At 43.4% G+C, this 57671-nt stretch carries 47 protein-coding genes, 1 pseudogene and 1 riboswitch (1 of these 49 running past the window's edge); of the genes and pseudogenes, 28 read left to right on the top strand and 20 right to left on the bottom strand.

Translation table 11 applies throughout. The features are described from left to right. Together mukF and cmoM are read right to left on the bottom strand one after the other, a co-directional pair. A protein-coding gene (gene mukF, locus A6D97_RS20170) for a chromosome partition protein MukF (protein ID WP_017055049.1) crosses the window boundary here: on the bottom strand, positions 1-461 show its 5' end (the start). Its footprint begins 877 nt before the window's first position; 461 of the gene's 1338 nt are visible here — the first part of the coding sequence; the start codon lies at positions 459-461; its stop codon lies off the left edge, out of view. A 125-nt stretch (positions 462-586) separates the two neighbouring features. After that, positions 587-1372, bottom strand: coding sequence for a tRNA uridine 5-oxyacetic acid(34) methyltransferase CmoM (gene cmoM, locus A6D97_RS20165; protein ID WP_017063509.1), 786 nt, complete (start codon positions 1370-1372; stop codon positions 587-589). 115 nt (positions 1373-1487) lie between these two features. Here cmoM and elyC point away from each other — a divergent pair, with 115 nt between their 5' ends. Then, the gene (gene elyC, locus A6D97_RS20160; RefSeq protein WP_065585125.1) at positions 1488-2339 is read left to right on the top strand and encodes an envelope biogenesis factor ElyC; all 852 of its coding nucleotides are present in this window, start codon (positions 1488-1490) and stop codon (positions 2337-2339) included. Between the two features lie 166 nt (positions 2340-2505). Here the strand turns inward: elyC and torR are convergent, their stop codons facing one another. Beyond that, positions 2506-3219, bottom strand: coding sequence for a two-component system response regulator TorR (torR, locus tag A6D97_RS20155; RefSeq protein ID WP_017062094.1), 714 nt, complete (start codon positions 3217-3219; stop codon positions 2506-2508). A 285-nt stretch (positions 3220-3504) separates the two neighbouring features. Between torR and torD the strand changes: the two genes are divergently transcribed. From torD to A6D97_RS20130, 5 genes are all read left to right on the top strand, one after another. Next, entirely contained in the window at positions 3505-4152 is a 648-nt protein-coding gene (gene torD / locus A6D97_RS20150; protein WP_017062095.1) for a molecular chaperone TorD, read from the top strand. A 316-nt stretch (positions 4153-4468) separates the two neighbouring features. Further along, the gene (purR, locus tag A6D97_RS20145) at positions 4469-5473 is read left to right on the top strand and encodes an HTH-type transcriptional repressor PurR (protein WP_017063507.1); all 1005 of its coding nucleotides are present in this window, start codon (positions 4469-4471) and stop codon (positions 5471-5473) included. A 170-nt stretch (positions 5474-5643) separates the two neighbouring features. Beyond that, positions 5644-5729, top strand: a riboswitch (cyclic di-GMP riboswitch). A gap of 127 nt (positions 5730-5856) precedes the next feature. Next, a complete protein-coding gene (locus tag A6D97_RS20140) occupies positions 5857-6447 on the top strand; it encodes a TfoX/Sxy family DNA transformation protein (protein WP_019820997.1) in 591 nt (196 codons plus the stop codon). A gap of 134 nt (positions 6448-6581) precedes the next feature. Further along, positions 6582-7262 carry a TVP38/TMEM64 family protein gene (locus A6D97_RS20135; RefSeq protein WP_017072239.1) on the top strand — a complete coding sequence of 227 codons (681 nt, stop codon included), beginning with the start codon at positions 6582-6584 and terminating at the stop codon, positions 7260-7262. Between the two features lie 64 nt (positions 7263-7326). Further along, the gene (locus A6D97_RS20130) at positions 7327-7644 is read left to right on the top strand and encodes a DUF2007 domain-containing protein (protein ID WP_017062099.1); all 318 of its coding nucleotides are present in this window, start codon (positions 7327-7329) and stop codon (positions 7642-7644) included. 131 nt (positions 7645-7775) lie between these two features. Here the strand turns inward: A6D97_RS20130 and A6D97_RS20125 are convergent, their stop codons facing one another. The 4 genes from A6D97_RS20125 to topA all read right to left on the bottom strand — a co-directional run bounded on the left by A6D97_RS20125 (position 7776) and on the right by topA (position 14686). Then, positions 7776-8573 carry an alpha/beta hydrolase gene (locus A6D97_RS20125; protein WP_017062100.1) on the bottom strand — a complete coding sequence of 266 codons (798 nt, stop codon included), beginning with the start codon at positions 8571-8573 and terminating at the stop codon, positions 7776-7778. Positions 8574-8858: 285 nt separating this feature from the next. Then, complete coding sequence (gene glgA, locus A6D97_RS20120) at positions 8859-10313, bottom strand: glycogen synthase GlgA (protein WP_065585124.1); 1455 nt, start codon at positions 10311-10313, stop codon at positions 8859-8861. After that, complete coding sequence (glgC, locus tag A6D97_RS20115) at positions 10303-11532, bottom strand: glucose-1-phosphate adenylyltransferase (protein ID WP_080582251.1); 1230 nt, start codon at positions 11530-11532, stop codon at positions 10303-10305. Before glgC ends, glgA begins: the two co-directional genes overlap by 11 nt. Positions 11533-12055: 523 nt before the next feature. Then, on the bottom strand, positions 12056-14686 hold the full coding sequence (gene topA / locus A6D97_RS20110; protein ID WP_017067846.1) for a type I DNA topoisomerase: 2631 nt from the start codon (positions 14684-14686) through the stop codon (positions 12056-12058). A gap of 439 nt (positions 14687-15125) precedes the next feature. Between topA and A6D97_RS20105 the strand changes: the two genes are divergently transcribed. Continuing rightward, entirely contained in the window at positions 15126-15371 is a 246-nt protein-coding gene (locus tag A6D97_RS20105; protein WP_017062104.1) for a YciN family protein, read from the top strand. 61 nt (positions 15372-15432) lie between these two features. Here the strand turns inward: A6D97_RS20105 and aroA are convergent, their stop codons facing one another. Both aroA and A6D97_RS20095 read right to left on the bottom strand, forming a co-directional pair. After that, positions 15433-16713, bottom strand: coding sequence for a 3-phosphoshikimate 1-carboxyvinyltransferase (gene aroA, locus A6D97_RS20100; protein WP_017062105.1), 1281 nt, complete (start codon positions 16711-16713; stop codon positions 15433-15435). Between the two features lie 162 nt (positions 16714-16875). Then, on the bottom strand, positions 16876-17331 hold the full coding sequence (locus A6D97_RS20095) for a glycine zipper 2TM domain-containing protein (protein ID WP_004736438.1): 456 nt from the start codon (positions 17329-17331) through the stop codon (positions 16876-16878). A 53-nt stretch (positions 17332-17384) separates the two neighbouring features. Here A6D97_RS20095 and aat point away from each other — a divergent pair, with 53 nt between their 5' ends. The 3 genes from aat (at position 17385) to infA (ending at position 19093) form a co-directional block, all read left to right on the top strand. Next, the gene (gene aat, locus A6D97_RS20090; protein ID WP_017063504.1) at positions 17385-18095 is read left to right on the top strand and encodes a leucyl/phenylalanyl-tRNA--protein transferase; all 711 of its coding nucleotides are present in this window, start codon (positions 17385-17387) and stop codon (positions 18093-18095) included. Then, the gene (locus A6D97_RS20085) at positions 18095-18793 is read left to right on the top strand and encodes an arginyltransferase (protein ID WP_065585123.1); all 699 of its coding nucleotides are present in this window, start codon (positions 18095-18097) and stop codon (positions 18791-18793) included. Before aat ends, A6D97_RS20085 begins: the two co-directional genes overlap by 1 nt. A gap of 81 nt (positions 18794-18874) precedes the next feature. Then, entirely contained in the window at positions 18875-19093 is a 219-nt protein-coding gene (infA, locus tag A6D97_RS20080; protein ID WP_001040192.1) for a translation initiation factor IF-1, read from the top strand. 194 nt (positions 19094-19287) lie between these two features. Here the strand turns inward: infA and clpA are convergent, their stop codons facing one another. Together clpA and clpS are read right to left on the bottom strand one after the other, a co-directional pair. Further along, a complete protein-coding gene (gene clpA / locus A6D97_RS20075; RefSeq protein WP_065585122.1) occupies positions 19288-21561 on the bottom strand; it encodes an ATP-dependent Clp protease ATP-binding subunit ClpA in 2274 nt (757 codons plus the stop codon). A gap of 39 nt (positions 21562-21600) precedes the next feature. Then, positions 21601-21921, bottom strand: a complete 321-nt coding sequence (gene clpS / locus A6D97_RS20070) for an ATP-dependent Clp protease adapter ClpS (RefSeq protein ID WP_004737430.1) — start codon at positions 21919-21921, stop codon at positions 21601-21603. Positions 21922-22506: 585 nt separating this feature from the next. On the opposite strand from clpS, the gene cspD reads away from it, so the two are divergent. After that, entirely contained in the window at positions 22507-22728 is a 222-nt protein-coding gene (cspD, locus tag A6D97_RS20065) for a cold shock domain-containing protein CspD (protein WP_004736548.1), read from the top strand. A gap of 327 nt (positions 22729-23055) precedes the next feature. Here the strand turns inward: cspD and A6D97_RS20060 are convergent, their stop codons facing one another. After that, the gene (locus A6D97_RS20060; RefSeq protein WP_017067848.1) at positions 23056-25281 is read right to left on the bottom strand and encodes an NADP-dependent isocitrate dehydrogenase; all 2226 of its coding nucleotides are present in this window, start codon (positions 25279-25281) and stop codon (positions 23056-23058) included. A 321-nt stretch (positions 25282-25602) separates the two neighbouring features. Between A6D97_RS20060 and A6D97_RS20055 the strand changes: the two genes are divergently transcribed. Continuing rightward, positions 25603-26331, top strand: a complete 729-nt coding sequence (locus A6D97_RS20055) for a pseudouridine synthase (protein WP_017067849.1) — start codon at positions 25603-25605, stop codon at positions 26329-26331. Positions 26332-26394: 63 nt separating this feature from the next. On the opposite strand, the gene A6D97_RS20050 is transcribed toward A6D97_RS20055, so the two are convergent. Beyond that, a complete protein-coding gene (locus tag A6D97_RS20050; RefSeq protein WP_017062111.1) occupies positions 26395-27102 on the bottom strand; it encodes a DUF2057 family protein in 708 nt (235 codons plus the stop codon). Between the two features lie 77 nt (positions 27103-27179). Further along, positions 27180-28172, bottom strand: a complete 993-nt coding sequence (locus tag A6D97_RS20045) for a porin (protein ID WP_017063501.1) — start codon at positions 28170-28172, stop codon at positions 27180-27182. 513 nt (positions 28173-28685) lie between these two features. On the opposite strand from A6D97_RS20045, the gene dinG reads away from it, so the two are divergent. The 5 genes from dinG (at position 28686) to A6D97_RS20020 (ending at position 33590) form a co-directional block, all read left to right on the top strand. Next, positions 28686-30761, top strand: a complete 2076-nt coding sequence (gene dinG / locus A6D97_RS20040; protein WP_017066711.1) for an ATP-dependent DNA helicase DinG — start codon at positions 28686-28688, stop codon at positions 30759-30761. Between the two features lie 129 nt (positions 30762-30890). Beyond that, positions 30891-31670, top strand: a complete 780-nt coding sequence (locus A6D97_RS20035) for a TSUP family transporter (RefSeq protein WP_017062114.1) — start codon at positions 30891-30893, stop codon at positions 31668-31670. 22 nt (positions 31671-31692) lie between these two features. Next, positions 31693-32241 carry a primosomal replication protein gene (locus A6D97_RS20030; RefSeq protein WP_017070024.1) on the top strand — a complete coding sequence of 183 codons (549 nt, stop codon included), beginning with the start codon at positions 31693-31695 and terminating at the stop codon, positions 32239-32241. Then, positions 32231-32392 carry a pleiotropic regulatory protein RsmS gene (rsmS, locus tag A6D97_RS20025; RefSeq protein ID WP_065585121.1) on the top strand — a complete coding sequence of 54 codons (162 nt, stop codon included), beginning with the start codon at positions 32231-32233 and terminating at the stop codon, positions 32390-32392. Before A6D97_RS20030 ends, rsmS begins: the two co-directional genes overlap by 11 nt. 64 nt (positions 32393-32456) lie before the next feature. Then, positions 32457-33590, top strand: coding sequence for a cupin domain-containing protein (locus A6D97_RS20020; RefSeq protein WP_065585120.1), 1134 nt, complete (start codon positions 32457-32459; stop codon positions 33588-33590). A 111-nt stretch (positions 33591-33701) separates the two neighbouring features. On the opposite strand, the gene A6D97_RS20015 is transcribed toward A6D97_RS20020, so the two are convergent. After that, the gene (locus A6D97_RS20015) at positions 33702-35819 is read right to left on the bottom strand and encodes a methyl-accepting chemotaxis protein (RefSeq protein WP_065585119.1); all 2118 of its coding nucleotides are present in this window, start codon (positions 35817-35819) and stop codon (positions 33702-33704) included. Between the two features lie 499 nt (positions 35820-36318). Here A6D97_RS20015 and emrD point away from each other — a divergent pair, with 499 nt between their 5' ends. From emrD to xthA, 3 genes are all read left to right on the top strand, one after another. Further along, positions 36319-37524, top strand: a complete 1206-nt coding sequence (emrD, locus tag A6D97_RS20010) for a multidrug efflux MFS transporter EmrD (protein ID WP_017065927.1) — start codon at positions 36319-36321, stop codon at positions 37522-37524. A 348-nt stretch (positions 37525-37872) separates the two neighbouring features. Then, a complete protein-coding gene (locus A6D97_RS20005) occupies positions 37873-39963 on the top strand; it encodes a S9 family peptidase (protein ID WP_065585118.1) in 2091 nt (696 codons plus the stop codon). Positions 39964-40132: 169 nt separating this feature from the next. Next, a complete protein-coding gene (xthA, locus tag A6D97_RS20000) occupies positions 40133-40939 on the top strand; it encodes an exodeoxyribonuclease III (protein ID WP_010437369.1) in 807 nt (268 codons plus the stop codon). Between the two features lie 71 nt (positions 40940-41010). Here xthA and A6D97_RS19995 read toward each other — a convergent pair whose 3' ends face one another. The 4 genes from A6D97_RS19995 to A6D97_RS19980 all read right to left on the bottom strand — a co-directional run bounded on the left by A6D97_RS19995 (position 41011) and on the right by A6D97_RS19980 (position 44189). Next, positions 41011-41688: an ABC transporter permease gene (locus A6D97_RS19995; RefSeq protein WP_017063494.1), complete on the bottom strand. Its 678-nt coding sequence runs from the start codon at positions 41686-41688 to the stop codon at positions 41011-41013. Positions 41689-41690: 2 nt separating this feature from the next. Next, positions 41691-42431 carry an ABC transporter permease gene (locus tag A6D97_RS19990; RefSeq protein WP_017063493.1) on the bottom strand — a complete coding sequence of 247 codons (741 nt, stop codon included), beginning with the start codon at positions 42429-42431 and terminating at the stop codon, positions 41691-41693. 79 nt (positions 42432-42510) lie between these two features. Then, positions 42511-43281, bottom strand: a complete 771-nt coding sequence (locus A6D97_RS19985) for an ABC transporter substrate-binding protein (protein WP_010437364.1) — start codon at positions 43279-43281, stop codon at positions 42511-42513. A gap of 137 nt (positions 43282-43418) precedes the next feature. After that, positions 43419-44189 carry an ABC transporter ATP-binding protein gene (locus A6D97_RS19980; protein WP_065585117.1) on the bottom strand — a complete coding sequence of 257 codons (771 nt, stop codon included), beginning with the start codon at positions 44187-44189 and terminating at the stop codon, positions 43419-43421. Between the two features lie 799 nt (positions 44190-44988). Between A6D97_RS19980 and A6D97_RS19975 the strand changes: the two genes are divergently transcribed. From A6D97_RS19975 to A6D97_RS19955, 5 genes are all read left to right on the top strand, one after another. Beyond that, entirely contained in the window at positions 44989-46530 is a 1542-nt protein-coding gene (locus A6D97_RS19975) for a DUF3360 family protein (RefSeq protein ID WP_016767646.1), read from the top strand. Positions 46531-46837: 307 nt separating this feature from the next. After that, on the top strand, positions 46838-49114 hold the full coding sequence (pflB, locus tag A6D97_RS19970; RefSeq protein WP_017066931.1) for a formate C-acetyltransferase: 2277 nt from the start codon (positions 46838-46840) through the stop codon (positions 49112-49114). 200 nt (positions 49115-49314) lie between these two features. Further along, entirely contained in the window at positions 49315-50316 is a 1002-nt protein-coding gene (locus A6D97_RS19965; protein WP_017062129.1) for a lipid A deacylase LpxR family protein, read from the top strand. Between the two features lie 164 nt (positions 50317-50480). Further along, the gene (pflA, locus tag A6D97_RS19960) at positions 50481-51221 is read left to right on the top strand and encodes a pyruvate formate lyase 1-activating protein (protein ID WP_010437353.1); all 741 of its coding nucleotides are present in this window, start codon (positions 50481-50483) and stop codon (positions 51219-51221) included. Positions 51222-51605: 384 nt separating this feature from the next. Further along, positions 51606-52106 carry a YfbU family protein gene (locus tag A6D97_RS19955; RefSeq protein WP_017066932.1) on the top strand — a complete coding sequence of 167 codons (501 nt, stop codon included), beginning with the start codon at positions 51606-51608 and terminating at the stop codon, positions 52104-52106. A 108-nt stretch (positions 52107-52214) separates the two neighbouring features. Here the strand turns inward: A6D97_RS19955 and A6D97_RS21710 are convergent. Further along, positions 52215-52355 (bottom strand): annotated as a pseudogene (locus A6D97_RS21710) (MipA/OmpV family protein); the annotation flags it as partial. A gap of 379 nt (positions 52356-52734) precedes the next feature. On the opposite strand from A6D97_RS21710, the gene A6D97_RS19945 reads away from it, so the two are divergent. From A6D97_RS19945 to A6D97_RS19935, 3 genes are all read left to right on the top strand, one after another. After that, positions 52735-54669 carry a PrkA family serine protein kinase gene (locus A6D97_RS19945; RefSeq protein WP_017062132.1) on the top strand — a complete coding sequence of 645 codons (1935 nt, stop codon included), beginning with the start codon at positions 52735-52737 and terminating at the stop codon, positions 54667-54669. Between the two features lie 127 nt (positions 54670-54796). After that, positions 54797-56068 carry a YeaH/YhbH family protein gene (locus A6D97_RS19940; RefSeq protein ID WP_065585115.1) on the top strand — a complete coding sequence of 424 codons (1272 nt, stop codon included), beginning with the start codon at positions 54797-54799 and terminating at the stop codon, positions 56066-56068. Between the two features lie 11 nt (positions 56069-56079). After that, positions 56080-57642: a SpoVR family protein gene (locus A6D97_RS19935; protein ID WP_017062134.1), complete on the top strand. Its 1563-nt coding sequence runs from the start codon at positions 56080-56082 to the stop codon at positions 57640-57642. Positions 57643-57671 lie beyond the last annotated feature (29 nt).

Here is a 57671-nt window from a genome sequence, read left to right as displayed (position 1 = left end):
GGAGTTCCGCCTTTTTGTGCTGCTTCAATGGCTTTTGCCATCTCGTCCGCAACCATAGAAAGCTGGATAGACAGTTTTAACTTAGAGAACTGACGGTGGCGTAAGTAATAATCTGAAATACCAATCGCCAATGGTGATAAGCGATAAATACTCGCACCATCGGTGATTTCGCTGGTAAAGCGGCTAATCAACTTCTGTTTAACTAACTCGTTGATGGCATTGTTGGCACGAAACGCGGACGCTTCGCCAGTATCTTCAAACAGTCGAGTGACGATGGTAAATGCATCGTGCAGTTCACCCTCGCCCAACTCTTCATCGAACCTTTCATTGCTTAGTACTGCGATAGCAATCAAAAATGCTAAGCGCTCTGGTGGCAAGTTTAATGAAAAATCATGCTGCTTGACCCAGCCCACCAACTCATCAATTGGCTGCTCTTCGGCAGTTTGAGTCATTTCACTCATTGTGGTTCCTGTTACTGTTCTTCGTCATATCGAATGTATTAGATATGACGCCTATTTCTTTATGACGCGGGCTTCTTACGATTGCATAGCGCATGTTGTGGCTTCTTTTACCACATTCACCGCTGTTATTGCGCAGGTTTTTGAGCCCAAACGTGAATATAACGGCCTAGTGACAGATATGGCTCTTGGCGACATAGCTGTTTTTCCAGTTCCAATACATCTTCAAATTGGTAATCGCCCATGTACTCCATATTACCTATGTAGTCACTGAAAGAGCGAATGCCTGATTTACCACAGATTTCTAGACCAGCGTCTTCTATCCATTGATAAACCTCTTCCGGCTTCAAGCCTTTTTGTGGTTGCAGCTTAAACCGTTTTCGATGTGGCATCCCATTCAATACATGAGGAATGTTGCCACAAATCACATTTTTCAGGACTAATCCGTGGTGGTTGTAAAACATTATCGAGGCAACGCCACCCGGTTTAACTTGTTCAAGCAATAAATCAAGCGCCTCTTTAGGATCGGCTAACCATTCCATTACGGCATGAAACATCACAAAATCGACTTTCTCATCTAGATGTTCTGCGACTTTTTGTACTGGTGAATGAATAAATCGATATTGCTCTAGCAAACCCGCTTCGCTGATACTTTCTTCTGCGAGCTTCAGCATTTCAGAAGAGAGATCACACAGAGAAACGTTATGCCCAAGCGACGCAATTTTTTGCGACATCTGTGCAAGGCCGCCTCCAGCATCAAGCACATGCAGCGGAGAAGCTGATTGCTCAAACTTGCTCAAAGCTTGTTCTAAATCTTCCCATACGATGATCTGACGGATCTCTCCTTTGTCAGAGCCGTAAATATTTTTTGCAAATTTGTGGGCAATATCGTCGAAATTACGGTCTTCAGTCACGGCTACTTGAGTTATTATGTCCTATCGTGCCTGCTATTCTGTCACAGGAATTTCAGGAATAAAGAGGCGATGTCTCTTTTTACTACTAAGTGATGTTTTTTCGGACTATTCGGATATGTTTGAGCTGAAAAAAGTAGTGTCTTCGCTATTGATGCCACTGCCAGCAATGTTAATTCTCGCTTTTCTGGGTTTAGCCCTAGTGATGTTTACTACCAAAAGGAAGACGGGTTGCTTAATCACCCTTTCAGCCCTATGTGGTATTTTCCTAATCGCTTTCCAACCAGTTTCTAGTCAACTTTTAATGCCAATGGAAAGGCAACACACCGCTTTTTTACCTGTCGATGAAACCGTCGATTACGTAATGGTTCTCGGAAGTGGTCACGTCGTAGACGACCAAATTCCACCGACATCAGAACTTAGCCGCACCGGCCTGATGCGTTTAAGTGAAGGGATTCGTATTCTACGCCTTTACCCTGGTGCAAAACTCATTTTGTCTGGCTATGGCGCAGGCACTGAAGTCAGTAACGCAAGAATGATGGCTAAAGTTGCATTAGCACTTGGCGTAGCAAAGCCCGACATCATTCTGCTTGAAACCGCAAAAGACACCTGGGAAGAAGCTCGCCAAGCCGCTGCGTTCGTTAAGAATAAAAAAATGGTTCTGGTGACTTCAGCGAGCCATATGACTCGTGCACTCAATGAATTCCATGCAGCTGGTATGAAACCACTGCCTGCACCAACCAACTACCTTGCACAAGAAAGCGTTGTTGAGCCTTGGAATAAGTACATGCCAAAAGCTCTCTACCTTGAGCAGACTGAGCGTTACTGGCACGAAACCATGGGATTAGTTTGGCAAGATTTACGTGATTGGCTTGATACAAGCAATGACATTGTTGAAGAGCCGGTGATTCCAGAAGCTTCCAGCTTAGTTGAAGATGACGGTGAAGTTTCTGCGGCTCAGCCTCAGTAAGCCAATTGAATCTTTAAACTCATACTGAGCAGACTGAGTCGGCAAGTATTTTTAGGTTCTCTGTTCGTTAACAATGAAAGCTAAGCAATAAAAAAGCCGAGACATCAATGGTGTCTCGGCTTTTTACGTTTAAATGTCGTTGTTGATTAATCACTTCCGAAGGAAATCAATCACCAGCGAACATGTAACCTTCACCGTGAACCGTCACAAAAATTTGTGGGTTCTTAGGATCAAACTCCATTTTTGCACGCATACGACGAATCAATACGTCGATAGTACGGTCATTAGGCGCGTCCACTCGGTGGCTAATCATATTCAAAATACGTTCGCGGCTTAATACTTGGTTAGGGTAAGAAGACAATGCCACTAGCAGTTCGTATTCTGCTTTGGTCAATTTCACCGGTTCGCCGTTTTTGCTTAACGCACGACGAGGGATATCAAATGTCCACTCACCAAAACGAACCACAGACTCATCTGATATTTCTTCGACTGCGCCCGCTGCTGTTTTACGAGCAGCAGAAATACGCCAAAGTAGGTTTTTAACTCGAACTAATAACTCGCGAAGTTCGAAGGGTTTAGTAACGTAATCGTCAGCGCCCATTTCAAGGCCAACGATTTTGTCGATGCTATCCGTGCGTCCAGTAACTAAAATAATTCCAATGTCTGATTGACTGCGTAATTCGCGAGTTAGCATCAATCCATCTTCGCCTGGTAAGTTGATGTCCAGCATAATGAGGTCAACGTTGTTTTCTTCTAACACGTTTCTCATTTGAGCGCCGCTTTCTGCTTCGCTCACTGTGTAACCCTCGTTCTGGAAGTATCCAACCAGTTTACTGCGGGTTACCACATCATCTTCTACGACTAATACGTGATAGCTCATCTACACCACTTTTCTTATTTAATAGTTTCAGTGACTATTCTATTCATAACTAGTAACAATTCTAGTGGTACAGAAGATAAAAGCCAGAAACATGGATTTTTTTTGATACAAGACAATCTTAAACCTTGCTATTTATCGTCCATCGCAATTCAATATAGGCATTACTACTAACGAGTAACTTTGCGTTTCGCAAATAACCTTGTTATTCAGCCTTGGTGTGCTTATGCCCAAGTGACTTCAAGATGCATATAAGCAACATCACAAGACTAAGTCAGGATCTAACAAATGAAAGATACGAAAGCGTTCAACGAGCAAAGAGCAGAAATATACTGGTGGCTATCAAGCTTATTTGCCAAAGAGCTCACTCAAGAAGAACTCGATCACTACCACTCTGTTGAAATTCGTTCTTTCCTAACTGGTTTAGGCGAAAATGAGACACTAAAGCCAGCGATTGATAAGTTAGTGGATGCGCTGAACCGCCTACAAACTCGTGAAGATGCTCAGCTAGAACTGTCTGCAGACTTTTGCGATCTTTTCTTAAAGACAGATAAGCACGGCGCTCTTCCTTACGCTTCAATGTATATCGGCGAAACTGGCCTTTTGAATGATAAGCCAGCAAAAGATATGGAAGAGATCATGGCTAAGCACAACTTAGTTGTGAACCAAGATCTAAAAGAGCCAGCAGACCACATTGCTATCGAACTCGATTTCCTTGGTAACTTGATCATTCGTTCAAACGAAACGAATATTGAAGAAGAACTAGAGAATTCATTTGCCGCTCAACAGCAGTTTATCGAACAACAACTGCTGACTTGGTTACCAAAGTTCAACGTGAAATGTCATGACGTTGATGAATTCGGTTTCTACGCCTCCGTCTCATCGTTGCTACTCGCATTCTGTCAATTAGACACTCAATATTTAGCTGGTGAATAGCTTATTGGATGACTCGTTAAATAAATTCAGAAGAATGTGACAATTCACCCGGATTTCCGGGTGAATTTTATTGCGAGTAATTTCTAGTCAGTCTAAAATTGTGACCGCAAACGATAAAATATGAAACATTCACGAAATGCTATGCTTATTATAGTTTTGAGCATTTCGGTGTTAAGACAAGCCGCTCAATAGCGGTTTTTTGTTTTTTAGCACTTTTAGTACCCAAAGAGCCCTACAAATTTAAGCTCTTAGTTAGGTAGCTTAACGGCTACTTTATTCCGTACTTTGGGAAAGTAGCTTCTAATAGGATAAAACCATGGCCACTATAAAAGATGTCGCTCGCTTAGCCGGCGTATCAACAACAACCGTTTCTCACGTAATCAATAAAACTCGCTTTGTTGCAGAAGCAACGCAAGAAAAAGTAAACAAAGCCGTAGATGAACTGAACTATGCACCAAGTGCTGTTGCTCGTAGCTTGAAGTGTAATACAACACGCACCATCGGCATGCTAGTGACTCAATCAACTAATCTATTCTTCTCTGAAGTTATCGATGGTGTTGAGAGCTACTGCTACCGTCAAGGTTACACTTTGATCCTGTGTAATACGGGCGGTATCTATGAGAAGCAACGTGACTACATTCGAATGCTTGCAGAGAAACGTGTAGATGGCATCTTAGTTATGTGTTCTGACCTAACTGAAGAACTAAGAGAGATGTTAGACCGTCACGCTGACATCCCTAAAGTTATTATGGACTGGGGCCCAGAGAGTTCTCAAGCTGATAAGATCATCGATAACTCTGAAGAAGGTGGCTACCTAGCGACCAAATACCTTATTGAACGCGGTCACTCTAAGATTGCATGTTTAAGTGGCCACTTAGACAAAGCAGCATGTGTTGAACGTATTGCCGGTTACAAGCGCGCACTTAACGAAGCTAAAATTTCTGCCGATGACAATATGATCATCGAAGGCAACTTCGAGTGTGATACGGCTGTTCTTGCTGCAGAACAAATCGTTGAGATGGAAGATCGTCCAACGGCGGTATTCTGCTTTAACGACACAATGGCACTCGGCTTAATGAGCCGACTGCAAGAAAAAGGCATCCGCATTCCTGAAGATATCTCAGTGATCGGTTACGACAACATCGAACTCGCTGAATACTTCTCTCCGCCGTTAACGACAGTTCACCAACCAAAACGTCGTGTTGGTAAGAATGCATTCGAAATTCTATTGGAGCGCATCAAAGACAAAGACCACGAAAAACGCGTCTTCGAAATGCACCCTGAAATTGTTGAACGAAGTACAGTTAAGACGTTAAATTAATTGATAATTCGAGTTTAATTTCATCAAGCGCACCTTTAGGTGCGCTTTTTTTATCAGCAACTATAATGAACCCAGATGCACAACGGAAAGATCATTAATTGAAGCAGTATCACATTTTGAAATATCAAGTGTGAGCTTCATTCAACAAAAACTTTATTCTATTCAATCAGTCACGCACAGGGCAAACCACTCGAAAGAGTGAGACGCAAAGCTTCCGGCCTAAACCACTCGTTGGTATGGTAGCGGGGTTACCGATGGCAAAATGCAGTAACTACTAATAATTTAGTAATTTACGGCTTATTGACAATTTAATTGCAACATTTTGCTAATCTCTCGGACCTGCTTATTTGGTGGCGTAGTTCAAATACACCGAGATAAATAACATGGATAAACCGATACTAAAGGACTCGATGAAGTTATTTGAGTCCCTAGGAAAAATAAAATCACGCTCAATGTTTGGTGGCTTCGGTCTTTTTGCTGATGACACTATGTTTGCTCTGGTTGTAAATGACCAGTTGCACATACGCGCAGACAAAGGCACAACGAAACAATTCGAACAACAAGGGTTTCAACCGTACGTCTACAAAAAACGTGGTTTCCCTGTCGTTACTAAATATTTCGCTTTACCTGAAGGCCTCTGGCAAGACCAAGAGAAAATCTTGCAGCTTGCAACCACGTCTCTAGGTTTTGCTAAAGAAGAAAAAGCTGAGCAGTCTTCTGCTAAGCCGACCCGACTCAAAGATCTGCCTAATCTTCGACTCGCTACCGAGCGTATGTTGAAAAAGGCAGGGATCGATTCTGTAGAACGTTTATATGAATCTGGCTCTGTAAACGCATTTAACGCCATCAAAGAATCGCATGCGTCTTCTGTCAGTATTGAACTACTTTGGGCGCTAGAAGGCGCGATTAATGGTACACATTGGTCTGTTATACCGCAGCAGCGTCGCGAAGAGCTTATCAATCGCGTCAATTAACATTGTCAGTGCAATCTATATACATAACTAAGCCGCATTTACTGCGGCTTTTTTTATATCTGGTGAAAGTTAATCTATGCTTTGCCTGTCTATCTATACTATCGGTATGCATTGAAAATTTAGAGGAAGTATCAATGAGTAAGAAAATGATATTGGGTATTGTGTTGGTCGTAACCATCGTCTTGTTAGGCATCAATTTCGGCCAGTACTTAACGCTTGAAAATGCTAAGGCCCAACAAGCTGTGTTAAATGACTACATTGACAGCAACTTTATTGCGGCTGCCGCTATCTATTTTGTCGCGTATGTCATGATTACGGCTTTCTCCATTCCTGGTGCCGCTGTTGTAACCTTATTAGGGGCCGCGCTATTTGGCTTCTGGAACAGCTTGCTACTGGTATCTTTCGCAAGTGCGATCGGTGCGACCTTAGCTTTCTTAAGTAGCCGTTACCTGTTGCGTGACTGGATTCAAACCAAGTTTGGTGACAAATTGGCGACGATTAACAAGGGGGTTGAAAAAGACGGCGCATTTTACCTGTTTTCTCTGCGTCTGATTCCTGTATTCCCATTTTTCCTTATCAACCTATTGATGGGTCTAACACCGATGTCAGTGAGTCGTTACTACATTACGAGTCAAATCGGGATGTTACCGGGGACGGCGGTTTTCTTGAATGCTGGTACTCAGCTCGCAGAAATTGATTCACTTTCGGGCATCGTCTCCCCTTCAGTACTATTGTCATTTGCATTATTGGGGATATTCCCAATAGTGGCTAAATGGTTGATGGGTAAGTTTCGCTCAGCACCCGTAGCTGAATAATGTATATAGCAGAATAGTTTATAATATCTAAACAACACAGATAGCCGAATAAGGTTCTATTTCAATGAAAATCTTCAGTGCATCGAATCCGACAGAAGCTCATATCATCTGTGGATTGTTAGAAAGCGAGAATATTGCCTGTGAAGTCCGTGGTGAGGGGTTGTTCGGATTAAAGGGGGAAATCCCATTCACTGAAGAAACTGACCCTTACGTATGGTTATATGAGCCAGAATTGGCCAGTAAAGCTCGCATGCTCGTCAATGACTACCAAAAGCAGCAAGATTCGATCATCTATGAAGAGTGGCGTTGTGGTGAGTGTCATGAAGTCAACGAAGCGCAATTCGGCTCTTGCTGGCAGTGCGGTGCTGCCTCACCTGAATAGCAGGGTTTCAGTGACCTGATAGAACGATTCGGTCAGATACCTCCTCCAATTAAAAACGGGAAGCTAAAGTTAGCTTCCCGTTTTTATTTCAATTCGATTAACTCATCATCTTTGATTTCACGCCTAGAAAATCACTGAATTTGTTTTTGAATAAACGCAATCGAACGCTGATTAAACTCTTCAGGGTTTTCCACGTTACACACGTGTCCACAATTCGGGATTTCTACTAGCTCACTCGATTCATGCGCTGCAACCATTTCTTTTACAGGCTTAATAAACATGTAGTCACGTTCACCCATCAAATAAAGAGTCGGTATTGGTAGCTCTCTATCTTTAAAATATTTCATCAAGGGGTTTACATCAGCCGTTAAGATAAACCAGCGTTTAAATTCTTTCTGGCACAGTTTTTTGGCTTCGCGGATAAAAAGGTGACGAGACTCTTTTTGGCTTTTTTGTGGCATCACAACATAAGCAAAAAGGCTGTATAACCACATGTAAGGAATGATGTGCTTGCTGAGGTTACCCAACTTGATTAACACTTGAGAGCGAGTGTTTAGCTTGGTGACAGCGCCACCCAGTACCATTGAACGTACACGGCCAGCCGCCAGTTCGGCAACGTTACGCACAATAATCGTGCCCAAAGACATGCCAACGAAATGTGCAGAACGGATCTTAAGATGGTCTAACACTTTAAGAATATCAAGCGTCACCGATTTGAACGTATAACGATTCGAAATCAGCCCTTTAAGTATATTGTCTGATTTACCGTGCCCTCTCAGATCAATGAGAAGTAAGTTGAAATGCTGTTTATACGCTTTGATCTGCTTGAACCAGATGGAGGAACTGCCTCCTGCGCCATGCACAAATACAACCCACTCATCGCTCGTAGGGTGAGTAAATGTTTTATGAAATAGTAAACTCTCAGACATACCTATCGCTTTAATTATTGGAATGGAGCTATGCCTCATCACGAGGCGATGACTAAGGATACCACGCTATTAAGAACTTTAAGTGATAATAGTGTCAAACCTATCATTAGTCATGTGAATACCTACCTCACCTTTTCTACCTGACTAAAATGAGTTTGCAAGCTTTGTCTTCGTAAACGTGATGTGCTCTGACCAGGAAACCAAAAGGCACTCTACAATTAGAGCGCCTTCATTTAGTACGAGCGGCAGTTGCTCGCCAGCTAACTTTAAAGCTAAGTCAACAAGTTAAAATGCTGAATGATACATAGCTAGGTATTCTTTAGCCGCATCTTCCCAACTAAAATCTTGCTGCATCGCATAAAGCTGAACACGCTTAATTTCAGATGGGTTTTGTGCGTAAAGCAGTAATGAACGATGTAACACAGCCAATAACGCTTGCGGTGTTGGCTCTTCAAAAGCAAACCCAGTCGCGACTTCAGGATCTTCATCGTAATCATTCACGCTGTCTTTTAAACCTCCCACAGAACGAACAATCGGCAAAGTACCGTAAGCCATGCTGTAGATTTGGTTTAAGCCACACGGTTCAAATTCCGAAGGCATCAAGAAGAAATCAGAGCCTGCTTCAACCAAGTGCGCAAGTTCATTATTGTACGCTTCTACGAACGAGAACTTATCTGAGTGAAGCGCTGATAGCTCTTTCAATTGACTCGCCAAAACCGGATCGCCAGTACCGACAATCACGATCTGAAGATCATTTTTCAAAAACTGTTCGATGATAGGCAGTAAGTAATGAACACCTTTTTGATTCGTCAAGCGACAAACCATGCCATAAACCGCGCAATCGGCAACGGGTAAACCTACATCTTGTTGCAGTTTTTGCTTACAAGCTGATTTTCCGCGAGCCATGCTGTGCTTGGTCGCTTTGTATTTACGAGGAAGGAAAGCATCAGTTTCCGGATTCCAAGCCCCATAATCACACCCATTCAAAATGCCGAACAGATCAGCAGATCTGTGTTGGAATTCTGCAGCCATACCGTGGCTACCTAATTCCGTTTTCAACTCTTCTGCATAGGTAGGACTTACTGCGTTCACTTTATCCGCACACATCACTCCAGCTCTTAGCATAGTGACATGAGTGTCACTCACTGAAGCTTCAGGCGCATGGTAACTGTGCATCTCTGGCAGGAATTGAAGTTCATCGTATGCGAACACACCTTTGAAAACCGCATTGTGGATCGAGATAACACTGCGCGTATTTTCAAAGAAATCGTGTTCTTGATAACGCGATTTAAGCAAGAAAGGAACGAAACCAGTATGCCAGTCATTTGCATGAATGATATCCGGTTGAAAACCAAGCTTAGGAAGCATATCAAGACAGGCTGCACTAAAGAACGAGAAGCGCTCTCCGTTATCAGCATAAGCTTGATTGTTTTCTGCGTACATTTCCGGGCGGTCGAAATACTTGGCACATTCAATACCAAAAACTGGAACGCCTTCTACGCTCAGTTTTTTAACTTGATAAGCCGTATGAGGCCAATGATCGAGTTCAGTCGATAAAATAACTTCTGCTGAATCAATGTTTGGAATGTTTCTATATGCGGGGATAGTCACTCGAACGTCCTGTTCGAGTGTTTGCAACGCTTTCGGCAGTGCCTTGGCTACATCAGCCAAGCCACCACTTTTAATCAAGCCTTCAACTTCAGACGCTACAAAAAGTACCGAGAGAGTCTTAGTAACCAACTCGTGCTCCTTTAGAAATCACTACGACACCATCGTCAGATACGTGGTAATGCTTTTTGTCTTCTGTCAGATTTACACCAATCTGTGTACCCGGTGCGATATCTGCGTCTTTATCAATGATAACGCGGCGCAAGATACAACCCTCACCCACTTTTACATCACCGAGTAAGATGCTTTCGCTAATATCACACGCTGATGCGATATTGCTGCGGAAGCCCAGTACACTCTTTTCAATACGCGAACCACGTACATAACTACCGCTACACACAAGGCTATCAATGATCTGAATTCGACCATTTGCCGAATCAGTAAACGTAGCTGGTGGTAGTGGCGGGTAATAAGTGTGTAGAGGCCATTTACGGTTGTATAGCGAGAATGGCGCATCTTTCTTAAGAAGGTCCATGTGCGCTTGCCAGTACGCGTCAATCGTACCTACATCGCGCCAGTAAACTTCTTCTTTCTCACCAGTAATACGGTTGGTGCTGAAATCATAAACAAACACGTCACCACGTGGGAACATGTTTGGAATAATATCTTTGCCGAAATCGTGTGTCGAACCTTCTCTATCAGCATCTTCCGTTAGTTCAGCAAAAAGCTCTTTCGCTTCGAACACGTAGTTGCCCATTGAAACGAGCGCTGATTCTGGATCGCCCGGGATCGACTTCGGATTTGCAGGTTTCTCTTCAAAGCCAATCATACGGCCGTCAGCATCAACCTCAATAACACCGAATTCTGATGCTTCAGCAAGCGGCATGCGCAATGCTGATACTGTTAGAGCCGCTTTCTTCTCTTTATGGAAATCAAGCATCTGTTTGATGTCCATCTTATAAATATGGTCTGAACCAAAAATACATACTTGATCAGGTTCTTCCAACTCCATAAAGCCCATGTTTTGGTAGATAGCATCTGCTGTGCCTTCATACCAACGCTTTCCTTTACGCATTTGCGCAGGAATTGGGTCGATAAAACGGTCTGTTATACCACTGATATTCCAGCCTTTTTTCATATGGTGGAACAGTGACTGTGACTTAAATTGTGTTAATACGTAGATCTTCATTAGATCAGCATTAACGAAGTTGTTCAAAGCGAAATCAATTAAGCGGTAACTACCACCGAAAGGAACCGAGGGTTTGCTGCGAGATTCAGTTAAAGGTCTTAAGCGAGAGCCTTCACCACCAGCAAGAATCATTCCCAATACACCAGCCATTTTATTCTCCATATATCTATAGCTTGTCGATGTTAGTACTCGTAGAGGTATCTTCCTCTGGGGGATGAGCACCAACACTTATTTCGGTATTTAGCGAATATCCATTCACATACAGTGACAATATCCTAAGCCAAACGTTGTTATGTGTGCACTATTCTTTGCACTTGGTTTTATATACGTTATCGACTTTTCGGCCGAATTCAATTTTTAATACGCCATTCTGTGGTACGTAAGCTGATTGCTTTCCTAAGACTTAAAGCAGCTCACACTACACCGTCCAGACGAAACATTACATTAACACCCGACACACATCAGGTATACAACTAAACGCTGATCTGTGAGTTACAATATTTTAATTAAGTTACATTTTCGTTAAAGTTGCATAAGAAGATATGATTAATTGCCGCCATTACTTTCGCGGTGTGAATTTAATAAACCCCCACCGACGAAACACCAGGTCAACAAGTTGCATATTTAGTCATATTGAGATCAAAAAAAGCAGCCATTAGGCTGCTTTTTCATCAATAACGTTCAGTTATTTCTCTTTAGGCTTTTTACGCTTATCCGTAACTTCCCACTTACCGTCGATGTACAACGCAGTCCAACCGGACGGTTTTCCATCTACTTCAGTACGCACGTAGTTTTCTTTGGTCTTACGACTAAAACGAACCACTGTCGGCTTACCATCAGGGTCAGCAACTGGCGCTGATGCTAGGTATTGGAACTTAGGTGAGATACGGTCTTTAAAACGAACCAGCTCTTCCACTAATGGTGCACGTGTTTCACGTGATTTAGGGAAGTTGCTCGCAGCCATAAATAGACCAGAAGCACCATCACGAAGAACAAAGTACGCGTCTGAATTTTCACACGGAAGTTCAGGGAAATGCACCGGGTCTTCTTTTGGTGGCGCAACTTCGCCATTTTTCAGAATCTTACGAGTGTTCTTACAATCTTCACTCGTACAGTCCATGTATTTACCAAAACGACCGTTCTTCAGAACCATGTCAGAACCACACTTGTCACACTCAACAAGTGGACCATCGTAGCCTTTCACTTTAAATTCGCCGTGCTCAACCACATAACCTTCACAGTTCGGGTTGTTACCACATACGTGCATCTTACGCTTATCATCGATTAGATAGGCATCCATTGCCGTTTCACAAATAGGACAACGCTTTTTAGCTCGAAGTGCTGCTGTTTCAACGTCTTCTTCAAGCACGTTGATAATGCCTTCTTCATCACCAAGGTTGATTGTTGTCTTACAACGCTCTTTTGGTGGAAGTGCATAGCCAGAACAACCAAGGAATACGCCTGTCGAAGCAGTACGAATACCCATTTTACGGCTACAAGTCGGACACTCAATATCGGTTTCCACGATATGATTTGGCTTCATGCCACCAGCGTCTTCGTCTAAGTCTGCTTTTTCCAAATCGCCAGTAAAGTCTTCGAAGAAGTTATCTAGCACGCCTTTCCAGCTTGCTTCGCCTTCTGCGATTTGGTCCAACTTCTGCTCCATACGAGCAGTGAAGTCGTAGTTCATTAGGTCATTGAAGCTGCCATCTAGACGGTCAGTAACAATTTCACCCATCTTCTCAGCATAGAAACGACGCTGTTCAACTTTTACATAACCGCGATCTTGAATCGTTGAGATGATTGATGCGTATGTTGAAGGACGACCAATACCACGCTTCTCAAGCTCTTTAACTAGCGCCGCTTCAGTGAAACGAGCCGGTGGCTTAGTGAAGTGCTGTTTAGGGTCTAGCGCAATCAGATCAAGCTTATCGCCGATCTGTACTGCTGGAAGGATCGTATCTTCGTTCTTGCCCATTGGACGCTGAACACGAGTCCAACCATCAAATTTAAGGATACGACCTTTCGCTTTCAACGTGTACTCATCTGCTTTAACGCTTACTGTCGTTGAATCGTATTGAGCTGGCGTCATTTGACACGCTACGAATTGATTCCAAATTAGCGAGTAAAGCTTGTGTGCGTCTGCGTCTACGCCGTTTAGATCTTCCGACTTAACATCTACACTTGAAGGACGAATCGCTTCGTGGGCCTCTTGAGCGCCCTCTTTGCTGCCGTATGCAAGTGCTTTAGGTGGAAGGTATTGCGCGCCGTACTCAGAACCAATGTATTCACGAGCGGCTTCTACAGCTTCTGAGCTCAAGTTAGTTGAATCAGTACGCATATAAGTGATGTAACCCGCTTCATACAGGCGTTGAGCCAGCATCATGGTTTTCTTTACGCCATAACCAAGACGCGTACTCGCCGCTTGTTGCAGCGTCGACGTGATGTAAGGTGCAGACGGCTTACTCTTTGTTGGGCGGTCTTCACGTTTACATACTTCGTATTGCGCTTTTTCTAAAACGCTAACAGCAGCTTGTGTTTGCGCTTCATTTTCAGGTTTAAACGCAACACCGTCTTTCTGTGCAACTTGCAGTCTAAAGTCGGTTTTCTCTGCTGTTTTAGTATCAGCATGCACATCCCAGAACTCTTCAGGGATAAAGGCGTTGATCTCGCGCTCACGCTCTACCAGTAGTTTTACCGCTACTGATTGAACACGGCCAGCGGACAGGCCTCGTGCTACTTTTTTCCAAAGCAGAGGTGACACCATAAAGCCAACAACACGGTCCATAAAACGTCGTGCTTGTTGTGCGTTTACGCCATCAATATTTAGCTCACCTGGAGTTTCGAAAGCTTGTTGAATAGCATTCTTGGTGATTTCGTTAAAAACCACTCGCTTGTATCGCGTTTCATCGCCACCGATGATCTCACGAAGGTGCCATGCGATAGCTTCTCCTTCGCGGTCCAAATCGGTTGCGAGATAAACATGGTCTGCGTTCTCAGCCAGTTTTTGCAATTCAGCGACGACTTTCTCTTTACCAGGTAGGATTTGATAGTTCGCTTCCCACTCTTTATATGGGTTGATACCCATCTTTTTGATAAGAGCTTTGCGATCTTTTTCTTTTTTGATACGAGCTTTGTCTTCTGGGCTCATACCCTTGGTTGAAACTGCAGCAGCCTTTTGACCAGTACTTTGACCTGCCGTTGGTAAATCACGTACGTGACCTACACTCGACTTAACGACAAAGTCTTTGCCAAGATATTTATTGATAGTTTTAGCCTTGGCTGGCGACTCCACTATAACGAGCGATTTACCCATATTGACTCTAACGTCCTTAATCACGATGCTTCAGCACCAACAATTTAGCTTGTGGGCTTTTACGCATGATATTCTAAATTCATTGCTTCTTTTTTTACTATTGTGCGAGATTACTAGAAGATCAACCGCTTTTTTCAAAATTGGATCTGATCGCTCGACAATTCGACGACTCATAGATAAAAGGGTCACAATATAAAGAAGCTATAAAGTACTCACTAAGAATACTTGCAAGAGCCTATTCATCAGGCATTACGTCTAAACGGGCTCATACTAAGCTTGTCCGCGAATCTAACGCGAGCCCCATTCAATTATTTTTGCCGTAAATCACAAAATAAATTGTGGATGTTTGAAAAGACTCTCTTAATCGGTTGTGAAATCATTGAATTTCTAGTTCGACACCATAAACTCAACGTTATATTCAGTTATCAGAGATAAACTCATGACAAAGAAAGTAATAGCAGAATTTGATTTACTGCTTATCGCAAACCAAATTATCCAATCACATGATGACTACATTGAAGGCATGCGCGCAAACAGCGTAGTAGAAAAAGACGATGTACTCGTCTTCAAAGGTGAATACTTCTTAGACAGCAATGGAATGCCGACCGAGAATACAACCGCGGTATTTAACATGTTTAAATACTTAGCGCACCACCTTTCGAAAGAATTTACAATTCAGCAATAATTAAAAAGCTTGCCACTTAGGCAAGCTTTTTTGTTCCTAAACCTTTACATACTAAGCATTTTTATAGACTTAGCATTTTCAGCTTGTCGAAGTAATCAGGGAATGTCTTTGACGTACAACCTGGATCATTAATCGTCACAGGCGTATCGCTCAAGGCAACCAGCGAGAAACACATCGCCATACGGTGATCATCGTAAGTATCAATCGCCGCATGAGTCAGTTCAGCCACAGGGTTAACAATAATGTAATCTTCACCCTCTTCCACTTCAGCGCCGACTTTGCGTAGCTCTGTTGCCATTGCAGCCAAGCGGTCTGTCTCTTTCACACGCCAGTTGTAGACATTACGGATTGCCGTTGTGCCTTTCGCAAACAATGCGGTTGTCGCGATAGTCATCGCAGCATCTGGGATATGGTTATAGTCCATATCAATGCCTTTCAGCTCGCCACAACGAGAAATAACGTAGTCGTCACCCCATTCGATTTCCGCACCCATTTTCTCAAGCGCATCAGCGAATTGGATATCACCTTGGATACTGTTTTTACCAATACCAGTGACCTTAATCTCACCACCTTTGATAGCAGCGGCTGCAAGGAAATATGACGCAGATGATGCATCACCTTCAACCAAGAAATCACCCGGTGCCGAGTAAGATTGCCCGGTAGGAATCACAAACTCTTGGTAATCATTATTGATCACGTCCACACCAAATTGCTTCATGATGTGCAGCGTAATATCGATGTAAGGTTTAGAAACCAATTCACCGTCAATTTTAATGGTCACTTCACCTTCAGCTAAAGGCGCAGCCATCAAAAATGCCGTCAAAAATTGACTAGATATCGAACCGTCGATAGAAACCGTACCGCTCTTCAAACCGGTACCTGTGATCTTCAATGGCGGGTAGTTTTCGTTCTCTAAATATTCAACGTCGGCACCGGCTTCTCGTAGTGCTGTTACTAAGTGGCCAATTGGGCGCTCTTTCATGCGAGGCTCACCAGTAAGAACGTATTCACCGCGACCTAAACATAGTGCAGCCGCCAACGGACGCATCGCCGTACCCGCGTTACCTAAGAAAAGCTCTAGGGCTTTGTCACTTGAGAATGCACCACCAACACCTGTCACTTCACAAACGGTTTTGTCTGCAGACAACTGATAATCAACACCTAACTGAGTCAATGCATTCAACATATGACGAATATCATCACTGTCTAGCAAGTTTGTTAGGCGAGTGGTTCCCGTAGAAAGTGCAGCCAAAAGAAGTGCACGGTTGGAAACGCTTTTTGAACCAGGTAGGTTAACTTCCCCGTTCACTTTTTGAATTGGTTGTAACGTAAGGCTTTCCATTAAATCTTATAGTCCTTGTACCACCCGAAGTCACTGGTGCGTATTTATTTTCGGGTGATGAATAATTCTTCGTACTTGCAGACTAACGAACTTTTCCAACGAACTCCAGAGCTAATCCGGCCCAAACCGGTGATTAATTAGCCAATCAATCGTATTTATATACTAGTACACGAGATCAACTCGAACACCATCTGAAAAATAGAGAATTCGTACATCATCGCCTCGGTTGAACAGCATCGAGTTATCGACATCTTGGATAATGTTGACCAACTTGTCGTCTTTGGTTTTGACCAATAACTCGACCAGTTTGTACTCTACTTTATATTGTGTGTTACCTCGGTTACGAGCAATACCCGCACCTGCTACTGCACCTACAGCTGTCGCCACTTCTTTACCAGTGCCGCCGCCAAACTGGTTACCAATCAAGCCACCAATCGCCGCACCTAACAAGGTTTCCCAACCATTCGCTTTCGACTCAACGATCTCTTGCTGAGTGATGTATCTGACCGTATCAATCTCACCATAAACCACCTCGTTTACTGGTCGAGCTTGGTTTCTGTTGTAAGCTGCATTTGCCAACATGGGCAAAACAAGTAAAATCCAAAGCAACTTCTTCATGGTAAAACTCCTAAAGACCTCTTGGTCAGTGATTAATCTGTAATGCGGTACTTATGACTATATACCTAACCGAACTTGATACTACTAGTATAGAGTTTCCTTCGCCTTTCGACGCGCTTGATGACCCCAACGGTCTGCTCGCCTTCGGTGGTGATTTATCACCAATGCGAATTTTAAACGCTTATAGCCAAGGTATATTTCCATGGTATGGCCCAGGTGAGCCTATACTTTGGTGGAGCCCTGCACCGCGAGCGGTATTTAATCCTAAGACATTCGAACCGTCAAAAAGTCTTAAAAAGTTTCAAAGAAAGCACAATTACCGAGTCAGCATCAACCAAGCGACGGACAGAGTAATTGGTTATTGCTCTTCACTAAGACCCGAAGAAGAAACCTGGCTAAACAGCGACATGCAGTCAGCCTACCGCAAACTCGCTTCATTAGGTTTCTGCCACTCGGTTGAGGTTTGGCAAGATGATGAACTGATCGGTGGACTTTACGGCTTACAAAGAGGCCAAGTCTTTTGCGGTGAATCGATGTTCAGCCTAAAGACCAATGCCTCTAAAATTGCGCTGTGGTACTTTTGTAAACACTTTACCCGATTCGGCGGACAACTGATTGATTGCCAAGTCATGAACCCTCACTTGGAATCCTTGGGCGCTATCGAGGTTGATAGGGATGAATTCCTAGGCTCTCTGCAATTACTCAAAGAGTTCTCCGTTGACGATGCATGCTTTAAAACCCAATGGCTAAAGGAAATGCCTTAATGAATCCAGATTTACAACAAATCAGAATTGGATTAACAGACAATCACGCTTGCAGCTACTTACCTCACTTCGAAGAGAGAGTGGCGGTCACGCTTGACGAACACATGCACACCTCAGATAACTATGAAGTTCTGCTTGCGAATGGATTTCGCCGCAGTGGTTCAACCATTTATAAGCCACATTGCGATAATTGCTCAGCATGCCAAGCGATTCGGCTTTCAATTCCTGAGGTTAAGCTTTCCAAAAGCCAACGACGGATCCTTAACAAAGGAAAATCACTACGTTGGGAACTGAAAGATGAGATGGATGACAACTGGTTTGACTTATACAGTCGCTATATCACCGCTCGTCACCGTTCGGGAACCATGTACCCACCCAAGAAAGAAGAGTTTCTACAATTCTCTAAAAATGAGTGGCTTACTACAAAGTTCATGCACATCTATGATGAGAACAAGTTGGTTGGTATCGCCGTAACCGACATCATGGCTCACTGTACGAGCGCGTTTTATACCTTCTTCGATCCTGATATAGACATTTCGATGGGAACACTTGGCGTTCTATTTCAGATCCAACATGCCCAGAAAGAACAAAAACAATGGTTATATTTGGGTTATCAAATCGATGAATGCCCTGCGATGAACTATAAAGTACGATTTCAACGTCATCAAAGGCTAGTAAATCAGCGGTGGCAAGGGTAGAATACGCGACAACTTTACATATTTTGATTTTAACGGCACAATCAAGCCGTTGAAAACCGCCAAATTTCGAAAGAGGATTAGATGGCTAAAGAAGACGTAATCGAGATGCAAGGCACTGTCCTTGATACTCTACCAAACACAATGTTCCGTGTTGAGCTTGAAAACGGTCACGTAGTGACAGCACACATCTCTGGTAAAATGCGTAAGAACTACATCCGTATTCTTACTGGTGATAAAGTAACTGTTGAGATGACTCCATACGACCTTTCTAAAGGCCGCATCGTCTTCCGTGCTCGTTAATTTTTAATTAGCGAATACAATAAGAAGCGGAGCTTAAGGCTCCGTTTTTTATTGCCTGAGCTTTTTACTACACAAGCACATCAATCTCGCATCTCGCATCTCGCATCTCGCATCTCGCATCTCGCAAGCATAAAAAAACGCACAACCTAAGTCATGCGTTTTATATTTAAGCCTTTGATTTATCAATCACTTCGTTAGTGCATGACCTCTTCTTTAGCACCAACATAGATGAAATCCAATTCGTCTTTTTTCAGGGATACTTTAACCGTACCGCCATCAACCAAGCTACCGAACAGTAACTCGTTAGCAAGTGGTTTCTTAAGCTTCTCTTGAATAACACGTCCCATTGGACGAGCACCCATGGTCTTGTCATAGCCTTTATCAGCTAACCAGTGACGAGCATCCTCAGAAACCTCTAAAGACACGCCACGAGCGTCCAGTTGAACCTGAAGCTCGACAATGAACTTATCAACTACTTGGCTAATCACACTTGGGTCAAGGCTGTTGAACCAAATGATATTATCAAGACGGTTACGGAACTCAGGAGTAAATACCTTCTTGATTTCGCCCATCGCATCTGGCGCATGATCTTGTTGGATCAGGCCGATCGATTTCTTCTCGGTTTCAGCCACACCTGCGTTGGTCGTCATCACTAGAATCACATTACGGAAGTCCGCTTTGCGACCATTGTTGTCAGTTAGCGTGCCGTTATCCATTACCTGCAGTAGCAAGTTAAAGATATCTGGGTGAGCTTTCTCGATTTCATCCAGTAACACAACAGAGTGCGGGTTCTTGATTACGGCATCCGTTAGCAAACCACCTTGGTCGTAACCAACATAACCAGGAGGCGCACCAATCAAGCGGCTCACTGAGTGTCGCTCACCGTACTCAGACATATCAAAGCGCAGAAGCTCAATACCCATCAACTTAGACAGCTGAACAGTCACCTCTGTTTTACCGACACCAGTAGGACCAGCAAACAAGAATGAACCAACAGGTTTATTGTCTGCACCCAATCCAGCACGGGTCAGCTTAATCGCTTCACTCAATACATCGATTGCAGGGTCTTGTCCGAATACCAACATTTTCATGCGCTCATCCAGTTTCTGGAGTGTATCTTTGTCTGAAGACGATACTGACTTTTCAGGAATACGCGCCATTTTCGCAACCATTGACTCAATATCAGCCACGCTTACCGTTTTCTTACGACGGCTTGCAGGTGCCAAACGACTACGAGCGCCCGCTTCATCGATTACGTCAATGGCCTTATCAGGAAGGTGGCGTTCATTAATGTATTTAGCTGACAGTTCCACAGCGGCACGCAACGCTTTGTTGGTGTAGCGCACTTCGTGGTGAGCTTCGTATTTTGGCTTCAAGCCAATCAGGATCTTGGTCGTATCGTCTAGCGATGGTTCAATAATATCTATTTTCTGGAAGCGACGAGCTAAAGCACGCTCCTTCTCAAAAATACTGCTGTACTCTTGGTACGTTGTTGAACCGATGCAACGTAATTTGCCACTGCTTAGTAGTGGTTTAATTAAGTTTGCCGCATCAACCTGACCACCCGATGCAGCCCCGGCACCGATAATGGTGTGGATCTCATCGATGAACAGAATCGCGTCTTCTTCTTTCTCCAGTTGCTTAAGAATCGCTTTAAAACGTTTCTCAAAGTCACCACGATATTTGGTTCCGGCTAACAGTGAACCGATATCTAGAGAATAAATTACGCTGCTCTGAATGATTTCAGGCACTTGTCCTTCAACGATGCGCCATGCAAGACCTTCCGCGATGGCAGTTTTACCTACCCCCGCTTCACCCACTAACAGAGGGTTGTTCTTACGACGACGACACAGAACTTGGATAGTGCGTTCTAGCTCTTTGTCACGACCGATTAGTGGGTCAATATTGCCCTGCTTTGCGACTTCGTTAAGGTTAGTAGCAAAATTTTCTAAACGGTCTTCAGAGTTAGCTTCTTCAGCATTTTCTGCACCACCAAATGAATCGGGTGATGAAGGGCTGTCGCCTTCGTTGCTGGCTTTGGTAATACCGTGTGAGATGAAGTTAACAATATCTAAGCGACTAATGTCGTTTTTCTTAAGAAGATATGCCGCGTGAGATTCTTGCTCACTAAAAATAGCCACAAGTACGTTAGCACCTGTTACTTCGCTGCGACCTGAAGATTGAACATGAAAAACAGCGCGTTGAAGTACTCGTTGGAAGCTCAACGTAGGCTGAGTTTCGCGAGTTTCGTCGCTTTCAGGGATAAGTGGGGTCGTTTGATCGATAAAAATATCGAGCTCATTGCGAAGAGCATCGAGATCAGCCTGACAAGCTTGGAGCGCTTCCTTGGCCGCATCATTTTCTAATAATGCTAGTAGGAGGTGTTCGACAGTCATGAATTCATGTCGCTTGTCTCGCGCACGAGCAAATGCGCCATTTAAACTCGTCTCTAATTCTTTATTTAGCATAAGTACCTCCTAAGGGAACAACAGTGTTGTTCGAGCAATTTATACTTGCTCCATTGTACATAGTAGCGGATGCTCATTTTCCTTTGAGTACATCGTGACCTGCGCTACCTTTGTTTCCGCTATTTCAGCACTGTATGTGCCGCATATAGCTTTACCTTCATAATGAACCTTGAGCATCACTTCCGTTGCTTTTTCGATATCTAGTGAGAAGAATCGCTCTAGGATCTCGATTACAAAGTCCATGGGCGTGTAGTCATCGTTATTCAACACAACGTTATACATCGCCGGTGGCTTTACTTTTGTTGCTTCTTTCTCCAGTAAATCTGAGCCTGGAGATGCCCATTCAAAGTTTCTGCTCATATCGCTTTGCTAAGGGTTATTTTTCGGAAGTCGTGAGTGTTTACCTAACTCAAATTTACCACATTCACGCTTTACCGTGTACTAAGAAACTGCACCTAGAAACAGTACCAAAAAATATTCCTCTATACTGAGCCTAATCCACCATTTCCATCGCTGCAAATAAAAGATCTCGATTAACAAGATTAACATATGTGATTGATTAAAAAGACGCCATAACTATTGATACTAACGATAAGATTACCGCTAAGTTACTATTTGGTTAATAGTTTGCGGTTAATCTCGAATGTGATTTGTTATTAAAATTGATCACTTTTATGCCAATTTACTATTGACTGTGCTCAATCATTAGCTACATTGGAGCTAAAAGGTTTTTTAATACACTTTTGCAACATGAATTGAAATCAGTAACACGCTTCAAAAATTAACAATAAGGAATAATTACGCAGGGTAGCGTTAATTTCCGTAAGCAATGTACGAGATTCAAGCTATTAGCTGAAATTCTTTAGCTGGTAGGAATGATATCAATCGCACTTACAACAATTGATATAACAACGTTAGTAACAAAATGCATGAGGGATGTATAGCATGGCTACAGGTACAGTAAAATGGTTTAACAATGCCAAAGGGTTTGGCTTTATTTGTCCAGAAGGTGAAGACGGCGATATTTTCGCGCACTACTCCACAATACAAATGGAAGGTTATCGAACCTTAAAGGCTGGTCAGCAGGTCGACTATGAAGTAGAAAGTGGACCTAAAGGCTCGCATGCTAGCTCCGTTGTTCCTGTAGAAGGCAGCGCCGCAAAATAGGCGAATGCAAACTCATGTTAACCTCCATCAGTCGTCATTAACGGCTGACAGGTAAACAGAATATTGAAACCGCTCATTTAATACCTGTAACACAGGATTACGTGAGCGGTTTTTTTCGTTTTGGGGGCTCTAAAGTTGCTCACTGGACAATGAGCTCGAAGAGCTACTCCCCTTAAGCTAGGTCTTAAGAAGTATTAGACAGAAAAAAGACGCTTTAACATTATCGTTAAAGCGTCTTTCGTTTTGACTTTATCTATAACTTAGCTATCAGCCTAAGCAACTCGTTAGCAAATCACGCTCATGAGTGACTAACGATGAGTCCAATCACTATGCATCAATAAACGCGTTTAGCGTTGAGCTTGGGCGCATTAGTGTTGAAACCAATGCATCGTCAAGTAGGTAGTAACCACCTAAGTCGCCAGCCACACCTTGAGCGTTGTTCAGCTCTGCAACGATCGCTTCTTCACTTTCAGCCAGTTGACTTGCCACACCTGCAAACTCAGCAGCAAGATCAGCGTCAGCCGTTTGCTCAGCAAGCGCCTTAGCCCAGTATGCCGCTAGATAGTAGTGACTACCACGGTTATCAAGCTCACCTACTCGACGTGAAGGAGACTTGTTGTTATCAAGGAACTCACCCGTCGCTTTATCAAGCGCATCAGCTAGAACTTGTGCTTTAGCGTTACCTGTTACTACGCTCAGGTGCTCTAGAGATGCCGCTAGTGCCAAGAATTCACCTAGAGAATCCCAACGCAGGTGGTTTTCTTTCTCTACTTGTTGAACATGTTTAGGAGCAGAGCCGCCAGCACCTGTTTCAAACAGACCACCACCGTTCATTAGTGGAACAATCGATAGCATCTTAGCTGATGTTCCAAGCTCTAAAATCGGGAACAAATCCGTTAGGTAATCACGTAATACGTTACCAGTAACCGAAATAGTATCTAGGCCTTCTTTGATACGAACCAGTGAGTATTGAGTCGCTTCAAGTGGAGCAAGGATCTTAATTTCAAGACCATCGGTATCGTATTCAGGAAGGTATGCTTCAACTTTCTTGATAAGCTGAGCATCATGTGCGCGTGACGCATCTAGCCAAAATACCGCTGGAACACCCGATGCACGAGCACGCGTTACCGCAAGCTTAACCCAGTCTTGGATTGGTGCATCTTTAACCTGACACATACGGAAGATATCGCCTTCCTCTACGTCTTGCTCAAGAAGCACAGCGCCTGAAGCGTCAACAACTTGAACCTGACCAGCAGCTTCAAGGATGAAAGTCTTATCATGAGAACCGTACTCTTCCGCTTTTTGAGCCATCAAGCCAACGTTTGGTACGCTACCCATCGTTGTTGGATCGAACGCGCCGTTCTCTTTACAGAAATCAATAACCGCTTGGTAAATGCTCGCGTAGCTACGATCTGGGATCATTGCTTTGGTATCTTTTTGCTTACCTTCTGGATCCCACATTTGACCAGAAGAACGCAGCATTGCAGGCATAGATGCATCCACAATGATATCGCTTGGTACGTGTAGGTTAGTAATGCCACGGTCCGAATCAACCATCGCTAGTGGTGGCTGAGTCTCGTATACCGCTTGCAGGTCAGCTTCGATTGCTTCTTTCTGCTCTTGAGGAAGCGCATCAATCTTCGCGTAGACATCACCGATGCCGTTATTTACATCAACGCCTAGCTCTTCAAACAGCTGACCGTGTTTAGCAAATACGTCTTTGTAGTAAACCTTAACCGCGTGACCAAAGATCACTGGGTCAGATACTTTCATCATCGTCGCTTTCAAGTGAAGAGAAAGCAGTACACCTTGCTCTTTAGCCGATGCGATTTCTTTTTCGAAGAATGCAACCAAAGCGGCCTTATTCATCACTGACGCATCAATGATCTCTTTATCTTGCAGTGCAAAAGCTGGCTTCAATGTTTTCTTCGCACCATCTTTGCCAACGAATTCAATGCTAACTTCTGTAGCACCTTCAATGGTTACTGACTTTTCGCTACCGAAGAAGTCTTTGTCGTCCATACTTGAAACGTGCGACTTAGAATCTGCAGACCAAGCACCCATTGAGTGTGGGTTCTTCTTCGCGTAGTTTTTAACAGAAAGTGGAGCGCGGCGATCCGAGTTACCTTCACGCAATACTGGATTTACTGCACTGCCTTTGATTTTGTCGTAAGTCGCTTTTACTGCTTTCTCTTCGTCAGTGTTTGCTTCTTCTGGGTAATTAGGAAGTGCGTAACCTTTTGACTGTAGCTCTTTGATTGTTGCTTGAAGCTGAGGTACAGATGCAGAGATGTTTGGAAGCTTGATAATGTTTGCTTCTGGTGTCTTAGCCAATTCACCTAGTTCTGCTAATGCATCACCAATACGTTGCTCTTCGTTCAAATAGTCAGGGAAGTTGGCAATAATACGCCCTGCAAGTGAAATGTCGCGAGTATCAACGTTAATACCAGAAGAAGCTGTAAAAGATTGAATGATAGGCAGCAGAGAGTATGTTGCTAGCGCCGGAGCTTCGTCTGTAATGGTATAGATGATCGTTGGTTTTTCAGTAGGCATGAAATTTCCCTATAGTTCTTACAAGCTCATTTAAAGTAGTGAGCGTGTTATAAATTGACCAGTAAGCCACTCTAAGAGTGAAAACTGCTTACTCGATAGTCGTACTCTATCTTATTTTTCATACAATCTTGATGACAGCATGAACCAAATCCGTGAGTGCGTTGTTATAATAAAACACGAAGGTATAATTAAACAAATCAGGCTTAAGAGTCCATCAACTTGTTCTATTTTGTGTCTTTTAGGCGCGCAAATGATAGCTCAATTCCGTTTCAGTGAAAACTTTTCAGCACACTTCGTTTACATTTTTGCAAGGTAGTTAACATGTCTACTCGCTCACGCAGCGCATCTCGTTCAGACAAACCGGCTCGTTCTGGTGCAACATTAAAACAAAGCGGTAATAGACAAAGCCGAAGCAGTGATAAGAATAACACTGGCAATTCGCACAACAAATCTCACTCAAGCAAGCACCGATATAAAGGTAAGCCTACCAATGCAAAACCTAAGGTTGCGCTCGAAGATCGCAAAGTAATTCTGTTCAACAAGCCTTTCGATACTCTAAGCCAATTTACAGATGGCGAAGGGAGAAAAACGCTAGCGGACTTTATTCCAGTGAAAGACGTTTATGCTGCAGGTCGCCTTGACCGCGACAGCGAAGGGTTAATGGTCTTGACCAACGATGGTATTTTTCAAGCTAAGCTAACTCAACCAAACTCAAAATCCCCAAAGACTTACTGGGTACAGGTTGAAGGCGCACCTTCTGAGGAAGATTTAGATAAATTGAGAAAAGGTGTCGAACTAAAAGACGGCATGACACTGCCCGCTCAGGTTGAGGTGATGTCTGAACCTGTTGTGTGGGATAGAACCCCTCCAGTACGCTTCAGAGCCGCGATACCGACAACATGGTTGGTTATTACAATCATTGAAGGACGTAACCGTCAGGTAAGACGAATGACAGCCAATATCGGCTTCCCTACCCTGCGTCTTATCCGTTACTCAATGGGTAATATGAATGTGGGGCAGCTGCAGCCTGGTGAGTGGAAAGAGATTTAACTCATAGCAATATAAAAAAGCAAGATATTTATTATATCTCGCTTTTTTACACATAAAAATTGATTACTCTTGGTCAATCATCCACTTACGGAATACTTTACGGTCTTCTTTTGAAGTGCTCAGATACAAAGCTTTAAGTTGTTTCAAAGACTCCGATTTATCTACAACCTGAGCTGATGTGTTAGCCGTTAAACCTTCAGCGTTTACTAGCGTGTTTTCTTCTAAACTTGTAGCATTAACCTTAACTGCAGGACGAACTTGGTTTTCTACAACTAAATAACTCATGGTTACAGCAGCAGCACCACCAACTTTATTATATTCTGTAGCTTCTTCAGAATAACTTCTATTTAGTTGAACTCCGTCACTAGCTAAAATGTCTTCATTTTTGATTAAGGCTTGTCCTTGCTTATTTTTAATTTCCCAATTCAAGTTTCCAATGTTTTCTTGAGCAGAACGCAAGTTTTTAAACTCAGGCATAGATAAGGTAAGTTCTTCGTTTTTTGCCTCAAATTTAGCGATAATAACAGAACTGTAGACTTTCCTTTGATTATCTCTTTCATCAAATACTGGTTCATATTGAAAAACGATTTGGTTTTCACCGTCAGGTAAAAGCACTGTCTTATCTGCAGAAAACAACCCTTGTTCAAAGTCAGGAACACTCATGTTTACTGAAAGTAAATTTACATTTTCAGGGACATCCAATATTACTTCGGCATCAACTACTGTAGAAGCAACTAACAGCCCCAAAAAAGAATATTTGAAACTTTGCATTATTGTATCCATCCTTATAAAAAATAGGCAAAAAAAAGCCCAACTCTATGTTGGGCTTTTTCTAACAATATATCAAATTACCAGTAAACACGGGCACCGATACCGAAATTGTTTTCGCCCTCAACAGTCTGAGCCGCTACAACCATATCACTACCTTGAGCGTTGAAACCTAGAGTACTACCGTCTGCATAACCATACTCAGCATAGACACGTGCCCAGCTAGCGTACTTGTATTCAGCACCAACGTAAACAACGTTGCTATCTTCTAATAAATCGTGATCTTGAGACACGAACTCATAACCACCATATACTGTTGTTTTATCAGCAACGCCATACGTAGCAGCTACTGAGAAACCTGTTTGGTCTGCTTTATCAATAGCAGATTCAACAGAAGATGCCGCAACAGTTGCACCAACTGTTAGAACATCTTTAGAGTACTCAACAGTACCTTCGTAGTATGTGTTTTCAAGGCCTGTAAAACCAGAACCAGCTACATCATCAGTTGTTTGACCACCACCAACGTGGATATTTACGTCACCAACAGAAAAACCAACGTAAAGTTCAGCTAGCTCTTGATTAGAGTCATCTTCTGCTAATCCGTATCCTGCTTTTACCCAGAAGTTGTCAGAATCGTAAGAGTACTTTACTTGTGAGTCATGAAGAGCCTCGTTCAAAGTAGAGTAAAGCAGTGCAGAACCACCAAAGAAGTATGAGTAATCAGCGCCGTATACATCATCTGATGTAGTCCATTGCTTACCAAATTTGATTGTTCCCGCTTGATCGCTGCTAAAGCCAAAAATGTGGTTACGTACATACATGTCGCCACTGTCTTTCAATGCAAATTCTACTTTACCAAGAACTTTAAGATCATCAGATACATTATATTGAGCGTCAACACCAGCACGCGAAGAACCTGAACCTAATTTGGCATCTTGCCCGTCTAGGAACTTAAGCTCTGTACGTAGTTGACCGTAAAAGTCTACTGCGCCGTCTTCTGATTTATAAATTTCCGCTGCGTTTACTGAGCCTGCTGCTGCAACAACTGCAAGTGCTAATAGAGTCTTTTTCATAATAAATCCACTGCCTTTTCTAAGAATGGGAGATCCTTGCCCGGTTCCCTTTTATTTTTATGACTGGTCATTACCACTCTTTGTTGGTTAATCACCGTCACTAAATTTCGAGGTCTAGATTGCAAAAGATTATCCTGCGTGTCAAATAAACTAAAAACAAACCTAAAAAAAACACAAAGCAATCAAAATCAACTACTTACATTTTTTTTCATCGTTTTACGAGCAGCTTATCCTTAGTTTTATTAGGAAATATAATAATCCAAAAAAAGAACAAAACAGCATTTAACACCACAAACAACTTGTAAAAACGCCACATCTCAGGATTTAACACCTACAAGCAAGTCTTTTTTAATATTTATATTTCGCAACATAAATAAAATAGTTAAGTTCCTGATGGTTCAGTTTTTTTTTGTGAACAAGATCTACCTTTGATTCAAAAGCAAGCTATTTCACCGTAAATGTACCGACTAGTGATATGTGCTACTATCCTCGCTCCGTTACGTAGGTCACAGTATGCTAACTACTAAAATTCAAAAATCTATTCGCACCAGTTATCAAAACCTCCAAGATCAGTTGGACAACTTTGTACCTCGACGTGCTCAAAATTACCTTGTTGCAGAAATAGCGAAGACACTTTGTGGTCAATACCACAAAAGTAATCGCATGATTGTTGCAGAAGCGGGAACCGGGATCGGGAAATCACTGGCTTATTTAATGGCAACTATTCCTGTCGCTGTGCTCAATAACCGAAAAATAGTCATATCAACGGCGACGGTTGCGCTACAAGAACAGCTCGTCAATAAAGATCTCCCTCTATATAGAAGACTGACTGATCGAGAGTTTTCTTTCATATTAGCGAAGGGCAGACAGCGTTATTGTTGTTCCGAAAAGCTAGCCGCTGCCTGCGGGGTTGATGGCGGACAAATGGCCATGTTCGAATCTAAGCCAAAGAAGAAGGATATCGACCAACTTCAAACCATGTATCGTAGCCTAACCCAAGGTAAATGGGATGGTGACCGTGATTCGTGGCCAAAACCCATCGACAACATGATTTGGCAGATGATTGTCAGCGATAAGCACAGCTGTAACAACAGTATGCCTACGCATAGAGACTGCCCTTTCCAGAAAGCTCGCTCAGAGCTAGATAAAGCAGACGTGATTATCGCCAATCACAGTTTAGTGATGGCTGATGCAGACTTAGGCGGCGGCGTGATACTGCCTGAACCAGAAAATAGCATCTATATATTCGATGAAGCTCACCATTTACCGCATGTAGCCAGAGATCACTCTTCTGCGGCTGCGAGCTTAAAAGGCGCAGCATCGTGGTTGGAGCGTTTGAATCAATCAATCACTAAGCTTTCAGGCCTCGCTGACGAGAAACGTGTCCATCGATTTCGAAATGAGCTGCAAGACTCAGTGCAACAGCTGATCCCTACCCTGACTCAAATGAGTAAACAGTTTGACGCTAACCACTTTGAAGACGGCTTGTATCGCTTCGAACATGGCGACTTACCTGAGTGGCTTGAGAATGAATCAAAAGACCTCAAGCAACTCACACAAAAGGCGAGCCAAGCCGTTGCGAAGATTGCAGACCTGATTGCGGAACGAGTTAAAGACGGCGAGCTTTCAGCAAAGCTTGCAGAGCCGGCACTGGCAGAAATTGGCTTCTATATACAAAGAACAGAGAACCTTGCTCAAGTTTGGCGCTTAATGGCTGAACCGAAGAGAGAAAAAGGCGCTCCTTTGGCTCGTTGGCTCGAACTGAATAAAGAAAGTGAAGGCGATTTCGTTGTTAATGTTTCGCCACTAGAGGTGGGTTGGCAATTGGATCAGCAAATCTGGAGCCGCTGTGTGGGTGCGGTATTAGTATCTGCAACCATGAGGGCGCTCAACTCTTTCAGCTTTTTCTGTCATCAAGCAGGCATCAGCCAAAAAGCAGAAGATGGCGTACAATTTTTGGCTTTGGCATCACCGTTTGATTACCAGAATCAAGCAGAGCTGATCGTGCCGGCAATGAAGTACGAACCACAAGCACCTCAGTTTACCGAATATCTTATTGAAATTTTGCCTAAGGTAATAGAAGACAAAAAAGCCAATCTCGTTCTATTCTCTTCTTACTGGCAAATGAACAAAGTTGCAGAGGCGTTAGCAACAGATTTCGTTAAAAAGTCGTGGGCATTGCAGGTTCAAGGTGATACTTCACGAACTGAAATCCTAAAAAAACATAAAAAGCTAATAGACCAAGGTAAAACCAGCGTTCTTTTTGGAACTGGCAGCTTTTCTGAAGGTCTTGATCTACCGGGTGAGCTTCTTGAAAACCTCGTTATTACTAAGATTCCTTTTGGTGTTCCTACCTCTCCCGTAGAGCAAGCACATTCAGAATATATTGAATCACGCGGTGGTAACCCTTTTATGCAGATTACTGTTCCAGATGCGAGTAAAAAGCTTATTCAATCTGTGGGTAGACTACTGCGTAAGGAAAGAGATTCTGGTAAAGTCACGATCCTTGATAGACGCATAGTAACGAAGCGATACGGAAAGTCCCTACTCGATTCACTACCGCCTTTTAAAAGAACAATAAAATACTAATATCCCCTACCCTTGAGGTAGTTATGGGCCTGTCATCGCTAGGCCCTTGCATTCACAACCCAACATGACTAATCCATCGGTTTTTCATGTGGCTGCCCTATCAGCCGATAACGAGAACACTAGCTATTTATGGAAATGATTGAGCCAACCATGTTGGTCATACTTGCTTTGGTTGCATTTGCAGCAGGCTTTATTGATGCTGTCGCAGGTGGCGGAGGGATGTTAACCGTTCCAGCTTTACTATCACTTGGTTTACCGCCACACATTGCATTGGGTACTAACAAGCTTGCAGCGACTTTCGCTTCATCTACAGCTGCATTCACTTACTACCGTAAAAAGCTGTTCAAGCCTGAGTGTTGGGTCAATGCATTCATATCTACTCTAATAGGTGCGACCATCGGCACACTCACTGTTGATGCCATTAGCACCGAGTGGTTAGAGAAGGTATTGCCGTTAGTCATTCTTGCCGCAGCGGTCTATACCATTTTTCATAAGACTCCAGATGTGAGCCATAATGTGTCTCCTAAGCCATGCCCTGTGCTTAAGAGAAAACAAAAGTACCAAGGATTCATTCTTGGCTTTTATGATGGGGTTGCTGGCCCAGGAACTGGCGCGTTTTGGACGGTAAGCTCTATGGCGCTTTATCGCTTAAACATCTTACTTGCCTCTGGTCTATCCAAAGCCATGAACTTTACCAGTAACTTTACCTCTTTGGTGACCTTCGCGATTCTTGGTCATATTGATTGGGTTCTAGGTTTAACCATGGGCCTTTGTTTGATGGCCGGTGCATTTGTTGGCGCTCACTCTGCTATTCGGTTCGGTGCTACATTTATAAGACCTGTGTTTGTTACAGTTGTAAGCGTACTTGCAATTAAACTGGCATACGAAGCTTGGTTTGTGAACTTATAGGCAGTAGCCAACGGGAAGTGAAATGAATCAATTTTCAAAGCTAAAAAGTGTTATTGATACCTTGATTGGCCATTGCTCGCAGGTTGACAAATCTCGAGGGGCTTATCATCAAGCCTTGTTTGACCGAGCCTTATTTAAATGCGGCGCCTCTGTTTTGCTTCCCTATGCACTTGAAACTCAGGCAACGTACCGCACCATTGTACGTGAACAAACCTCAAATCAACTGACCGCGTCCAGAGCCAACTACCTGACAGAAAAGCTGACCAATCAGATTGCAGCAATCCAAAGAGAGTTAGCCAACCACGATTTACGCTTGGACCGAAAAAGTAAGTCAGGGAAAACCCTTAACGACCTATACAACGAACTCGCTCAGCACCAAGACTGGCAAAAGCGATTGGTCGATTTAGTGCGAGTACGAAAGTTAGCGTTTGATTCTGCGCCTCGCCACAGTAAGAAAAAAGCGGAAGAGGCTTGGCAGTTAGCAAAAGAGCGATTAGAACGCTGTGAAGACTCAATGAAAAATATTGAGAGACTGATTAACTTAGAGAACCCTAAGCGAAATGAACACTGATAACACACCATCACCACTGGATAACGCACCAGAAGAAGTTAAGTTAGCTGTCGACCTGATCTATCTGCTCGAAAGCAACGAAATCGATCCAAAAGTCGCGTTAGAAGCAATCAAAATTGTCCAGCAAGATTTACAAGCCAAAAGCATCTAGCATCTAGCATCTAGCATCTAGCATCTAGCATCTAGCATCTAGCATAAAAATATACAGGATTCACATGTACCAACTCAGCTTTTCTATGCCCGAGTTTCTTGAAAACTACTGGCATAAAAAACCAACCATCTTAAAGGGTGGCTTCCAAAACTTCGTCGACCCAATTTCGCCGGAAGAACTTGCTGGTTTATCGATGGAAGAAGAAGTGGATTCTCGCTTTGTCTCTAACCTCGACAATCAGTGGACTGCAGAACACGGCCCATTCTCTGAAGAAAAGTTTGGCGAATTAACCGAAACTCATTGGCAACTGATCGTTCAAGCAGCGAACCACTGGCACCAAGGCGCAAATCAGCTGACTGAGGCGTTCCAAGCGTTACCAAACTGGTTATTCGACGATCTCATGATCTGCTACTCAGCACCTGAAGGCGGCGTAGGCCCACATATTGATCAATACGATGTCTTCATCATTCAAGGTCAAGGCAAACGTCAATGGAAGGTTGGCGCTAAAGATGTTGGCCAATACAAAGAGACTGTTCAAGCGTCTGCACTTCGTCAAATTGAAGGTTTTGACCCAATCATTGATGAAACTTTAGAGCCGGGCGATATCCTTTATATCCCACCAGGTTTCCCACATGAAGGGAGCACGTTAGAGCCGTCAATGAGCTACTCTATTGGCTACCGCTCGCCTAAAGAACAAGAACTGATCAGCAACTTTGCCGATTTTGTGCTTGCTCATGATATGGGTGACGTACACCTGCACGATCCAGAATTCAAAATGCAAGAAGGCTACGGAAAAATTCGTTCATCGGATTTAAGTAATCTCACAGGCATGTTGAAATCTGCACTAGAGCAACCTGAAACCATCAGTGAATTCATGGGTTGTCTGCTAAGCCAATCACGCCACCAGCTTGATATCGTTGCTCCAGAGCCACTATGGACTCAAGAAGAGATCGCTCAACACTTAGAGTCTGAAGGTGAGATTCACCGAGTATCAGGCTTAAAGGCGCTCTACCACGAAAATGAAAGCAACACTGCTTACATCAATGGCGAAGTGGTTAAGGTTGATGAAGCGGATTCTTCGTTACTCAACATACTTTGCGATGAATCGGTGATCACTTCAGCTACTGCTCTGTCTCCTTCGGGCGTAACTGTCGTGACTGAATTGGTCAACAAAGGCTACTGGTTTATCGAAGAGTAAGCAGCGTCAACCGCTGGTTATTGACTAGCCTCTAAAGAAACAATTTAAAAGGGACAAATGAAATCTTCATTTGTCCCTTTTTCTATTCAAGAACTGGTTAAGGCTTAATGCTTATACCTTGAACTGATTGACCAACTTCTGTTGTTGTTGAGACAGTTGGTCAATTTCATTGCCGACTTGCTCAGAAGCCGCGGCTTGCTCCAAGATCTTCGCACTCAAATCGCGAATATTAACCACGCTTTGATTTACTTCACCGGAAACCGATTGTTGCTCTTCGGCTGCTCGAACGATCTGACTGTTCATATCACTGATCGCCTCAATAGAAGTAAAGATCGACCCCAGATCTTCAACTGCTTTCTGAACGTGTAGTGCTGTATCGTTAGCTAGGATATTGCCTTCTTGTATTGCTTCAACGACATCTTGAGTTCCAGCATGAACCTTGTCGATCACCGCTCTGATCTCACCAACCGATGACTGGGTGCGACTTGCGAGGTTTCTTACCTCATCCGCAACAACAGCAAAACCTCGACCTTGTTCGCCAGCACGAGCCGCTTCAATCGCCGCGTTCAATGCCAGTAAGTTAGTTTGCTCAGAGATCCCTTCAATCACACTTAAGATCTCGGTGATGTTTCCGTTATTTTTTGCCAATTCTTCAACAATAGGAACAGCACTCGACATACGCTCAACCAGCTTTCTCATTTCACCGGCTGAAAGTTCGATGACTTGTTGCCCTTGTTGAGCAGAACGATTCGCTTCACAAGCAGCATCAACGGCCACTTCTGCGTTTTGTACCACTAAGCCCGCAGTTTGAGTCATCTCTTCTGCCGCTGTCGCCACAAGATCCACTTCTTTAAATTGAGATTCACTGCTTTCTCGAGTGCTTGATGCCGATGCTTTAGCCTGGCTTGTCGTGCTCGCCACTTGCTCAGTGGTGTGAATCACTTCTTTGATCGTGTGTTGTAGCTTGTCTAAGAATAAGTTGAACCCTTTGGATAGCTGACCAATTTCGTCTTGAGATTTCACTTCCAAACGTTGGGTCAAATCACCTTCACCAGAAGCAATATCATTAAGTCGCTCAACCACTTGTCGAATAGGCTTCACAATTGAAAGGGAAGCAAATGCGATAATGGCTAAGCCAAAGATAATAAACACTGTACCGGCGATCACTTCTGTTTTGATGCCTTCACTTAGCTTAGTGCTAATGATGGAATCCAATTTATTTGCGTCAGCGACGACACTATCTCTTGGGATCTCAAACAACACCCCCCAAGTTTGGTTAGCTGCAACAACAGGTGCAAAGGCAAGTAACCACTCACCGTTCTCGCTCCATTGCGTTGTCACTTCACCACCAAAGATAAAGTCGGTCATTAAATCACTGTTTGTATTGCCACTTTGGAAAGTTGAACCGACTGCAATGCTTGAATCATCAGAAGCGATGACCGAACCATCTAGACTAACCACGTAAGCTTTACCCGCACCGTTAAACAAGCTCTGGTCAGATTGAGTAATCACACTGGTTAAACCATCAAGTCTTAGATCAATACCAAGAAAACCAATAGCAACGTCGTCAACCAAAATAGGGACTGAAATAGAGGACGTAAGTAGTGCTACACCACCGCTGTTCACGACTCTCGGCGTACTAATACACGTTTGCCCTGAAGACAAAGGACAGTAAAAACGTTCGCTATTGCTGTCATCATTCAAGATAGATTCTGAAAGAACGTTCGCTAGAACATTTTCACCGTTATCTGCCACCTTCCAGTAAGGAGCAAAACGACCTTTTTCGTTAGAACCAACATAATCAGCATCGACATAATTCGCATCTTCACTATCGAGCAAGTCAGGCTTGAAAACTAGATACGCTCCTTGAATAGAGTCGAAGTTTAAAACCGAGCGACGAACCATTTCATCCAAGGCGGTACGAAGCTCTTCACTTGGTGTAAAGTTTTCGTCTGCATTGTTTTTTAGAAACTGAGCACTGGCCGCAAGCATCTCTGCGCGGTAAATAGCTTCGTCTACATAACGTTGAGTTTCTTGAGCGTTTAGCTGAGAAACAGACGCCAGCAACTGCTGAGTTTTATTGATAACTGATTCTGAACTTTGAGATTTGATGACTTGTTGATTGCTCGTCGCGTTGTAGATCGAGAAACCAATAAGAGACAGTGACGTAATGATTAAACAACAACCTGCTAAGAGGGTTATTTTCCACTGTACCGATAGAGAGCGCATTTAATATCCTTATTTAAGCCAAAAGACTTCCATAACCATAACTATCACATCGACAACGAATTGCTGTACACAATGTAAATGAGTTAGACGAATAGCTTAGCGGATAATTACAGCACAAATTGCTTACATATAAAACGAAAGTTTATACAAATGTTAATAGAGCGTGTTTTCTTCCTTTTTTCTGTGATTTCAAATGATGTACTCATATAATCATTAGCTGTGTTGCTTAGGTTTTAGCGCTTTGGACATAGCCAGAACATCGATATTTAAAGGAAGCCCACTCCACCCTCTCCCTCTTTAAAATTCAGTAACTTCGGATTAGTTTTTATAATCCAAGTTATAGATTTTTATCTTGCTCAACTTCACACTTTTTGATTGCTAAGCCCGCAATCAAGATCTAATATCTCGCGCCTAGATTCCCTGAACACTTTATTCATTTGGCTCTCCTTTAATGGAGCGCTAAGGCTTTTTACGTCTTAATTTTTGGAGAGATACGCAAATGTCCGCCTCGTTTCCATTAGCGAAACTTACCTTTTTAATCGCTATTCTGACTGCCGTAGGTCAAATGACTCAAACGATGTACGTGCCTTCTATCGGTCATATGGCAGGTGAGTTCTTAGTTTCGGCATCTTCGCTGCAGGCAGTGATGGCGTGTTACTTGATCCCTTATGGTCTGTCGCAATTTGTTTACGGCCCACTTTCAGATCGCCTAGGTCGTAAACCGATCATCGTGATTGGTTTGATCATCTACATCATCGGTACTTTGGTAGCATTGTTCGCTCACGAATATGAATGGTTCTTAGCGGGCAGCTTTATCCAAGGTTTGGGCATCGGTTGTGGTGGTGCGATGTCTCGTACATTGACTCGCGACTGTTTTGAAGGCGCAGAGCTGCACCGTGCAAACAGCTTGATTAGCATGTGTGTGATTTTCTCACCATTGATGGCTCCTGTACTGGGTGGTTACCTAACAGAAGTTTTCGGCTGGCGTTCTAGCTACTTATTCCTTGCGCTGTTTGGTATTGCTGTTGTGATCACTATGATGACGAGCATGATGGAAACACTGCCGAAAGAACGACGCAAGCATGAATCGGTTGCCAACAGCTACAAGTTCGTTCTGTCTGATAAACGTTTCCAAGGTTTCTTATTGGTATTAGTCGCAACCTTTGCTGGTGTAGCCGTATTTGAAGCAGCGGCAGGTGTGTTGCTTGGTGGCGTACTTGGCTTACCGGCAACCACAGTAAGCTTGCTGTTTGTCTTGCCTATTCCAGGTTACTTAGTCGGTGCAGGCTTATCTAGTTACATCGCACAACGTCGCTCTGAGCGCCGTGCATTGAATGTTGGTCTGGTTGCGATATTGGTAGGCTCAACAGTGGTATTGATACCGGGTCTGTTTGGTCAAACAACAGCATTAACTTTGATTGGCGGTGCCACAATTTACTTCTTGGGCGCTGGCATATTATTCCCAGCAGCAACAACAGGGGCACTTTCGCCATTCCCGTACCACGCTGGTACTGGAGGTGCGATTTTAGGTGGTATGCAAAACCTAGGTGCTGGCATCGCAACACTATTGGCATCGTTCTTCCCAGCTCAAGACCAACTGCCACTCGGTTGCCTGATGATTGCTATGTCATTCATCGCTATGCTTGGTTTACGTTGGGTTAATCGTAAACCTGACCACTCAAACGAAATGCCATTGGCTATTTAACGTAAAACTCGAATCTTGCTAAACAAAGGAAAGGGACATACTGAAAAGTGTGTCCCTTTTTGTTGCACATTTATTCCTTCCACTCTCACGTATCAGTAATTTCATTTAACATTGCTTTGATTTTTTGAAAACAATAACAGACACTTACGATGAAGGTGCATATCCAGAATCCAATTATAAATAATATCACTGGAAGAACACCAACGTACCTGAACTCTCACAACAAAGGATGCTGGCATTAAAACGAGTAAGGTACACACTAAGGATATACAGATGCGTATCGCTTTAACCACATTAGCCGTATCAATAGCGCTTGTCGCCGGATGCAGCAATCAAGGAATCTCAACCATGAACCACTACTCTCAATCACAGCTCGTCGCTCAGCAAACCCAAGCACCCGTTGCTAAGAAAGTCCCTCACGCAATGACGATTCATGGTGAAACCCGAATCGATGATTACTATTGGATGCGCGATGATGCACGCCAAGATCCAGAGATATTGCAACAACTTGAGCAAGAGAATCAGTACGCAGATACGGTGTTGAAACATACAGAAGCAGCGCAAAAACAATTATTTGAAGAGATTAAAGGCCGAATCGCGAAAGACGACAATTCGGTACCGGTTCGCAAAGGCAGTTACTACTACTCGAATAAGGTCACAGGCGACAACGAATACCCAGTTCACCTGCGTGAAAAAAACTTTTTAGGCACAGACAAGCAAGTCATCTTAGATGTAAACGAGCTAGCAAAAGAGCATGAATTCTTCAGTATTGGTGGCTTAACGATCAGCCCAGACGAAAACTTGTTGGCCTATGGCGAAGATACGCTAAGCCGCCGCATTTACACCATCAAGATCAAAGACCTCACAACAGGTGAATACCTAAAAGATGAAATTGAAGGCGCTTCAAGTGCTATCGCGTGGCAAAACGACAACCAAGCCTTCTACTACATCAAAAAAAATCCACAAACATTGCTGGGTTATCAAGTTTACCGCCACGTGTTAGGCACAGCTCAGGCAAGCGATCAGTTAATCTACGAAGAAGCCGATAGCGCTTACTACACCTCTTTGAGTAAAAGCAAAGATGGAGAACAGGTCTACATTTGGCATTCGAGCACAGAAACCAGCGGTGTCTCAGTCATCGATGCCAACAACCCAAAGGCTACAGCTGAGGCTTTCTACCCAAAAGAGAGCGGCATAGAGTACAGCATCGCTAAGCTAGGTGATTTGTATTACATCTACACCAACTACCAAGCGGTCAACTTCCGTTTAATGAAAGTCACAACCGAAGAGATGCATGATCGCTCAAAATGGGTCGATGTCATCCCAGCGGACGATAATACTCAGCTTGTAGATTTCGAGTTGTTTGATGACCATCTTGTCTACGAGCAACGCGCGGATGGCTTGTCTACAGTGAAAGTTCGCCAACTCTCAACAGGCCACGAGTTTCCACTTGAATTTAACGACACCGCATTTGCCGCTTACCTAACGAGTAACTATGAATTAGATAACGCAAAAGTTCGTATCTATTACAGCAGCTTAACCACGCCAGGTACTTACTATGATTTCGACCTAAGTACAGGTGAATCCGAACTCATGAAGCAAACACCCGTATTAGGTGATTTCGAAGCGGATAACTACCAATCAGAGCGAATCATGATTACGGCTCGCGATGGTAAGCAAGTTCCTGTCTCTTTGGTTTATCGTAAAGACTTATTTAAGAAAGACGGCACTAACCCAATCTACCAATACGGCTATGGGTCTTACGGCTCTACGATTGAACCTACCTTCAGCTCAACTCGCCTAAGCCTACTGGATAGAGGTTTTGTTTATGCCATCGCACATGTCCGCGGTTCAGAAATGCTTGGTCGCCCTTGGTATGAAGATGGCAAAAAACTGACCAAACAAAACACGTTCAACGACTTTATTGATGTAACCAAAGAGCTTGTTGAAGAAGGCTACGGCGCGAAAGATAAAGTGTTCGCCGTTGGGGGGTCTGCTGGCGGTCTATTGATGGGAGCAATCATCAACCAAGCACCAGAACTGTACCGTGGTATTGGTGCACATGTTCCGTTTGTAGACATTGTGACAACCATGCTCGATGAATCGATCCCTCTAACCACCAATGAGTATGACGAATGGGGTAACCCGAACGATAAAGCCTACTACGATTACATGCTGGGGTACTCACCGTACGACAACATTAAGGTACAAAACTACCCGAACATGTTGGTAACGACAGGCCTGCATGACTCACAGGTGCAGTACTTTGAGCCAATGAAATGGGTTGCGAAGCTGCGTGAAATGAAAACAGACAACAACGTATTGCTGTTCAAAACCGATATGGAAGCCGGTCACGGTGGCGCTTCTGGCCGATTTAAACGATTAAAAGAAGACGCACTTGAATACGCGTTCTTTTTGGATTTACTTAAGACTCAATAGATTCTACGTAACTGTAAGTATTCACATCATTTAATGTCGCCATTTTGTCTCTACAAAGTGGCGACAGAAATTATTAAGCATGGTTAAATACGATGAACCATGAAATCCACCAAATCAAAAACCTTTAAAAACAAGCAGTGACAAAGGTTTACGAGAGGTATAAAAACAAATGAAAGTAATTAGCTTCAACATCAACGGTCTTAGAGCCCGCCTTCACCAACTGCAAGCTATTATCGACAAACACCAACCCGACGTGATTGGTCTGCAAGAGATAAAAGTGCACGATGAAGCCTTCCCAATTGCTGATGTTGAAGCAATGGGCTATAAGGTTTACTTCCACGGTCAAAAAGCCCACTACGGTGTGGCAATGTTGTGTAAGCAAGAGCCTATTTCTGTGCAGAAGGGTTTCCCAACAGATAATGAAGACCATCAAAAACGCATGATCATGGCGACGTTTGAAGATGAAAATGGTGAAAAGGTTACCGTGCTAAATGGCTACTTCCCTCAAGGGGATAACATCAAGCATGAAACAAAATACCCGTACAAACGCCAGTTCTACAAAGACTTGATGACTTACCTAAATGACTACCACAACAAAGACGAACAAGTCATTGTGATGGGCGACATTAATATCAGCCCTATCGACGCAGACATCGGCATCGGTGAACCTAATGCGAAACGTTGGTTGAAAACAGGTAAGTGCTCTTTCCAACCAGAAGAGCGAGAATGGTTGAAAACACTGATGGATTGGGGTTTTGTGGATAGCTTCCGCTTACTGCACCCTGAAGTAAACGACCAATACTCGTGGTTTGACTACCGCTCGAAAGGTTTCGTGGACAACCGCGGCCTACGAATTGATGTAGTACTTGCGACTCAGAAGCTTGCTGATAAGTGTACTGAAGCAGGCATCGATTACGAACTGCGTGGCATCGAAAAGCCGTCTGACCACGCGCCAATTTGGTCAACGTTTAAGTAATCAACAGCAACAGAATCTGCTCATAAAAAACGGCGCTATAGAAGCGCCGTTTTGTTAATTATGATGTGTAATTAGCTAAGTGGTCTTAAGTAAGCTAAGAAACGTTTCTCTGCGAATTTGAAAATCGCAATGATGATAAACGTCAACCCCATGTAAAACAGACCTGCTGTTAGGAAAGATTCAAACGGAGCATAGTAGCGAGAGTTAACCAAACGAGCTGCACCCGTTAGATCCATAATCGTCACAATACCTGCAACGGCTGAGCCGTGAAGCATAAAGATAACTTCGTTACTGTAAGCCGGTAATGCACGACGTAATGCACTTGGCAGAATGATACGTCGGTATGTCTTAGGTGTGCTCATGCCATACGCTTTTGCTGCTTCAACTTCACCTTTTGGTAAGCCGTTAATCGCACCGCGAATGATTTCAGCTGTGTATGCCGATGTGTTAAGGATGAATGCCACCAAAGCACAAAACCATGCATTTTCCCATAGTGTATCTTTTACAGGGAAGAACTGATCCATTCCGTAGTAAATCAGGTACAACTGCACCAATAATGGCGTACCACGGAAGAAATAGATGAACGACCAAGCAGGAGCGTTAATCAGCATATTTGGGCTGTTACGAGCGATAGCTAATGGTATGGCGACGAATAAGCCAATGATCAAAGCAACGCAAACCATCCAAGCCGTTGTCCATAAACCACCAAGGTAAATCGGCAGGCTTTCAATTATCAATGAAAAGTCCATAACTACCTCGCGTGGATACTGAATTTACGTTCAACCAGCTTAAGTAAGCCCGTTGAAACACTGGTGAAGAATAAGAAGATAATCGCTACAGTCATGTAGAAAGTGAATGGCATTTTGGTTGAACCCGCCGCCAGTGCACTAACACGTACCATATCTTCTAGGCCAATAATCGAAACCAGCGCAGTGGTTTTAAGTAATACCAGCCAGTTATTCCCAAAACCCGGTAATGCGTGACGAATCATCTGCGGTAGCAGTATGCGGTGAAACGCCTTTACAGGGCTCATACCATAAGCTTTTGCCGCTTCCATCTCACCGCTGTCGACAGCCATGATCGCACCACGGAACGTTTCTGCCATATAGGCACCGAAAATAAAACCTATGGTTAAGACACCAGCAACAAATGGGCTGACATCAATATAATCAGGTAGGTAAGAGGTCCATTCGTGGTTAGGATCACTGGATGCAAACCACTCGTTGAGCCACTCGTTGATGGAATACAAACTGTTGTTTAAAAGGATTTGTCCACCAAAGAAAATCAGCATCATCAGTACGAGATCGGGAATGCCTCGAATGACGGTTGTGTAGAGGGTTGCAATAGCACGAGCCCAGCGATAAGGCGCGAGTTTTGCTAAGGCACCTAGCATACCAAGAACCATAGCTAAAATTAGCGACAGCAAGGCAACTTCGATTGTGAGCACCGCCCCTTTCAGGATCGACGCTTCATATCCTTGTAAATCAAACATAATGGATTCCAACAGAACTGCGAAAAAGTTGGTAAGACAGGGAGAGGAGAACCTCTCCCTTAAGAATTGACGCTAAAGATTACTGACCGTATACGTCGTAGTTGAAGTATTTAGCCGCGATATCTTGGTAGATGCCTTTTTCACGTAGTGAAAGGATTGCCGCATCTAATTGCTTAGTCAGATCTTTGTCTTGCTTACGTAGAGCAATACCAAAACCTTCGCCGAACCACTTAGGATCAGTTAGTGATGGGCCAACAAACTCGTAGTCTTCACCACCAGCTTTGTTCAGCACGCCTTCTTCTAGAGCAGATGCATCACCTAGTACAGCAGCAACACGACCGTTTGCTAGATCAAGGTAAGCTTCGTCGAATGAACCGTAACGAACGATCTCTACTGTATCGCCGTAGTTGTCTGTTAGGTATTTATCGTGAGTTGTTGCACGTTGAACTGCAATCTTTTGACCGCTTAGATCATCAAAGTTAAGGCCTGCACCTTTCTTAGCGATGAACTTGTTTGGGATAAGTGCGTATTTACCAGTGAAGTCGATTTTTTTCTTACGCTCTTCCGTGATAGACATTGCCGCGATGATCGCATCATATTTACGAGCAAGTAGAGAAGGAATGATACCATCCCAGTCTTGTGCAACGATCTTACACTGCACCTGCATTTCAGTACAAAGTGCGTTAGCCATATCGACATCGAAGCCTTTCAGTGACCCGTCAGCTTCTGTCCAGCTAAATGGAGGGTAAGCACCTTCAATACCAAAGCGTACTGTTTTCCATTCTTTTGCTTGAGCTACGCCCGTTGCAGCAGTTGCAGCAAGTGCCGCGACTAATAACCACTTTTTCATATCCCTACTCCTGTGATTTAGGTTTTTATGTTTTGCTAGTTTTAATATTGTGTTTGTTGTTGCTTATTAACTTACTTGTTGTGTTTTATTGTTCACACCGTCGCTGTTTACCGTTGGCAACGGCGTTTCAATTCTGATTAGTAAATCGATGAGATAAATTGTTGTAAACGTTCAGATTCAGGTTCCGTAAACAGTTTAGCTGGATCGCCCTGTTCTTCCACTAGACCTTGGTGCAGGAACATCACATGGTTTGATACGTCACGAGCAAAAGCCATTTCATGTGTTACCACAAGCATGGTTCTTCCTTCTTCTGCTAGATCTCGCATTACACCAAGTACTTCCCCTACTAACTCAGGGTCAAGTGCTGATGTTGGCTCATCAAACAGCATCACTTCCGGATCAACCGCTAACGCTCGAGCAATTGCCGCTCGTTGTTGTTGTCCACCGGATAAATGACCTGGGTAGTAATCTTTGCGCTCATACAAGCCTACTTTTTTAAGTAGTAGCTCTGCATTTTCAATCGCTTGTGCTTTAGGTACACCTAAGACGTGAACAGGCGCTTCGATAACGTTTTCGAGAACGGTCAGGTGAGACCAAAGATTGAAGCCTTGAAAAACCATCGCTAAGCGAGAACGGATTCGCTGTACTTGTTTTTCATCAGCAGGAACAGATACGCCTTGGCGGTTGTTTTTCATTTGAATTAATTCGCCATTAACCCAAATCTCGCCTGCAGTTGGTGTCTCTAAAAGGTTGATACATCTAAGGAAAGTACTTTTACCCGACCCTGAAGATCCGATAATCGATACAACATCGCCTTTATGCGCAGAAAGTGAAATTCCCTTTAAAACTTCATTTTGACCAAACGTTTTGTGTAGATCCTTTATATCCAGCGCTGGTACATCTTTCATGCGCTTTCTCTCCCAAGTTTGTGAAAATGCAAGGTACTCCGACCTTTTCATGCGATACAAACTAGCACCACACGAAACAACATGCAACAAATTATTAACCTGATAAATTGGAATAAATAGCGATTCACTCTGACTTATTATGCAAAAGGTAGCGTTTTCGCCTCAATTTAATGAATGAGTTCTATCAATAAGCTGCAATTACACCCCTTACATTGTTTAAATAAAGTTAATCAAAATGAGATTCACGTAGCTTGATGTCTCACAAGAAAAACAAGTTTTGTGAACTTAGATACGCCGAGATCTGCAAAATATAATCTGTACGCTCAACACTACATACACACCGTAAGGCACAATTATTTTAAGGTTATTACATTGTAAGCATTTCACTCGGAACAGTTGGGAAGCAAGTAATAGTGAAATAACTCAGTAAGAATTGAGTATTGAACTCGAGCCATGACGACAAAGGCTCGAAGAAGATAGGTAAACGTCAATTTGTGAAAACTAATTACACGATTCATCAATGGGAAGTTAATGAATCGCTGCGTTTTGTAGCTTTCTTTCACATATACTCATAAAGTGATCAAGATCAATCACCCTAAAGGGTAAGCTTGTTAGACTCCTCAGCAAAGAATAAGGCATTAAAAATGCCAAACATTTCTTTTAACTTAGCTGCATAAAGCACAGCAAAACCGTGCAACATAATGTTAATGAGTTATAACTAAGAAATAACGCAATTACGCAATTACGCGAACTTATAGAATTCAATTTTAGAATTACTAACAAAAAATATGAGGAATCTATGTCAGACGTTGTCAATAATGCGAACTCTGAAGTAGAAGAGAAAAGCTATAAAGAGCTACACCGTCCTGCTTCTGAATTTGAGAGCCGCTCAGATTATCTAGATCACGAACTTCAAATCATGAAGCCTCGCCGCTTCGGTTTAAACCTTCCAGGTCGTGACTTCCGCTTTGAACTTGAAGATCTTGTTCCTGCACTTGCTGGTACTATTGGTATCATTGCGATGTACTCTGCAGTAATGATGTCGTGGGCTGATGGCCTAACTCAAGCTTGGGATCACGTAAACCTAGGTAAAGACTTCGCAATTGAAGTCGCTCGTGTAGAAATGCTTATTCCTGCACTACTGTTTTGTATCCTTGCTTCTGGTTTCTTTAACCCTAAAGCAAACCTTGCCGGCAACCACGGCCCAATGATCCCTCTTATCGGTACCATCGCTCTCGCTGGTGCTCACCCTCTTGCATTGGCCATCCTGATCGGTGTGTTCGGTCTCATCCTAAGTTTCCTAAAAGGCGGATCTAAACTTGTTAACCTAACTTCTGAAGGTACAGCAGGTGGCTTGCTCATATTCTTAGGCTTAACCGGTACCATGAGCCAAATCAACTCAATTCAAGCATGGGCGGTTGGTCTTCAATCTTCTACTGTTGAAGCGGGTAGCATGGGTTACGTGGGTCTTATCGTTCTTGCTATTACTATTGCTATCTACGCTTTCTTAGCAAAAGTGAACAAGCGTTGGTTAGCTATTCCAGTTTGTGCGTTTACAGGCCTTGCTATTGCATTAGCATTAGGCGCTGGTTTCGATATCGTGTTCGAAACTGAAATGGGCATTCCAAACCTAAACCCAGTTTACTGGTGGGGTTCGACTTCTGAAGGTTGGATGCTTGGCTTGCCAAATGTTGAGCACTTCATCGCTTCGCTACCGTTCGCTATTCTTGCAGTAGCAATGTGGTCACCAGACTTCCTAGGTCACCGTATCTTCCAAGAGCTGAACTACCCTAAACGTTCTGAAAAAGTTCTGATGGACGTAGATGACACAATGACGATGTGTTCTGTTCGTCAAATGGTCGGTACTGCAGTAGGTGGTGGTAACATCACATCTTCTTGGGGTACTTACATGATCCCAGCAGCAATCGCGAAACGTCCAATTCCTGGCGGCGCAATCTTGCTTGGCTCTCTATGTATTATTGTTGCGATTCTTGGCTTCCCAATGGACGTAGCAGTATGGCCACCAGTGATGCGTGTTGCGCTACTTGTAGGTGTATCTCTACCTCTACTTGAAGCGGGTATGCAGATGGTTAAAGATTCAAAAGACTCTCAAGCAGCTGGTATCTGTATCTTCGGTTCAGCGGTTGTTAACCCAGTATTAGCATGGGCACTGACTATGCTTCTAGATAATAACGGTCTAATTGGTGATAAAGAGCGTGCGAAGCGTCTATCATTTGTAGATAAGATTGTTATCCCAGTTGGCGTTTTAGTTATCTGTCTAGTAGCAATGCTTGCAGTTGGTATGCTAGAAAGTCAATATGGCCTAAAAGCTTGGCTATAATGGTCCTTACTACACAAAAGTAGTATTAGGATTAAAAAAAAGTTTGGGTGGCAACCCCTGCCACTCAAATTTTTTCAACTTTTTTTGGCATTTATTGATTTAGTTTAAGGTTTGCAGAAATTTTTTAGCGTAGTCTTGAATTCATAGAGTAAAGACAACATATAAAAGGTAGTGACAATATATATAACCATATGACGCTTATATGCTCATATATATTGTTATTAATAAGAGTGTACTACCCTTACGAGGGGCGCTGGCTCAACAGTGTTAATGTACGTATTTTTTCTACTAAAAAGGTAGGTATGTCATGGCAGAGCAATTTGCTAAAGCTTGGGAAGATTTTGCTGCAGGTGAGTGGCAAAGCGAAGTAAACGTTCGTGATTTCATTCAAAAGAACTACACGCCGTATGAAGGCGACGAGTCTTTCCTAGTTTCTGAGGGTACTGAAGCAACTAACAAGCTTTGGTCTTCGGTAATGGAAGGTATCAAACAGGAAAACGCAACTAAAGCACCTGTAGATTTCGATACTTCTGTTATCTCTACCATTACTGCTCACGATGCAGGTTACATTGAGAAAGATCTTGAGACTATCGTTGGTCTACAAACTGAGAAGCCACTAAAACGTGCAATCATCCCTAACGGTGGTGTGCGTATGGTTGAAGGTTCTTGTAAAGCATACGGTGAAACTCTTGACCCAATGGTTTCAAAAATCTACTCAGAATACCGCAAAACACACAATGCTGGCGTTTTCGATATCTACACTCCTGATATCCTAAAATGTCGTAAGTCTGGTGTTCTGACTGGTCTTCCTGATGCTTACGGCCGTGGTCGTATCATTGGTGACTACCGTCGTGTTGCACTTTACGGTATTGATTTCCTAATGAAAGACAAGCAAGCTCAATTTGCTTCTCTTCAAGAGCAATTCGAAAACGGTGAAAACCTAGCAGAAACAATGCAACTGCGTGAAGAGATCTCTGAGCAACATCGTGCTCTAGGTCAAATCAAGCAAATGGCTGAGAAATACGGTTTCGATATCTCTGAGCCAGCTCAAACAGCTCAAGAAGCTATCCAGTGGACTTACTTCGGCTACCTAGCTGCTGTTAAATCTCAAAACGGTGCTGCAATGTCTCTAGGTCGTACTTCGACTTTCCTAGACATCTACATCGAGCGTGATATCGCTGCTGGCAAGATCACTGAAGAACAAGCACAAGAAATGATCGACCACTTCGTAATGAAGCTACGTATGGTTCGTTTCCTACGTACTCCTGAGTACGATGAGCTATTCTCTGGCGACCCAATCTGGGCAACAGAGTCTATGGGTGGTATGGGTATCGACGGTCGTACGCTAGTAACGCGTTCGAACTTCCGTTTCCTAAACTCTCTATACACTATGGGTCCTTCTCCAGAGCCAAACATCACTGTTCTTTGGTCTGAGCAACTACCTGACGGCTTCAAGCGTTTCTGTGCGAAGGTATCTATCGATACTTCTTCTATCCAGTACGAAAATGATGACCTAATGCGTCCTGACCTAGAGTCTGATGATTACGCTATCGCTTGTTGTGTATCTCCAATGATCGTTGGTAAGCAAATGCAGTTCTTCGGTGCTCGTGCTAACCTTGCGAAAACAATGCTTTACGCAATCAACGGCGGTGTGGACGAGAAACTTAAGATGCAAGTTGGTCCTGTTTCAGACAAGATCACTGACGAAGTTCTTAACTACGATGACGTAATGGGTCGCCTAGACACATTCATGGACTGGTTAGCTAAGCAATACGTGACTGCACTAAACAGCATTCACTACATGCACGACAAGTACAGCTACGAAGCGTCTCTAATGGCTCTTCATGACCGTGACGTTCGTCGTACTATGGCTTGTGGTATCGCTGGTCTATCTGTTGCAGCTGACTCACTATCTGCAATCAAGTTCGCGACTGTTAAACCAATCCGTGACGAAGATGGCATCGCAACTGACTTCGAAATCGAAGGCGATTACCCTAAATACGGTAACAACGACTCTCGTGTAGATGATATTGCTTGTGAACTAGTTTCTACGTTCATGAACAAGATCCGTAAGCTTAAGACTTACCGTAACTCTATCCCTACACAGTCAGTTCTTACTATCACGTCTAACGTTGTATACGGTAAGAAAACTGGTAACACTCCAGACGGTCGTCGTGCTGGCGCTCCTTTCGCTCCTGGTGCAAACCCAATGCACGGTCGTGATGAGAAAGGTGCTGTAGCATCACTAACGTCTGTAGGTAAACTACCGTTTGCTGACGCACAAGATGGTATCTCTTACACGTTCTCTATCGTGCCAAACGCACTAGGTAAAGAACAAGACAGCCAACGTGCTAACCTTGCAGGCCTAATGGATGGTTACTTCCACCACGAAGCTGGCATTGAAGGTGGTCAACACCTTAACGTTAACGTTCTTAACCGCGAAACTCTTGAAGACGCAGTTAAGCACCCTGAGAAATACCCTCAGCTAACAATCCGTGTATCTGGTTACGCTGTTCGCTTTAACTCTCTAACTGCAGAGCAACAAGCTGACGTAATCGCACGTACATTTACTGAGTCTCTATAAGCTCACGCTCAATAGACAGTAAATAATATTAGCCTCGCCAATGTGCGGGGCTTTTTTATATCTGAAATAAATCGCACTACACTCACCTATCCCGCGAAATGTTAGGTTGAGCAAAAAAGCACCCTGCCATTCACTTTTTTTCCACAAATTCTGTCAAATTACGGTAATATCGCGGTACATAATTTAAGAGTAACTGCTCCATGAAATACCTGCGTTGTTTACCCCTGATTCTTCTCTCTTTCTCATCTTTAGCCTCTGAGCGTTCTACGTTAACTTTTGCTTTAGATAATGATGGTATTTTTGGTGTCGACCAAGACTATACCAACGGCTTATTTCTGGGTTACACATCATCAAGTATTACGCCATATAACTGGGTAAAACCATTGAGTCTTTCCTACTGGGGCGCAAGCTCTCTAGACAAGTGGGAAATCACCATTGGCCACAAGATGTATACGCCTTCTGACATTGAGTTAGAAACGCCATCGCCTAATGATCGCCCATACGCAGGTTACCTTCACACTGAATTCAATTACATCAGCTTAAACCCACAGCAAGCCCAGCGTTTTAATATCACGTTTGGTACTACGGGCGAACGTGCACTGTCTGAAGATGCTCAAAAGCTGGTTCACTCAATCACTAAGTCGGATGAGCCGATGGGTTGGGAATACCAAGTCGATGATGAATGGGCGGGAAGCGTTGGTTACCTAAGCCATTTCAACCTAATGCGTAATCAAGCTCTTGCGAATACTGACTACGAAATCTCTAACGTTTCTGAAATCAACGTCGGTAACTTTAGAAGTGACATTTCAACGGGCTTCATGTTTCGTTGGGGTACAGACTTAGGCGGTAACTTTGGTGCAGCTAACATCACCACAGAAAACCCATTCAAACCGGGCATGATCGGCGCATCAAACGCTGGTTGGTTTACCTATGCAGGCCTCGAAGGTCGCTACCGATTCAACGACCTGACTATCGAAGGCGATCGCTCAGGTGTTGATGAGTACGCTAATAAAAACAACGAAGATCCAGCGATCTACGATGTGACTTTAGAGAACATTCAAGCAACTGCTGTATTGGGTGTCGCTTGGTATAACCGATACGTTGGTGCCTCTTTCGCGCTAACCGCAAAAACACCGGATTACGAAGAAGCGAAAGAGTCAGTGTACACCACTGGCGGTATCACAATGTTTGCTTTCTTCTAGCCACCAGTAAGGGCTTTCGTCCTTTACTTTTCAAGTTTAATAAAGGCAATCATCTTCACAGGTGGTTGCCTTTATTTTTAAAGGTCTCGTTACCATTTGACCCTATTTTATGTACCGTTTTTGTAATAAAATAAACGGTATAAATTCCTCTACGAGAATAGCTCATGTCTACAACTGGTCGCATTCACTCATTCGAATCTTGTGGTACTGTCGATGGCCCTGGTATCCGCTTTATTGTGTTTCTTCAAGGCTGCTTAATGCGTTGTATGTACTGTCATAACCGTGATACATGGGATCTTCATGACGGAAAGGAAGTAACGGTCGAAGAGATCATCAACGAAGCAAAATCATACCGTCATTTCATGAAAGCATCGGGCGGTGGTATCACCTGTTCTGGTGGTGAAGCGATGCTACAACCTGAGTTTGTTCGTGACTTTTTCCGCGCAGCTCAAGCTGAAGGCATCCACACTTGTCTTGATACTAATGGCTACATTCGTAAGCACACTGAAGTGGTTGATGAAGTCCTAGAAGCCTCTGATCTAGTTATGTTGGATCTTAAGCACATGCGAGATGAGATTCACCACGATTTCATTGGTGTATCAAACAGACGTACTCTGGATTTCGCACGCTACTTACACAAAATCGGTAAGAAGACGTGGATTCGTTATGTGATTGTCCCTGGCTACACGGACACACCTGAAGATGCTCATCTGCTAGGCGAATTCATCAAAGACATGGATAACATCGAGAAAGTAGAACTGCTTCCATACCATAAGCTTGGTGCACATAAGTGGGAAGCACTTGGTTTTGACTACCCTCTTGAAGGTACAAACCCGCCAAGCAAAGAGAAAATGGACGAGATTGTTGCTGTTCTTAGCCAGTACCATTCAAACGTAAAATACTAATCTAGACTGACGTTCATAGTGATTTCAAGCGCCTCAATTTCGATTGGGGCGTTTTCTTTTATGATTATACCAACCGTAGTAAATAACTGGTCATCCTAGCTGGTTAAAACGCTCAATAACTGCGTTAGAAATTTTGATTGTAGAATAACTACTTATCGAAAATGTCTGCCTTGTTCTTAAACCTTTTTCCTGCGCTATTTATGAGCACTTACTTACTGTGATTGGTATCAAAACAATCCTTTCACTTTTCTTTACAACTTTTGTTTATCAATTCAAAAAATCATATTAAATCCGTGTTGAGATCATGTTTCCACTCGTAGGAATGCTGTTACTCTTACTGCAACAAAAGAATACAACATTTAGTTTTTTAGTGAGGCTCCTCCCATGGAAATGACCAATGCTCAGCGTCTAATTCTATCAAATCAATACTACCTAATGTCTCAAATGGATCCTGAGAACTCCGCTAAATACCAACGTCTACAAACGATTGTAGAACGTGGTTACGAACTCCAAATGCGTGAGCTTAACAAAGAGTTTGGTTGTTTGACTGAAGCAGAATGTCGCGAAATTATCGACATCATGGAGATGTACCATGCAATGCAAGAGTCGAACAAAATGCTTGCAGAACAAGAGCGTGCTGAAGTAGACCAACGTCGCCTGCAGTTCTTAGGTTTTGATATCGCTTCTGAAGCGCAGATCGTACACTACGTGCGTTTCCTTGTTGATTCTGAAGGTCTTTACCCTCAATTCGACAAAGCCGATCACCACTTCAATAGCCAGATGCCAATGCTAGAGAAGTACCGTCGCATGCTAACAACATGGCGCAACTGCCCTCGTCAGTACCACCTATGTGCGACAGAGCTATCTCAAATCTTTAGCGCTTAATTCGTTAATAGATCAGCGATAACTTTTAAAAAGTTTCAAGAAAAAGGGTTACTCATCATGAGTAACCCTTTTTTTAATGTTCGCACACAAAGAGAAAAACCAAAGCAACTAGAAAACGTAAGCCACACCAACGTTCGCGGCCATGTTGATACCACTTTCAAGTATTGGGCTATTCTCTATATCACCTTCAAGGTTGGTATAACGAACGCCACCAGTTACTCGAACATTTGGCGTAACATGCAGATAGCCACTATTTTGAACCCATTATTCTTCACTACATCTACCTATTTATTGAGCAATTTTTGATAACTTCGCGCATTATATGGTACTCCATTCCAAAAATCAATAGGGCCCAGTTATACATCTAATGCACATAAATCCATTGTGAGTATTGTTAAGCGACCTAAAATCTCAAAACAAACGGCCAGATCCCCTCGAATGTAAAATAATTTGATTCTACGCGCCTCAAGTTGCCTATTGCGCTCGCCACGTTTTTCACACGCAAAATTGTAAATAAATACATAATTGTTAAGCAAAATTGTGGAAGCGGGTCTAACCTTAAAATGTAGGGAGAGCCTATTTTTCAATCGCTCGTCAGTTTTGACTGGTTAACAAGGGGAATGTGACTATGAGTATCTTTGACCACTATCAATCACGTTATGAAGCAGCCAAGGAAGAAGAGCTGACATTGCAGGAGTTCTTAGGGCTGTGTAAAGACGATAAAAGTGCTTACGCTAATGCTGCCGAGCGCTTATTACTAGCCATTGGCGAACCAGAGGTTATTGACACTGCTCAAGACCCTCAACTGAGTCGTATTTTCTCGAACCGTGTCATCTCACGCTACAGCGAATTTAAAGATTTCTACGGTATGGAAGATGCGATTGAACAGATTGTTTCTTACTTAAAACATGCTGCGCAAGGTTTAGAAGAACGTAAACAAATCCTTTACCTACTTGGCCCTGTGGGCGGTGGTAAATCTTCTCTCGCTGAAAAACTCAAAGCCCTGATGCAGAAACTACCAATCTATGTATTGTCTGCTGACGGTGAACGAAGCCCAGTAAACGATCACCCATTCTGTCTATTCGACGTTAACGAAGACGGCGACTTATTGAAGAACGAATATGGCATTGAGAAACGCTATCTTCGCTCAATTATGTCTCCGTGGGCAGCGAAACGTCTACACGATTTTGGCGGTGATATTTCCAAATTCAAAGTCATCAAACTGCGCCCTTCTATTCTCGATCAAGTTGCGATCGCGAAAACGGAGCCAGGTGATGAAAACAACCAAGATATCTCGTCTCTGGTTGGTAAAGTTGATATTCGTAAACTTGAACACTTCTCTCAAGATGATCCTGATGCCTACAGCTACTCTGGTGCGCTTTGTAAAGCCAACCAAGGTGTGATGGAATTCGTGGAGATGTTCAAAGCGCCAATCAAAGTATTACACCCTCTACTTACGGCAACACAAGAAGGTAACTTCAACGGTACCGAAGGGCTTTCTGCACTGCCATTTGACGGTATGATTCTCGCTCACTCGAACGAATCTGAGTGGCAGACCTTCCGTAACAACAAAAACAACGAAGCATTCCTCGACCGTGTGTACATTGTAAAAGTCCCTTACTGTCTGCGTGTGTCTGAAGAAGTTAAGATCTACAAGAAACTGCTTGAGCACAGTGAGCTATCCCAAGCGCCTTGCTCACCAAGCACACTCGATCTGCTATCGCAATTCAGCATTCTTTCGAGACTAAAAGAGCCTGAAAACTCATCTCTATTCTCTAAGATGCGTGTTTACGATGGTGAGACTCTAAAAGACACCGATCCAAAAGCGAAGAGCTACCAAGAGTACCGAGATTATGCTGGCGTTGACGAAGGCATGTCTGGGCTATCAACGCGTTTCGCCTTTAAGATCCTGTCTCGTGTGTTTAACTTCGACCAAGCCGAAGTGGCCGCGAACCCAGTGCACCTGTTCTACGTTATTGAGCAGCAAATCGAACGGGAGCAGTTCCCTCAAGAGACCGCCGAGAAGTACCTAGAGTTCTTGAAAGGATACCTAGTGCCACGCTACGTAGAGTTCATCGGTAAAGAAATTCAAACCGCTTATCTAGAGTCTTACTCTGAGTACGGTCAGAATATCTTCGACCGCTATGTCACCTACGCAGATTTCTGGATTCAAGACCAAGAGTACCGCGACCCAGAAACAGGCCAACTATTTGACCGTGCTTCTCTGAATGGTGAACTAGAGAAAATCGAGAAGACAGCCGGTATCAGTAACCCTAAAGACTTCCGAAATGAGATTGTGAACTTTGTGCTTCGTGCCAAAGCCAACAATAACGGTCAAAACCCAGTGTGGACGAGCTACGAGAAACTGCGCACTGTGATTGAGAAGAAAATGTTCTCTAACACAGAAGAGCTACTTCCTGTTATTTCGTTCAATGCTAAGACCTCAACGGATGATCAGAAAAAACATGACGACTTCGTTGCTCGTATGATGGAAAAAGGCTACACCGAGAAGCAAGTGAGACTGCTATCTGAGTGGTACCTAAGAGTTCGTAAATCCTCATAACTAAACGGTATTGAGCTGCTCAACTGAGCAGCTCGTATAAACCAATAACTTTTATACCTTAGTAAATCAATAACTCTTATACCCGAATAAAAAGTAGGATCGCGACATCAGCTGAGAGGGAGTTCTTATGGCACAATTTATCGATCGGAGGCTCAATGGCAAAAATAAGAGTGCTGTGAATAGACAGCGTTTCTTACGACGCCATAAAGAGCAAATCAAAGAATCTGTGGCCGATGCAGTTAACCGACGCTCAATCACCAATACAGAAACAGGTGAAGACGTCACTATTCCCCATAAAGACATCAAAGAGCCGAACTTTCACCAAGGTCAAGGCGGCGTAAGAGAGCGCGTTCACCCAGGTAATGATCAGTTCATCACTGGCGATAAAATCGAACGCCCTAAAGGTGGTGGTCAAGGTGGTGGCTCAGGCCAAGGCGACGCAAGTCCTGATGGCGAAGGCCAAGATGAATTTACCTTCCAAATTTCAAAAGATGAGTATCTTGATATTCTCTTTGAAGATTTAGCTCTACCTAATTTAGAGAAGAATCAGGTCAACAAAATCACCGAATGGAAAACCCACCGCTCTGGTTATCAGAGTGCGGGGATTCCATCCAACATCGCTATTGTTCGTTCACTGCAGCAATCTCTAGCTCGTAGAACCGCGATGACAGCAGGTAAAAAGCGCGAGCTTAACCTACTGATGGAACAACTTGACCAAGTTAAAATGACGGAACCGGCACAACCCTTTGAAGAGAGTCGCTTAAAAGAAGAGATTGCCGAGCTACGCAAAAAAATTGAAAACGTGCCATTCATTGACACCTTCGACTTACGTTTTAAAAACTATGAGAAGCGCCCTATTCCATCTAGCCAAGCCGTGATGTTCTGTCTAATGGATGTATCGGGCTCTATGGATCAGGCCACAAAAGATATTGCGAAGCGCTTTTATGTTCTTCTGTATCTGTTCTTAAATCGCACCTACGAAAACGTCGATGTTGTGTTTATTCGTCACCATACTCAGGCTAAAGAGGTCGACGAACATGAGTTTTTCTACTCACAAGAAACGGGTGGCACCATTGTTTCAAGCGCACTGAAACTGATGAAGGAAATTGTCGCAGACCGCTACCCTGCTAATGAGTGGAACATCTATGCAGCACAAGCCTCTGATGGCGATAACTGGGCTGATGACTCTCCTCGCTGTAAAGAGTTACTGGTCAATACGCTTCTGCCAACTTGCCAATATTACTCTTACATCGAAATAACACGCCGCTCTCATCAAACACTTTGGCACGAATACGAAAAACTCGAGAGTAGCTTTGACAACTTCGCCATGAAAAACATTAAAACGGTGGATGATATTTTTCCTGTGTTTAGAGAACTGTTCCAGAAAGAGACAGCGTAAGGGAGTTTGCCATGACAGCGAAATCAAACGTTGCAGAGAAAAACAAAGCTGCAAAAAAGAAAAACGACAAGATGCTGCCTGATGGTCCAGATTGGACGTTCAACCTCTTGGAGAAATACCACGTAGAAATCAAACGTGTTGCGCAGCATTACCGTTTAGATACTTACCCAAACCAGATTGAAGTGATTACTTCAGAACAGATGATGGATGCCTACTCGAGCATTGGTATGCCTATCAATTACAACCACTGGTCTTTTGGTAAGAAATTCATTCAAACCGAGCAAAACTACAAGCATGGCCAAATGGGCTTGGCATACGAAATCGTAATCAACTCCGATCCGTGTATCGCTTACCTGATGGAAGAGAACACGGTCACAATGCAGGCGCTGGTAATGGCTCACGCTTGTTATGGCCACAACTCTTTCTTTAAAGGCAACTACCTGTTCCAAACATGGACCGATGCCAGTTCCATCATCGATTACTTGTTGTTTGCTAAGAAGTACATCAGTGGTTGTGAAGAGAAATATGGTGTTGCTGAAGTCGAGCAGCTCCTTGATTCTTGTCACGCACTGATGAATTACGGCGTAGACCGATACAAACGCCCTGAGAAGATTTCCATTGCAGAAGAGACAGCAAGACAAGAAGAACGCGAAGCTTATCTGCAATCTCAAGTGAATGAGCTATGGCGAACCGTTCCTCAAAATAAAAGTAAGGAAGAAGAGACCAAGATCCGCTTTCCTAGCGAGCCTCAAGAAAACATTCTCTACTTTATCGAGAAGAACGCACCACTGCTTGAACCTTGGCAACGAGAGTGTGTTCGCATCGTTCGCAAAGTGAGCCAATACTTCTACCCTCAAAAACAAACTCAAGTGATGAACGAAGGCTGGGCAACCTTCTGGCATTACACCATTCTTAACCACCTTTACGACGAAGGCTTGGTGAGTGATAAGTTCATCTTAGAATTCCTACACAGCCATACCAGTGTCGTCGCACAACCTGCCTACAACAGTCCTTATTTCAGCGGGATAAACCCTTATGCGCTTGGCTTTGCGATGTTTAGAGACATCCGACGCATCTGTGAAGAGCCAACCGATGAAGATAGAGAGTGGTTCCCTGAGTTAGCCGGAAGTGATTGGTTAGAAGCGGTGCACTTTGCGATGCACAACTTCAAAGATGAAAGTTTCATCAGCCAATACCTTTCTCCAAAAATCATTCGAGACTTTAAGCTGTTCTCTGTACTCGACGACGACCGTAAAAATACCATTGAGGTGAGTGCTATTCATGATGATCCGGGCTATCGCCTGATTCGTGAGAAGCTTGCGGCGCAATACAACCTAAGTAACCTTGAACCAAACATTCAGGTGTTTAATGTCGATGTTCGTGGTGACCGCTCAATGACACTGCAATATGTGCCTCACGACCGCATCCCGCTTGATAAAGGCTACGACGAAGTGATGAAGCATCTCTATCGCTTGTGGGGCTTTGATGTGATTTTGGAAGAGCTCAAAGACACGGGTCATCGAGAAATCCTGACGACTTGTCCGAAACGCAATGACTATGGAGCCAAGATTTAATACCCATCATAGTAAGTAGATTATTGGAA

This window comes from Vibrio sp. ZF57 (assembly GCF_001691235.1).
Classification (GTDB): Bacteria; Pseudomonadota; Gammaproteobacteria; order Enterobacterales; family Vibrionaceae; genus Vibrio; species Vibrio crassostreae_C.
The sequence above is the reverse complement of the archived record's forward strand: the minus strand, read 5'-3'. Positions and strand labels throughout refer to the sequence as shown.

Bases quoted from the DNA above. Each gene is read 5' to 3' on its own strand.
- elyC (WP_065585125.1), top strand. From the start codon at position 1,488: ATGTTTGAGCTGAAAAAAGTAGTGTCTTCGCTATTGATGCCACTGCCA.
- torR (WP_017062094.1), bottom strand. From the start codon at position 3,219: ATGAGCTATCACGTATTAGTCGTAGAAGATGATGTGGTAACCCGCAGT.
- torD (WP_017062095.1), top strand. From the start codon at position 3,505: ATGAAAGATACGAAAGCGTTCAACGAGCAAAGAGCAGAAATATACTGG.
- purR (WP_017063507.1), top strand. From the start codon at position 4,469: ATGGCCACTATAAAAGATGTCGCTCGCTTAGCCGGCGTATCAACAACA.
- A6D97_RS20140 (WP_019820997.1), top strand. From the start codon at position 5,857: ATGGATAAACCGATACTAAAGGACTCGATGAAGTTATTTGAGTCCCTA.
- A6D97_RS20135 (WP_017072239.1), top strand. From the start codon at position 6,582: ATGAGTAAGAAAATGATATTGGGTATTGTGTTGGTCGTAACCATCGTC.
- A6D97_RS20130 (WP_017062099.1), top strand. From the start codon at position 7,327: ATGAAAATCTTCAGTGCATCGAATCCGACAGAAGCTCATATCATCTGT.
- A6D97_RS20125 (WP_017062100.1), bottom strand. From the start codon at position 8,573: ATGTCTGAGAGTTTACTATTTCATAAAACATTTACTCACCCTACGAGC.
- glgC (WP_080582251.1), bottom strand. From the start codon at position 11,532: ATGGAGAATAAAATGGCTGGTGTATTGGGAATGATTCTTGCTGGTGGT.
- topA (WP_017067846.1), bottom strand. From the start codon at position 14,686: ATGGGTAAATCGCTCGTTATAGTGGAGTCGCCAGCCAAGGCTAAAACT.
- A6D97_RS20105 (WP_017062104.1), top strand. From the start codon at position 15,126: ATGACAAAGAAAGTAATAGCAGAATTTGATTTACTGCTTATCGCAAAC.
- aroA (WP_017062105.1), bottom strand. From the start codon at position 16,713: ATGGAAAGCCTTACGTTACAACCAATTCAAAAAGTGAACGGGGAAGTT.
- A6D97_RS20095 (WP_004736438.1), bottom strand. From the start codon at position 17,331: ATGAAGAAGTTGCTTTGGATTTTACTTGTTTTGCCCATGTTGGCAAAT.
- aat (WP_017063504.1), top strand. From the start codon at position 17,385: ATGACTATATACCTAACCGAACTTGATACTACTAGTATAGAGTTTCCT.
- A6D97_RS20085 (WP_065585123.1), top strand. From the start codon at position 18,095: ATGAATCCAGATTTACAACAAATCAGAATTGGATTAACAGACAATCAC.
- infA (WP_001040192.1), top strand. From the start codon at position 18,875: ATGGCTAAAGAAGACGTAATCGAGATGCAAGGCACTGTCCTTGATACT.
- clpA (WP_065585122.1), bottom strand. From the start codon at position 21,561: ATGCTAAATAAAGAATTAGAGACGAGTTTAAATGGCGCATTTGCTCGT.
- clpS (WP_004737430.1), bottom strand. From the start codon at position 21,921: ATGAGCAGAAACTTTGAATGGGCATCTCCAGGCTCAGATTTACTGGAG.
- cspD (WP_004736548.1), top strand. From the start codon at position 22,507: ATGGCTACAGGTACAGTAAAATGGTTTAACAATGCCAAAGGGTTTGGC.
- A6D97_RS20060 (WP_017067848.1), bottom strand. From the start codon at position 25,281: ATGCCTACTGAAAAACCAACGATCATCTATACCATTACAGACGAAGCT.
- A6D97_RS20055 (WP_017067849.1), top strand. From the start codon at position 25,603: ATGTCTACTCGCTCACGCAGCGCATCTCGTTCAGACAAACCGGCTCGT.
- A6D97_RS20050 (WP_017062111.1), bottom strand. From the start codon at position 27,102: ATGCAAAGTTTCAAATATTCTTTTTTGGGGCTGTTAGTTGCTTCTACA.
- A6D97_RS20045 (WP_017063501.1), bottom strand. From the start codon at position 28,172: ATGAAAAAGACTCTATTAGCACTTGCAGTTGTTGCAGCAGCAGGCTCA.
- dinG (WP_017066711.1), top strand. From the start codon at position 28,686: ATGCTAACTACTAAAATTCAAAAATCTATTCGCACCAGTTATCAAAAC.
- A6D97_RS20035 (WP_017062114.1), top strand. From the start codon at position 30,891: ATGGAAATGATTGAGCCAACCATGTTGGTCATACTTGCTTTGGTTGCA.
- A6D97_RS20030 (WP_017070024.1), top strand. From the start codon at position 31,693: ATGAATCAATTTTCAAAGCTAAAAAGTGTTATTGATACCTTGATTGGC.
- rsmS (WP_065585121.1), top strand. From the start codon at position 32,231: ATGAACACTGATAACACACCATCACCACTGGATAACGCACCAGAAGAA.
- A6D97_RS20020 (WP_065585120.1), top strand. From the start codon at position 32,457: ATGTACCAACTCAGCTTTTCTATGCCCGAGTTTCTTGAAAACTACTGG.
- A6D97_RS20015 (WP_065585119.1), bottom strand. From the start codon at position 35,819: ATGCGCTCTCTATCGGTACAGTGGAAAATAACCCTCTTAGCAGGTTGT.
- emrD (WP_017065927.1), top strand. From the start codon at position 36,319: ATGTCCGCCTCGTTTCCATTAGCGAAACTTACCTTTTTAATCGCTATT.
- A6D97_RS20005 (WP_065585118.1), top strand. From the start codon at position 37,873: ATGAACCACTACTCTCAATCACAGCTCGTCGCTCAGCAAACCCAAGCA.
- xthA (WP_010437369.1), top strand. From the start codon at position 40,133: ATGAAAGTAATTAGCTTCAACATCAACGGTCTTAGAGCCCGCCTTCAC.
- A6D97_RS19995 (WP_017063494.1), bottom strand. From the start codon at position 41,688: ATGGACTTTTCATTGATAATTGAAAGCCTGCCGATTTACCTTGGTGGT.
- A6D97_RS19990 (WP_017063493.1), bottom strand. From the start codon at position 42,431: ATGTTTGATTTACAAGGATATGAAGCGTCGATCCTGAAAGGGGCGGTG.
- A6D97_RS19985 (WP_010437364.1), bottom strand. From the start codon at position 43,281: ATGAAAAAGTGGTTATTAGTCGCGGCACTTGCTGCAACTGCTGCAACG.
- A6D97_RS19980 (WP_065585117.1), bottom strand. From the start codon at position 44,189: ATGAAAGATGTACCAGCGCTGGATATAAAGGATCTACACAAAACGTTT.
- A6D97_RS19975 (WP_016767646.1), top strand. From the start codon at position 44,989: ATGTCAGACGTTGTCAATAATGCGAACTCTGAAGTAGAAGAGAAAAGC.
- pflB (WP_017066931.1), top strand. From the start codon at position 46,838: ATGGCAGAGCAATTTGCTAAAGCTTGGGAAGATTTTGCTGCAGGTGAG.
- A6D97_RS19965 (WP_017062129.1), top strand. From the start codon at position 49,315: ATGAAATACCTGCGTTGTTTACCCCTGATTCTTCTCTCTTTCTCATCT.
- pflA (WP_010437353.1), top strand. From the start codon at position 50,481: ATGTCTACAACTGGTCGCATTCACTCATTCGAATCTTGTGGTACTGTC.
- A6D97_RS19955 (WP_017066932.1), top strand. From the start codon at position 51,606: ATGGAAATGACCAATGCTCAGCGTCTAATTCTATCAAATCAATACTAC.
- A6D97_RS19945 (WP_017062132.1), top strand. From the start codon at position 52,735: ATGAGTATCTTTGACCACTATCAATCACGTTATGAAGCAGCCAAGGAA.
- A6D97_RS19940 (WP_065585115.1), top strand. From the start codon at position 54,797: ATGGCACAATTTATCGATCGGAGGCTCAATGGCAAAAATAAGAGTGCT.
- A6D97_RS19935 (WP_017062134.1), top strand. From the start codon at position 56,080: ATGACAGCGAAATCAAACGTTGCAGAGAAAAACAAAGCTGCAAAAAAG.